This is a genomic window from Streptomyces sp. NRRL B-3229 (assembly GCF_000719505.1).
Taxonomy (GTDB): Bacteria; Actinomycetota; Actinomycetes; order Streptomycetales; family Streptomycetaceae; genus Streptomyces; species Streptomyces griseorubiginosus.
The window spans coordinates 1-57671 of record NZ_JOGP01000023.1; the positions used below are offsets into that span (position 1 = coordinate 1).

General features: G+C 71.9%; 44 protein-coding genes and 1 pseudogene (1 of these 45 running past the window's edge). 24 read left to right on the forward strand and 21 right to left on the reverse strand.

What is annotated here, in order from left to right; genetic code table 11:
• The 7 genes and pseudogenes from IF54_RS0130725 to IF54_RS0130760 form a co-directional block, all read right to left on the reverse strand.
• Positions 1-936: Gfo/Idh/MocA family protein (locus IF54_RS0130725; protein WP_030324686.1), on the reverse strand; the 936-nt coding region annotated here is incomplete at its 3' end.
• 139 nt (positions 937-1075) lie between these two features.
• Positions 1076-1905 (reverse strand): annotated as a pseudogene (locus IF54_RS39880) (substrate-binding domain-containing protein).
• 98 nt (positions 1906-2003) lie between these two features.
• A complete protein-coding gene (locus tag IF54_RS0130735) occupies positions 2004-3029 on the reverse strand; it encodes an ABC transporter permease (protein WP_030324687.1) in 1026 nt (341 codons plus the stop codon).
• Positions 3026-4549 (reverse strand): sugar ABC transporter ATP-binding protein, encoded by a 1524-nt coding sequence (locus IF54_RS0130740; protein ID WP_030324689.1) that lies wholly within the window; start codon positions 4547-4549, stop codon positions 3026-3028. The genes IF54_RS0130735 and IF54_RS0130740 overlap by 4 nt, the downstream gene beginning before the upstream one ends.
• Before the next feature lie 272 nt (positions 4550-4821).
• Entirely contained in the window at positions 4822-5643 is an 822-nt protein-coding gene (locus tag IF54_RS0130745; RefSeq protein WP_030324691.1) for an ROK family transcriptional regulator, read from the reverse strand.
• Positions 5644-5813: 170 nt separating this feature from the next.
• Positions 5814-6092: a dihydrofolate reductase family protein gene (locus tag IF54_RS0130755; protein WP_051735595.1), complete on the reverse strand. Its 279-nt coding sequence runs from the start codon at positions 6090-6092 to the stop codon at positions 5814-5816.
• Between the two features lie 88 nt (positions 6093-6180).
• Positions 6181-6444 (reverse strand): hypothetical protein, encoded by a 264-nt coding sequence (locus IF54_RS0130760; protein ID WP_030324695.1) that lies wholly within the window; start codon positions 6442-6444, stop codon positions 6181-6183.
• A 143-nt stretch (positions 6445-6587) separates the two neighbouring features.
• Here IF54_RS0130760 and IF54_RS0130765 point away from each other — a divergent pair, with 143 nt between their 5' ends.
• The 12 genes from IF54_RS0130765 to IF54_RS0130820 all read left to right on the forward strand — a co-directional run bounded on the left by IF54_RS0130765 (position 6588) and on the right by IF54_RS0130820 (position 22493).
• Positions 6588-7193, forward strand: coding sequence for a dihydrofolate reductase family protein (locus tag IF54_RS0130765; protein WP_030324697.1), 606 nt, complete (start codon positions 6588-6590; stop codon positions 7191-7193).
• Between the two features lie 691 nt (positions 7194-7884).
• Positions 7885-8121: a hypothetical protein gene (locus tag IF54_RS39885; RefSeq protein WP_037820823.1), complete on the forward strand. Its 237-nt coding sequence runs from the start codon at positions 7885-7887 to the stop codon at positions 8119-8121.
• The gene (locus IF54_RS0130775; RefSeq protein WP_030324699.1) at positions 8118-8900 is read left to right on the forward strand and encodes a vWA domain-containing protein; all 783 of its coding nucleotides are present in this window, start codon (positions 8118-8120) and stop codon (positions 8898-8900) included. The genes IF54_RS39885 and IF54_RS0130775 overlap by 4 nt, the downstream gene beginning before the upstream one ends.
• The gene (locus tag IF54_RS0130780; RefSeq protein WP_234439102.1) at positions 8900-9781 is read left to right on the forward strand and encodes a protein phosphatase 2C domain-containing protein; all 882 of its coding nucleotides are present in this window, start codon (positions 8900-8902) and stop codon (positions 9779-9781) included. Before IF54_RS0130775 ends, IF54_RS0130780 begins: the two co-directional genes overlap by 1 nt.
• A 6-nt stretch (positions 9782-9787) precedes the next feature.
• Positions 9788-10852, forward strand: coding sequence for a hypothetical protein (locus IF54_RS0130785; protein ID WP_030324703.1), 1065 nt, complete (start codon positions 9788-9790; stop codon positions 10850-10852).
• Positions 10849-11721, forward strand: a complete 873-nt coding sequence (locus IF54_RS0130790) for a 4Fe-4S single cluster domain-containing protein (protein WP_063754980.1) — start codon at positions 10849-10851, stop codon at positions 11719-11721. The genes IF54_RS0130785 and IF54_RS0130790 overlap by 4 nt, the downstream gene beginning before the upstream one ends.
• A complete protein-coding gene (locus IF54_RS0130795; RefSeq protein ID WP_030324706.1) occupies positions 11633-13024 on the forward strand; it encodes a hypothetical protein in 1392 nt (463 codons plus the stop codon). The genes IF54_RS0130790 and IF54_RS0130795 overlap by 89 nt, the downstream gene beginning before the upstream one ends.
• A complete protein-coding gene (locus IF54_RS0130800) occupies positions 13021-15138 on the forward strand; it encodes an AAA family ATPase (RefSeq protein ID WP_063754981.1) in 2118 nt (705 codons plus the stop codon). The genes IF54_RS0130795 and IF54_RS0130800 overlap by 4 nt, the downstream gene beginning before the upstream one ends.
• A gap of 18 nt (positions 15139-15156) precedes the next feature.
• Positions 15157-17247, forward strand: coding sequence for an Hsp70 family protein (locus IF54_RS0130805; protein ID WP_030324710.1), 2091 nt, complete (start codon positions 15157-15159; stop codon positions 17245-17247).
• On the forward strand, positions 17248-18429 hold the full coding sequence (locus tag IF54_RS0130810) for a TRAFAC clade GTPase domain-containing protein (protein WP_030324712.1): 1182 nt from the start codon (positions 17248-17250) through the stop codon (positions 18427-18429). It begins immediately after the preceding gene.
• 1 nt (position 18430) lies between these two features.
• Entirely contained in the window at positions 18431-20878 is a 2448-nt protein-coding gene (locus tag IF54_RS0130815) for a GTPase-associated protein 1-related protein (protein WP_051735597.1), read from the forward strand.
• A gap of 4 nt (positions 20879-20882) precedes the next feature.
• Positions 20883-22493, forward strand: coding sequence for a TRAFAC clade GTPase domain-containing protein (locus IF54_RS0130820; protein ID WP_063754983.1), 1611 nt, complete (start codon positions 20883-20885; stop codon positions 22491-22493).
• A gap of 21 nt (positions 22494-22514) precedes the next feature.
• Here the strand turns inward: IF54_RS0130820 and IF54_RS40595 are convergent, their stop codons facing one another.
• From IF54_RS40595 to IF54_RS0130855, 7 genes are all read right to left on the reverse strand, one after another.
• Positions 22515-25385: a CHAT domain-containing protein gene (locus IF54_RS40595; RefSeq protein ID WP_051735598.1), complete on the reverse strand. Its 2871-nt coding sequence runs from the start codon at positions 25383-25385 to the stop codon at positions 22515-22517.
• Between the two features lie 88 nt (positions 25386-25473).
• Positions 25474-26787, reverse strand: coding sequence for a hypothetical protein (locus IF54_RS40600; RefSeq protein ID WP_030324716.1), 1314 nt, complete (start codon positions 26785-26787; stop codon positions 25474-25476).
• Positions 26788-27358: 571 nt separating this feature from the next.
• Positions 27359-28090, reverse strand: coding sequence for a Crp/Fnr family transcriptional regulator (locus IF54_RS0130835; RefSeq protein ID WP_037820829.1), 732 nt, complete (start codon positions 28088-28090; stop codon positions 27359-27361).
• A 296-nt stretch (positions 28091-28386) separates the two neighbouring features.
• Positions 28387-30249 carry a caspase family protein gene (locus IF54_RS42390; protein ID WP_030324719.1) on the reverse strand — a complete coding sequence of 621 codons (1863 nt, stop codon included), beginning with the start codon at positions 30247-30249 and terminating at the stop codon, positions 28387-28389.
• Position 30250: 1 nt separating this feature from the next.
• Positions 30251-33964, reverse strand: coding sequence for a CHAT domain-containing protein (locus tag IF54_RS0130845; protein WP_159002238.1), 3714 nt, complete (start codon positions 33962-33964; stop codon positions 30251-30253).
• A 1197-nt stretch (positions 33965-35161) separates the two neighbouring features.
• The gene (locus tag IF54_RS0130850) at positions 35162-36430 is read right to left on the reverse strand and encodes an MFS transporter (RefSeq protein WP_030324723.1); all 1269 of its coding nucleotides are present in this window, start codon (positions 36428-36430) and stop codon (positions 35162-35164) included.
• A gap of 52 nt (positions 36431-36482) precedes the next feature.
• Entirely contained in the window at positions 36483-37607 is a 1125-nt protein-coding gene (locus tag IF54_RS0130855; protein ID WP_030324725.1) for an ArsR/SmtB family transcription factor, read from the reverse strand.
• Positions 37608-38148: 541 nt separating this feature from the next.
• Here IF54_RS0130855 and IF54_RS0130860 point away from each other — a divergent pair.
• Genes IF54_RS0130860 through IF54_RS0130870 form a run of 3 tightly spaced genes read left to right on the forward strand, consistent with a single transcriptional unit; the run spans position 38149 to position 41260 of the window.
• Entirely contained in the window at positions 38149-39729 is a 1581-nt protein-coding gene (locus tag IF54_RS0130860) for a PP2C family protein-serine/threonine phosphatase (protein WP_030324727.1), read from the forward strand.
• Positions 39726-40820: a cobalamin B12-binding domain-containing protein gene (locus tag IF54_RS0130865; protein WP_030324729.1), complete on the forward strand. Its 1095-nt coding sequence runs from the start codon at positions 39726-39728 to the stop codon at positions 40818-40820. Before IF54_RS0130860 ends, IF54_RS0130865 begins: the two co-directional genes overlap by 4 nt.
• On the forward strand, positions 40817-41260 hold the full coding sequence (locus tag IF54_RS0130870; protein WP_030324731.1) for an STAS domain-containing protein: 444 nt from the start codon (positions 40817-40819) through the stop codon (positions 41258-41260). Before IF54_RS0130865 ends, IF54_RS0130870 begins: the two co-directional genes overlap by 4 nt.
• Before the next feature lie 63 nt (positions 41261-41323).
• Here IF54_RS0130870 and IF54_RS0130875 read toward each other — a convergent pair whose 3' ends face one another.
• Entirely contained in the window at positions 41324-41812 is a 489-nt protein-coding gene (locus IF54_RS0130875) for a universal stress protein (protein WP_030324734.1), read from the reverse strand.
• Between the two features lie 152 nt (positions 41813-41964).
• Here IF54_RS0130875 and IF54_RS0130880 point away from each other — a divergent pair, with 152 nt between their 5' ends.
• A complete protein-coding gene (locus IF54_RS0130880) occupies positions 41965-42696 on the forward strand; it encodes a dienelactone hydrolase family protein (RefSeq protein WP_030324735.1) in 732 nt (243 codons plus the stop codon).
• 199 nt (positions 42697-42895) lie between these two features.
• On the opposite strand, the gene IF54_RS0130885 is transcribed toward IF54_RS0130880, so the two are convergent.
• Entirely contained in the window at positions 42896-44476 is a 1581-nt protein-coding gene (locus tag IF54_RS0130885) for an alpha/beta hydrolase (protein ID WP_030324737.1), read from the reverse strand.
• Positions 44473-45759, reverse strand: coding sequence for a serine hydrolase domain-containing protein (locus tag IF54_RS0130890; RefSeq protein WP_051735599.1), 1287 nt, complete (start codon positions 45757-45759; stop codon positions 44473-44475). The genes IF54_RS0130885 and IF54_RS0130890 overlap by 4 nt, the downstream gene beginning before the upstream one ends.
• Positions 45760-45960: 201 nt before the next feature.
• Between IF54_RS0130890 and IF54_RS0130895 the strand changes: the two genes are divergently transcribed.
• The 6 genes from IF54_RS0130895 to IF54_RS0130920 all read left to right on the forward strand — a co-directional run bounded on the left by IF54_RS0130895 (position 45961) and on the right by IF54_RS0130920 (position 52016).
• On the forward strand, positions 45961-46977 hold the full coding sequence (locus IF54_RS0130895) for a DUF4232 domain-containing protein (RefSeq protein ID WP_030324741.1): 1017 nt from the start codon (positions 45961-45963) through the stop codon (positions 46975-46977).
• A gap of 215 nt (positions 46978-47192) precedes the next feature.
• Positions 47193-48386 (forward strand): PP2C family protein-serine/threonine phosphatase, encoded by a 1194-nt coding sequence (locus IF54_RS0130900; protein WP_030324743.1) that lies wholly within the window; start codon positions 47193-47195, stop codon positions 48384-48386.
• Between the two features lie 208 nt (positions 48387-48594).
• Positions 48595-48900 (forward strand): hypothetical protein, encoded by a 306-nt coding sequence (locus IF54_RS43110; protein ID WP_030324744.1) that lies wholly within the window; start codon positions 48595-48597, stop codon positions 48898-48900.
• Between the two features lie 444 nt (positions 48901-49344).
• The gene (locus IF54_RS0130910; RefSeq protein WP_030324745.1) at positions 49345-49788 is read left to right on the forward strand and encodes a DUF485 domain-containing protein; all 444 of its coding nucleotides are present in this window, start codon (positions 49345-49347) and stop codon (positions 49786-49788) included.
• On the forward strand, positions 49785-51416 hold the full coding sequence (locus IF54_RS0130915) for a cation acetate symporter (RefSeq protein WP_030324746.1): 1632 nt from the start codon (positions 49785-49787) through the stop codon (positions 51414-51416). Before IF54_RS0130910 ends, IF54_RS0130915 begins: the two co-directional genes overlap by 4 nt.
• Positions 51417-51515: 99 nt before the next feature.
• Entirely contained in the window at positions 51516-52016 is a 501-nt protein-coding gene (locus tag IF54_RS0130920; RefSeq protein WP_030324748.1) for a pyridoxamine 5'-phosphate oxidase family protein, read from the forward strand.
• A gap of 78 nt (positions 52017-52094) precedes the next feature.
• Here IF54_RS0130920 and IF54_RS0130925 read toward each other — a convergent pair whose 3' ends face one another.
• The gene (locus IF54_RS0130925) at positions 52095-52952 is read right to left on the reverse strand and encodes a helix-turn-helix domain-containing protein (protein ID WP_030324750.1); all 858 of its coding nucleotides are present in this window, start codon (positions 52950-52952) and stop codon (positions 52095-52097) included.
• The gene (locus tag IF54_RS0130930) at positions 52949-53731 is read right to left on the reverse strand and encodes a peptidoglycan-binding protein (RefSeq protein WP_030324752.1); all 783 of its coding nucleotides are present in this window, start codon (positions 53729-53731) and stop codon (positions 52949-52951) included. Before IF54_RS0130930 ends, IF54_RS0130925 begins: the two co-directional genes overlap by 4 nt.
• A gap of 265 nt (positions 53732-53996) precedes the next feature.
• Here IF54_RS0130930 and IF54_RS0130935 point away from each other — a divergent pair, with 265 nt between their 5' ends.
• Positions 53997-55640: a peptidoglycan-binding protein gene (locus IF54_RS0130935; RefSeq protein WP_030324753.1), complete on the forward strand. Its 1644-nt coding sequence runs from the start codon at positions 53997-53999 to the stop codon at positions 55638-55640.
• Here the strand turns inward: IF54_RS0130935 and IF54_RS44235 are convergent.
• Both IF54_RS44235 and IF54_RS0130945 read right to left on the reverse strand, forming a co-directional pair.
• Positions 55610-56308: a DUF1775 domain-containing protein gene (locus IF54_RS44235; protein ID WP_063754985.1), complete on the reverse strand. Its 699-nt coding sequence runs from the start codon at positions 56306-56308 to the stop codon at positions 55610-55612. The two genes, IF54_RS0130935 and IF54_RS44235, sit on opposite strands and share 31 nt — an antisense overlap.
• Positions 56309-56347: 39 nt before the next feature.
• The gene (locus IF54_RS0130945) at positions 56348-56986 is read right to left on the reverse strand and encodes a hypothetical protein (protein ID WP_030324757.1); all 639 of its coding nucleotides are present in this window, start codon (positions 56984-56986) and stop codon (positions 56348-56350) included.
• A gap of 246 nt (positions 56987-57232) precedes the next feature.
• Between IF54_RS0130945 and IF54_RS0130950 the strand changes: the two genes are divergently transcribed.
• Positions 57233-57671: the 5' portion of a PadR family transcriptional regulator gene (locus IF54_RS0130950; RefSeq protein WP_030324759.1), read on the forward strand. The gene runs 143 nt beyond the window's last position; only the first 439 of its 582 coding nucleotides appear in the window; the start codon lies at positions 57233-57235; its stop codon lies off the right edge, out of view.

The following is a 57671-nucleotide window of genomic DNA, read 5'->3' on the forward strand; positions in this document are numbered from 1 at the left end:
GGTGCCGTCGTGGAAGGAGAGCTCGTTGAGCCGCTCCAGATCGAAGGCCAACGAGCCGCGCTCGCCGTTGAGTTCGATGCGCAGGGAGTTCTTGCGCCCGGTCGCCATCCGGGTGGCCTCGAAAGAGGCGAGGGCTCCCGAGGCGAGGCGGCCCGTGAAGACGGCCGCGTCGTCGACGGTCACCGGCCCGCGCGCGGCGCCACCGGACGCCGTAAGGCCGGAGGAGGCGCCTTCGAGGCGGGGGCGTTCCTTGACGAAGGTCTCCATCTGGGCGGAGACGCCGACCAGGACCTCACCTGCCAGGAACTGGGCGAGGTCGACGATGTGTGCGCCGAGGTCGCCGAGTGCCCCTGATCCCGCGTGCTCCCGCTGGAGCCGCCACGTGAGGGGGAAGTCGGGGTCGACGAGCCAGTCCTGGAGGTAGCTCACCCGTACGTGGCGCAGTGCGCCGAGTCTGCCCTCAGCGATGAGGCGGCGGGCGAAGGTCAGGGCGGGCACACGACGGTAGTTGAAGCCCACCATCGCCAACTGACCGCGCTCCTGGGCCGCTTCGGCCGCCCGAGTCATGGCCTGCGCCTCTTCTACGCTGTTGGCCAGCGGCTTCTCGCACAGCACGTGCTTGCCCGCCTCCAGCGCCGCGATCGCGATCTCCGCGTGGCTGTCACCCGGGGTGCAGATGTCGACGAGTTGCACGTCGTCGCGGGTGATGAGGGCGCGCCAGTCGGTCTCCGTCGCGGCCCAGCCATGTTTGTCGGCTGCCGCCCGCACTCGTTGTGCGTCCCGGCCGGCGATCGCCGCCAGGACGGGCCGCAGGGGCAGGTCGAACACGCGTCCCACGGTGCGCCAGCCCTGTGAGTGCGCGGCGCCCATGAACGCGTAGCCGACCATGCCGACGCCGAGCGTCGGCGGTGCGGTCCGACTGTCCCTCTGTTCCATACGGATTCCTCCTGGTCGGAGTGTGAGTGAGTCGTGGTGCGGTGCGCGGGGGCGGCGGCCGGGTCCGGGCCGACCGGGACCTGCCCGGGCTGGTCGGGTCCGGACCGGTCGACGTCCGCCTCCGTCCCGTCCGGGCCGGTCAGATGAAGCCGGTCGGCAGGTACTGGTCGACGTTGTCCTTGGTGACGACGGCCGAGTAGAGGGTGAGGGAGGACGGGATCTCGAACTCGGCGAGGCCGCCGATGCCCTTGCCCTGCCCGAGCGCCCGGGCGAGGTCGATCGCGGAGGCGGCCATGGTCGGCGGGTACAGGACGGTCGCCTTCAGCACGCTGTTGCCGCTCTTGATGGCGTCCATGGCGGACTTGGCGCCCGCGCCGCCGACCATGAGGAAGTCGTCGCGCCCGGCCTGGTCGATGGCGCGCAGCGCACCCACGCCTTGGTCGTCGTCGTGGTTCCACAGCGCGTCGAAGGACGGCCCATGCCGTAGTTGTCGCCGCCGATCCAACACCGGTACGCCTGGGGAGTGTTGAAGATGCGGTCCAGGTTGACCACCGGTATCCCGGCGCGCATGGCCTTGAGGCCGACCTGGGTGAGGGCCTTGCCGTCGGCGGGCAGGATCACCAGGACGTCGACCTTCTTGTTGATGAGAGTCTCGATCTGGCCGATCTGCTGGGCGGTGTCGTTGGAACCCTCGGTGATCTCCAGGGTGACGTCCGAGTACTTCTTCGCCCGCGACTTGGCGTTGGAGTTGATGGCGTTGAGCCAGCCGTGGTCGGCCTGCGGCCCGGCGAAGCCGATGGTGACCTTCTTGCCGGGCTTGTCGTCCGCGACCGGGGCGGCGTTGTCCGCGGCCTGCGCCTGCTCCTTGGGCTCGTTGCTGGTGCAGGCCGTGAGCAGTGCGCCGGCGGAGACGGCGGCGGTGCCGAACAGCAGTGCTCTGCGGCTGGTGGAGGCGGGGGTTTCGGGCATGGCGGATCGACCCTTCGATTGGGCGGTGTGCGGCTGGTGGAGTCCGAGGGCGCCGGACGGCGGGTCAGGGGCCGCCGTCCGGCACGTACCGCACGGCGTCAGGTGTCGCCGTGCGGCGAGCGGCGCTGGACCAGCACGGCGGCAACGATGATGGCGCCCTTCGCGATCTGCTGGACAGCGGTCTCGAGGTTGTTCAGGGCGAAGATGTTGGTGATCGTGGTGAAGACCAGGACGCCCAGGACGGAGCCGACGATGGTGCCGCGGCCGCCGCTGAGCAGGGTTCCGCCGATGATCGCGGCGGCGATGGCGTCCAGCTCGTAGAGGTTGCCGTTGGTGTTCTGGCCCGACCCGGCGAGGACGATCAACATGAACGCGGCGATCCCGCAGCACAGTCCGGACAGCAGGTAGAGGTAGAGGCGCTGGCGGCGGACGTCGATGCCGGCGAGGCGGGCCGCCTCGGCGTTGCCGCCGACCGCGACCGTGCGGCGGCCGAAGGTGGTGCGGTTGAGCACCAGCCAGCCGAAGAGGGTGACGGCGGCGAAGATCAGGACCAGGGGCGGGATGCCGAGGATGTAGGAGTCCCTGGCCCCCAGGTCGAGCACCGACTCGACGCTCACGATCTGAGTGCTGCCGTCCGTGATCTGGAGTGCCAGGCCTCGGGCGGAGGCGAGCATGGCCAGCGTCGCGATGAACGGCACCATCCTGCCGTAGGCGATCAGCAGTCCGTTCACGAGACCGCAGCCGACACCGACGATCAGCGCGGTGAACAGGATGCCCGCGAAGCCGAACTCCTGGGTGGCCAAGGTCGTCGCCCACACCGAGGCGAGCGCCACGATCGCGCCGACCGACAGGTCGATGCCGCCGCTGGTGATCACGAACGTCATGCCGACGGTGACGACACCGATCACGGACGCCTGGGTGAGGACGAGTTGGAGGTTGCTCGTGGCGAGGAACTCGTCCGGCGCGGTGATGCCACCGACCGCGACGAGGACGGCGAGGACGCCGAGCAGGGACAGGGTGCGTACGTCCCATCCCCACCGCGGGCCCGAACCCTGCTTCTCCCCCGCGGACTTGGCGGCGGACGTCGGCGCGTCCTTCTGCGTCACGGTGGTCGGCTGCGTCATGACGTCGGGCTCCCTTCCATCACAAGATCGAGTACACGGTGCTCGTCGAGCTCCCGGGCATCCGCCGTGTGTACGACACTGCCTTCGCGGAGCACGAGCACCCGGTCGGCGAGTCCCAGGACCTCGGGGACCTCGCTGGACACGAGAAGCACGGCCAGGCCTTCGTCGGCCAGCCGGCGGATCACTGCGTAGAGTTCCGCGCGGGCGCCGATGTCGACACCCCTGGTCGGCTCGTCCAGCAGCAGCACCTTGCAGCCGCGCAGCAGCCAGCGGGCGAGGACGGCCTTCTGCTGGTTGCCGCCCGACAGAGTCCTGATCGCCGCGTCCGGGTTGTCCGGTCGCAAGGACAGCTCCCGCACCGCTTCGTGCGTCGCGGCCCGCTCGGTACGGCGGTCCAGCCAGCCCGCGCGGGCGAACCGGGACAGCGTGGAGATCGAGACATTGCTGCTGACGGACTCCAGCATCAGCAGTCCCTGCGCCTTGCGTTCCTCGGGCGCGAGACCGATGCCGGCACTGACCGCGGCGCGGACGCTTCCGGGGCGCAGAGGCGTACCGTCGACGAGGACCCGGCCCTGGTCGGGCTTGCGGGCGCCGTAGATCGTCTCCAGGATCTCGCTGCGCCCGGACCCGACGAGTCCGGCCAGGCCGACGATCTCGCCGGGCCGCAGCTCCAGATCGACCGGCGCGAACTCCCCTCGTCTGCTGAGCCCTTCGACTTTCAACACGGGCTCCCGCTCCGCGGCGAACCCGGCCTGGGGCCGCTCGGGGAAGACGTACTCCACGTGCCGGCCGGTCATCAGGGCGACGACCTCATGGGTCGGTGTGGACTCGGCGGGCAGGCCGCCCGCGACCGACCGGCCCTCCTTGAGGACCGTGACCCGGTCGCCGATGCGGCGTATCTCCTCCAGGCGGTGGGATATGTAGACGACGGCGACACCGTCGGACGTCAGGTCGCCCACGATCCTGAAGAGGTTGTCGACCTCTTCGGGGTCGAGCGCCGCCGACGGCTCGTCCATGACGATCAGCCGCACCTCGTGGGAGAGCGCGCGGGCCATCGAGACGATCTGCTGCTGGGCGGCGGACAGTTCACCGACGAGGCGCGTCGGATCGATCTCCGCGTGCCCGAGACGTCTCAGCAGCTCGGCGGTGGCCGTCCCGGCGGCGGAGCCACGCACCACGAACCCGGCCGCGGTGGGTTCGTGTCCGAGAAAGACGTTCTCCGCGACGGACAGCCCCTCGATCAGGTCGAGTTCCTGGTAGATGGTGGCGATGCCGAGCCGCATGGCGGCGACCGGCGATCCCAGGGTGACGGGCGCACCGCGCCAGGTGATCTCACCGCTGTCGGGCTGGTGGGCCCCGGCAAGCACTTTGATCAGAGTGGACTTGCCGGCCCCGTTCTGGCCGAGCAGGCAGTGCACCTCACCGGCCTGGACCTCGAGATCCACGCCGTCCAGGGCGCGAACACCGGGGAAGGACTTGGTGATAGCGGACATGGTGAGCAGGGGTGGTTGTGGTGCCATGAGGAATCCCCTCGGCGGATGCGGGCCGTGAGTGGGCAGGGCGGGGCTGAGCGGTTACGGCGGTGATGTGGCCGTTGCTGTGACGCTGCTGGTGAGTTGGGGGCTGCGCTGAGGGCGCCGGGGCGTCACGGAGTCGCCGCGGTGCACCGGGGTGCGGGAATCGTTCAGGAGGGCTGGAGTGCCCGGGAGTGCGGGATCAGGAGTGCGGGATCGCCCGGAGGTGCGGGATCGCCCAGGAGTGACCTGTCGCGGACGGACTGGGGGGGGGCGGATCAGGCCGGCGAGAAGACGTGGTCGCTGATGAGCCGAGCCGCGCCGATGGCTCCGGCGGCGGGCCCCAACTCCCCCAGCACGATGGGCAAATTGCCGGTCGCCAGCGGCAGCGACTGACGGTAGACCTGGGTCCGGACGCTGGCCAGCAAGGTGTGGCCGAGTCCGGTCACACCACCGCCGATCACCACCAGTCCCGGGTTGAAGAAACTGACGAGCCCCGCGATGACCTGCCCCAGGCGCATCCCGCCCTCGCGGATCAGCTCCAGGGCGACCGGGTCCCCGGCCGCCGCGGCAGCGGACACGTCCTCGGCCGTCAGCCGTCCGGCTGTCTCCAGCCGCGCGGCGAGCTGCGCCGAGCGGCCCTCACACGCCGCCTGCTCCGCATCGCCGGCCAGTGCGGCCCCGCTGAAGTGGGCTTCCAGGCAGCCCCGGTTGCCGCACACGCATGCACGGCCGTCCGGTTCGACCTGGATGTGGCCGATGTCGCCCGCGCTGCCCGTCACCCCGCGGTGGACCGCACCGCCGGCGACGATGCCGCAGCCGATACCGGTACCGATCTTGACGCACGTGGCACCGATGTCGACGCCGAGGAAACGCAGCGTCGGCGTGAGCCGGATGTTGTGCGAGCGGCGGCCACCGCGGGAGGGGGCCAGCCCGTCCGCGACGACCAGGCCCGTCTCCAGCAGCCGGTCGACCTCGACCGCGAGCTTCGAACGGGACAGGTCGACCAGATCACCCAGCTGGGCACGAGAGTTGGAGCCGTTGTCACGCAACAGACGCAGGAGCCGCCCCTGATGGGTGTTCTCAGGTCGAGCGGTCATCCGTCTCACGATCCCCTCCCCTCACACACGACCGGGTCCCGGACGCCGCCGGTCTCCGCCGACTGCGTCGTCAGGCTTGCGAGGAGGAACGTAACAACGATTTTCCAGACTGGGAAGTACTTGTGCAGCACCCAGACGTTCTTTTCCCACACTCAGGACAAAGTCGAGTCTCAGCGACGTACGCGGTACCAAAGGTGTGTCGCGCCCTTGCACTGAAGGACGGTCGGGTCGTCGAAGCGGTGCGGTGCGTTGGTCAGGTCGGCGAAGCAGGGGACCCCGTTGCCGAGCAGCACCGGCACGACACTGATGCAGACCTCGTCCACCAGTCCCAGATCAAGTGCCTGCCGGCGGCCCCAGACGAGGGCACCGGTGCCCACGAGTACCTCGCGCAGCATCTCCGCACTGGTCAGGTCGACCTGGAAGGACCAGCGATCGTCGGCACTCGGCACGGTGACATCGCCGGCACCGTACCAACCGAACAGCTCATCGGTTCCGTCACCCAGGAAGGACCTGGATTGTCACCTGGGCCGGCGTTGGTCATGAGCGCTTCCGGATCGCGTCGCTCGCGGCGTGGGCGAAGCGCAGGGGCTGGTGGACCCGGCGGCGCCGTAGTGCGTCTCCCGTGCGTCGCACGCGTCCAGCCGCAGCTTGGCGCGGCCGGTCGCACTGTGCTCGACGGCCCGCCCAGGACGCCGCCCACGAGTCCCACTCGCTCGGGTCGGCGGCCGTGAAGGCCACCGTGCCCCCGCCCGACTGGGTGCCCTTGACGCCGTAGAGGCCTTTGATCAGAAGCATGGGCATGGCGACTGGCGGAAGTACCTCCTTGCAAGGGCAACGGACCGCCCCTGTCCCGTCAGTTGAGCGAGCGGCAATCAGCCGGCCGCACCGCCGATGAGTTTCCGGTGGCTGCGCGGTCTGTAGTGCATCGACGAAAGGAGCGCACCATGCGCAAGATCATCGTTTGCACGTTCCTCAGCCTGGACGGCGTCATGCAGGCACCCGGTGGCCCCGACGAGGACACCCAGAGCGGCTTCGAGCACGGCGGCTGGCAGAAGCCGGTGACCGACGACGAGGTCGGCGCGGCGATCGCGGGCTGGTACGAGCCCGCCGACGCGATGCTGCTGGGCCGCAAGACGTACGACATCTTCGCGTCGTACTGGCCGACCGCCGATCCCGGCAACCCGTTCAAGGAGCGGATGAACAGCATGCACAAGTACGTCGCGTCCCGAACCCTGACGTCCGTCGAGTGGCAGAACTCCACGCTGCTGGAGGGCGAAGTCGCCGACGCCGTACGCGCGTTGAAGGCGACCGACGGAGGCGACATCAACGTCGTCGGCAGCGGCGACCTCGCCCAGACCCTCATGCGGCACGATCTCGTCGACGAGTACCGGCTGACCATCCACCCGGTGATCATCGGAACCGGCAAGCGGCTGTTCGCCGACGGTGCGATCCCGACCGCGCTGGAGCCGGTCAGTGTCTCGACGACGAAGAGCGGCACCATCGTCGGCGTCTACCGACCGAACGGCAGGCCCGGATACGACAGCTACTAGGCTCCGTCTTCGAACAGATCTCACCCAGAGCAGGCACGACGCTCGGCTGACCGCCGCCTCGTAGAAAGTGGCGGTCTTGTCGTACCTGGTGGCGACGCCTCGGGTGGCTGGCCGCCCTGGCGGCCGCCGTCGTGTCGGTATTGCTGTTGATCGGCCTTGTCGGGTCTGGTGTGGCCGATCCCGCGTTTGCACGGGCAGGCGCGGGACACGGATGCGTTTCAGCAGCGGCTGCGCAGAGATGCCGTCTTCGCGTTGACCGGGCGTCACCAGGAGGCCAGGGATCTGCCTCGACCGCCGCAAGCGAGTGGATCTTTTCGTCAAACCCCCGCCTGATCAGCCGAGGGGCTGATCGTCCGGTTCGTCGGGCCGACACGCCCCCCTTTTTCGTCCGGAGCCCGGGCGCTCAGCGTCGCGGCGAGGGCGTGGAGCGCCGCCTTGGGGATCCGCACCTCCGCCGACTCCCGCTCCGTCCTCGTCACCCGGCCTTGCGGGTTCACCCCACCGAGGGCCCCCTGTCCGGACCCAAAGCCGCAACTCGGCGTGGTCTCCGAGGCTGCTCAAGTCGTCGTCTCCCGAGTGGGACGCTGCGTCGAAGTGCTCGGTCCTGCCTGGGGAATCCTGCGACAATCTGCTTTCGTCCAACTACACTCGGTGGCCACCGGATCGGTCTGTGCCGAGGAAGGGTGAGCACGTGACGGAGTTATGGTCGGGCGCCCACGACTCGTTGGCGCGCGTGGTCACATGGCCCGCACCCGACGCATACGTTCTGGTGGACGGCCTCCTGCTGCGGGCCCTCCCGACGGGTGTGGACGCGATACCCGGCCGGTGGGTGCGGCTCGCCTTCGACCCCGAGCAGCGGCGGCTGCTCATGACGGAGGCCGAGCCCGACGACGCTCCCCCGAACGCCGGGAAGCAGGGTGCCGCATGACCACGGACTACGACATCGGGTTCGCGTCGGGGCTGGACGAACGGCAGCCTGTCGTCATCCTTCTCGACGCCTCGGGCTCCATGGCCCGCCCTGTGTCCAGCCCCCGCATCGCCGAAGTCGACTCGGCCCTCCGGACCCTGTTCGAGAGTGTCCGATCGCAGGCCCGGTTGCGGGCGCGGGTGGAGATCTGCCTGATCACCTTCGGCTCACGGGTCCGGGTCTACGACGCGGACGCCTCCGCCCTCGTCACCGGGGAACAGGCGGACCCCGACCGTGTCTTCGTACCGGTGGAGAAGCTCTCCCCTCCCCCGCTCACCGCGGAGGGCTACACCTGCCTCGAACCCGCGCTGGACATCGCTCTGCGCATCGCCGCGCAACGCCTCCGGGCGCTGGAGGAGCGGCGGCTGTCCGTGCTCCGGCCGCTGATCTGGATGGTGACCGACGGCGCGCCGAGCGATGAGCGGGGCCGCGCACTGGACGCGACGGAACTGGCCCCACTCGCCGACCGGTTGCGCACGGCGGAGGCGGCACGGCCCCCCGACGGATGTGTCTTCCTCACGATCGGGGTCCAGGGCGCCGACCGCCGACTCCTCGAAGTACTCGCACCGGACGCCACGTTCATGCTGGAAGGCCTCGACTTCACCCAGATCCTGAAGTTCCTGCTCCGCAGTTCCGACCGAGTCAGTTCGATCGGCACAGCGGGGGAGGTCCACCGCGAGGTTGCCCGGCAGGCCGCGTTGCAGAAGGCCATGAACGAACTCTCCGAGAAGCACCTCTAGTGGACGACCACCGGGGGCTGTTCGTGTCGGGGGCCGTGGTGCAGGGCACCGACCATCTCTCCTCGGGTGTCGGCTGCCAGGACGCCCTGAAGTCCGCCCGGTGCGAGGGCGGCGAAGGTGTCGTACTGGCCGTCGCCGACGGTGCCGGCAGCCGGGACCGCAGTGCCCTGGGAGCACATCTGGCGGTCGACATCGCCTGCCGGGTGCTGGCCCGGGGCCTCCCGGACCACTCCGAGACGGACGGTGCCACGGACCCCGCCGTGTGGATCGACTGGATCGGCACCCGGTCCAAGGAGGTCGTGGACACCTGGCTGCGTGCCACCCGAGCCCTGCCCACGGCGGCGGAGTACACCGAAGGGGACGACGACACCCACAACCCGCGCACCGCCGATCCCGGTGAGTTCGCCGCGACCCTCGCCTCAGTGGTCGTACGGCCGCCGTGGGCCGCGTTCCTCTGCGTCGGCAACTGTTTCGGCACCGTGCTGACCATGGACGCCGGCAGTACCCGGGAGCGCTGCCATCTGGTGCTTCCGCCACCCGACGAACGGCACTCCGCCGTCTTCCTCTCCTCGCCGGGGGCCCGTGCGCGCGTGCGGTCGTTCGCACTGTGGGATCCGTACCTGACCGGTGTCATGGTGGCCACCGACGGCTGCGTACCGCTGACGCTGGACCACCCCGACGTGCACGGACTGCCGCCCGAGGCCGGGCCGTTGCCCTCGAACCGGTTCTTCGTCGGACTGGCGAGGGCCCTGCGGGACAACGGCGGAGACGCGGAACCGCTGCGCGCCCTGCTGTCCAGCCCCGAGGCCGGGCGCAGCGGCGACGACCTGACGATGCTGTGCGCGCTCACGGGCCGCGGCCCCCGCACCGGGCGGCGGTGAGACGCCATGATCCGCACCTGGTCCCCCTCAGGTCGTGAGTGGGTGCTCGACGAGGTCGTGGGCAGCGGCTCGGAAGGCGTGGTGTACACCGTGGAGCACCGGCCCGGCCTGGTCGCGAAGCTCGCACCCTTGGTGGCCGAGCCCGAGGTCCACCGGCTGCGCCTGGACAGCCTGGTCCGGCAGGGGCGGGAGCCACGGACCGTGAAGCTGCTGAGCGGGACACCCAGCCGGCTGGCCTGGCCGCTGGAGACCCTGGTGACGTCCACAGGTGTCGTCGGGTATCTGATGCGGGACATGCGACGGGCGTTCCTGCCCTTCGAACGGCAGCTGCTGCCGACGGCACGCCGTGAGTCCCTGCCGGAGATGACCTGGGGCACCGCCCTGCGGACGGCCGCCTCGCTGGCGGAGCTGCTCGCGGATCTGCACGCCGAGGGATACGTCGTCGGGGACCTCAAGCCGGACAACCTCTGGGCCGACGCCGAGGGCCGGACCGGTCTGGCGGACATCGACTCGGTGCAGTTCACCGATGGCCGGCTCGCCTTTCCCTGTCGGATGCGCTCGCCCGGCTACACCGCCCCCGAGGGGATCGACTCCGACGTCCTGCCCGACCGCTCCTCCGACGACTTCGTCCTCGCCGTCCTCGTCCACCAGTTGCTGATGGGTGGACTCCACCCCTTCCACGGCCTCCCGGCCGACGGCACCCCCTACTTCTCGCTGGACGACAACGTGCGCAACGGCCGGTGCCGGTTCACGGACCCCGCCTCGGTGCTCCTGCCGAGGACCGCTCCCGCCGCGGACCTGCTTCCCCGGAGACTCCGCAGCCTCTTCACCGAGGTGTTCGGCCGCTCCGGGCTCACCGACCCGGACTCCCGGCCGGACGCCGCCACCTGGGCCCGGGCGCTGCGGGCCGAGACACGACCCGGCCGGCTGACGGCCTGTGACCGCGACGACCTGCACGTGCACACGGTGGAACGGCCCTGGTGCCCCTGGTGCGACCAGCAGGAGCACGGCGCCGTCACCTGGGGAGCGCCCCGTACCCGCTCCGGACCCAGCGAGGTGAGCCGACCATGACCCACTCCGGCCCGGGCCCCGCCCCCGGCTCCGACCCCCGGCACCGGCCGACGACGCGCGGCCCACGTGACGAGGAACATGCGGGACACGCGCGCGGCCCGGCCGACGTCTCCCGCCCGGGGGAACTGGTCGTCAACCGTGTCCTGGACCGCTGCGGAACGCTGGGCCCCGGTCTGCGCGCGGTGATCTGGGTGCAGGGCTGCCCCCTGCGCTGCCCAGGCTGTGTCGCACCGGAGACACTCCCGTTCGCCGGCGGAGAGGTGCGTGCCGTCACCGAGGTGGCCGGCCGGCTCGCGCGCCTGACCGACGTGGAGGGTGTCACCCTGTCCGGGGGCGAACCCTTCAGCCAGGCACAGTCGCTCGCGGACCTGCTGGACGCGGTCCGCGCACTGCGGCCCGACTTCTCGGCGATGGCGTACTCGGGGTTCCGCCACGAGGCACTGCTTCGCGGTACGCCGGGGGCGCGCGCCCTGCTGGACCGGCTTGACCTCCTCGTCGACGGCCCCTATGTGGCCGCCAGACATGGGGACCTGCTGTGGCGCGGTTCGTCCAATCAGCGTGTTGTCGCACTCACGGAGCGCTACCATCATGTGAGGTCACTCACAGACGCGGGGGCGGGCATCGAGGTGTCGGTGGGGCATGACGGCCAGTTCTCCTGGGCCGGAGTCCCGGCTGTTCCCGGCTTCCGCACCTTCGTCGAGGAGCGGTTGGCACAAGCGGGGTACGTGGTCGGCGCCGGGGAGACGGCAGCCGCCGCGCAGGGGGAAATCCGGGGGACGGATGAGCGGATCGCCGAAGTACAGCACGGTCGCGGTCAGTGCGGCCCGCCTACAGGAGGAAGCGCAGCGCCGGGCCCGGCAACAGGCTGAACGCCGGCGCCGGGAGGCGGAACGGGCGGCGGAACGGCAGCGCCTCGCGGCCGCGCGGGCCGATGCCCGCAGACGCCGGATGGCCGAACTGGTGGAGGCGCGCCAGGCCGCGGACGACAAGCGGATGACCGGCGTACGGATGGAACACGCCCGGGCCACCGAACGGAAGCTGACCCAGCTCGACGAACTGATCAACGCCCTGGAGTCGGCCGGGGGGCCGGCGGACGCCGCGGAGCGGCTCCGGGAGGAGACGGACCTCCTGCGCAAACGGCTGCGCCACGGCACCGAGGGGTCCTTGGACGAGGAGATCGAGCGGCTGCGCGGCCGTGCGGTGCGGCTTCGGCCCTCCGCGCGGGATCACGGCAGCGGTGGCGATCGCGGGGAGGCCGTGGCTGCGCTCGCGCTCCGGCTGGCGGACCTGGGCCCGCAGGCGGCCGTGGACGATCCCGAGGGACACCGCGAGTGCACAGGCCTCCTGGTGCAGCTGCGTGCGGCACGGGAAGAAGGGCGCACCGCCAGGTTCGAGGCCCTGCGGGGCACCATCGAGCACCGGCTCACCCGGCACGCCGCCGCCGTCGAGGCGGCGGCCGCCCATCGCCGCACCGAAGCGGTCCGGGAGTCGGAGCGGGTGGCCCGGCAGCAGGAGGCCGACCGGCTCGCGGCCGAGGAGGAACAGCGCCGCCGCGAAGCCGTAGCGGAGGCGACGGACCGGCTCGGCACCATCGCGGACGCCGTGCGCGACGCGATCAGGGACGCGGAGGACTTCACGGAGATCACCCTCGCGCACGAGCTGCGGTCCGCGCTGTCGGCGGTGACGGAGGCCCTGGACGCGGGGCGCCCGGACGACGCGCTCGCCGCGGTCGCCCGGCTGGAGGAGGGCCTGCCCCGAGCCGAGGCCATGCTGGACGAACTGCTGCTCGCCTACGAACGGCGCGCGGAGCTCGCCCGGGCGCTACAGCACGCCATGGCCGGCGCGGGCTTCAGCTTCACCGGCGGTGCCGACGAGGGCCAGGGCCTGCTCCTGCACTTCGCGCGGACCAACGGCGCCCTCTACTCGACCACCGTCGCCAGCACTCCGGACGGGGCCCCCGTGCTGGCGTACCGCGTCGAGGGCGAGGCCGACATGTCCGCCGTGCCCGACGGTGCCGAGGTCGCCTGTGACCGTACGGAGGATCTGCTCGACCAGGTACACGACGCCATGGCCGACGACGGATTCGTCCCGGGCGAGCTGCTGTGGGAGGGCAAGCCGCCCGGTGGCCGAGGCCGGGGTCTGCCCGGTGCGCGGACGGAGCGGCGGCGGTGACGGGCTCTGCCTCAGGCGAGGACGGCGCCGCCCCGCAGGGCCCGGCTCCGGCCCACGCGCTGATGCCGTTGTGGGCCGTGTCGCTGGGCTGGGAGATGGAACGCGGGCGCCAGGTCGTCGTCAGCGGCCAGATCCGCGACCGCTGGTGGTTCGACGGCAGACCGGCCCCGTTTCGCGAGCTCATGGTCAACGTGCTCGTGGGACGCGGCGCGGAGGTGGTGGGCTGGTGGGACCCGGTGGACGGGCTCACCTTCCCGGTGCCCGGACATCGCGAGCGGTTCGACACGCTCTCCGCCGCCCTGCCCGCCGACGCAGAGGCGCCCGGGGACGCGCCGGCCCCGTCCGGAGACTGGTCGGCCTCGGCGACCGCGGCCTCCGGCGGTTCGTCGGTGTCCGCGAACGTGAACCGCACCGGTGCGGCGGCGGACCCCGGGGACGACGGCCCGTCGCAGGACGGCACGCGCCGGGCCACCGCCCGCCGGACCGCGGCGGCGGGACTCTTGCAGCCGCGCCCGCCCCGCCGGCTGGTCTCACTGGAGGACGCGACCGCACAGGCACGACGGCTGGCCGCCCAGTCCTCGGCCGCCACCGCCTTCGTCTTCGAGGACGTCGACCACGCCCTGCCCGTGGCCGATCCGGCATCGGCCCAGGGGTACCTGCGGCTGCGGGCGGCGATGGCCGACGCCATACCCCCCACGACCGCCGCCTCCGGGAGCCGGGCCAGGAACGCGATGCTGGTCGCGGTGGGCGATCTGTCCCGGCTGCCCGGCTGGTTCTGGCAGGAGGACCCGCGGATCGCCAGTCTCCCCATCGGCCCCCCGGACCAGGCCGAGCGCCGGTTGTGGCTGTCGCTGCTGCGGCAGGACTTCCGCGGCCACGAGTCGGCCACCCGGCACGACGTGGAGGCCCTCATCGGGGCGACGGACGGAATGGCCGGCTGGGAACTGGACGCGCTCGCACGGACCTCGCACTTGCGCCGTGTGGAGATGGGCCGTCCGGACCGGCTGATGCAGGCGCACCGGCTCAACGTCAGCGTCGATCCCTGGTCCCAGCTGGACCGGACGGTGATGGGACAGGCCGCCCAGACCCTGAAATCGTCGGTGATCGGTCAACAGGTGGCGGTCGACGCGGTGGCCGCCGCCCTGCAAGCCGCTTTCGTCGGGCTCGACTTCGGGGAGTCGGGGGCGGCGCGGCCGCGCGGATCGTTCTTCTTCGTCGGGCCGACGGGTGTGGGCAAGACGGAGCTGGCGAAGGCCGTGGCGAAGCTGATCTTCGGTGACCCGACGGCCTACGCCCGCTTCGACATGAGTGAGTACCAGCAGGAGCACGCCGCGGAGCGACTGGCGGGCGCACCGCCGGGATTCGTGGGGTACGACCAGGGCGGCGAGCTGACCAGACGCGTCCAGGAACGGCCGTTCAGCGTGCTGCTGTTCGACGAGATCGAGAAGGCGCACCCGGCGGTGCTCGACAAGTTCCTGCAAGTCCTGGAGGACGGGCGGCTGACCGACGGGCGGGGACAGACCGCCTACTTCTCGCAGTCGCTGATCATCTTCACCTCCAACACCGGCACAGAAGCGCTGAGCGGGCTCCTCGCCGCCGAGCAGGGCGACGGCCCGTCGTACGACGCGCTGCGGCAGCACTTCTCCCGGGCCGTGGAGGAGAAGTTCCGTGCCATCGGCCGCCCGGAGATCTTCGGGCGGCTGAAGCCGGGCGTGGTCGTGTTCGACATGCTGCGCGCACAGCACGTCGCCGGTATCACCGACCGGCTGCTCGACCAGCTCGCGGCCTCGGCCCACGAACGCAACCAGGTCGAGGTGGTCTTCGACCGGGCCGGTGTCCACGCGTGGATCACGGCCCGTATGGCCCTGCCCGAGCAACGGGCGTACGGGGGCCGCCAGATCCGTAACGAACTCGAACTGCTGCGGTCCGCGCTAGTGGCCCACCTGCTGTCCCACTCGCCGCCCCCCGGCTCCCGCGTCGAGGTCGGCCTCGACCTCACCGGGCAGGTGCGGGTGTCGCCCGCCGGTGACCGTGGCCCGGGTGGCGCCGGGGCCCTCGGCGGCCGTGCCTCGCCCCCCGCCGTACGAGTGCCACCGACGTCGGACAGCGTCTAGGAAAGGGACACCCTGAGCGTGTACGGGATCGACCTGGGCGCCAGTTGTGCGCGCATCGCCTGGCTGGACGAGCGGCGGCAGCCCGTGACGGCGGACGGAGCGGTCCCGGCCGTGGCCGTGGCCGGGCAGACCGCGGCGGGTGACGAGGACGGCGACGTCGTCTCCGTGCGGTCGAGGCTGTTCGCCGCCGAGTCGGCGGTGACGGCCGTACCGTCGTCCGACGCGGTCCGCACGTCTCCCTCCGCACTGGTGGGAGGGGTGTTCACCGAGTTGCTGGAGCGGGCCGGGCGGGCCGGGGCGGAACAGGAACGCCGGGTGGTCCTGAACCTGCCGCCCGGCGGGTCCGACCCCCACGAGATGGCGCTGCGGCGCGCCGCCGAGGCCATCGGACTGCGGGTCGACAAGGTGGTCCCCGATCCGGTGGCCGTCGCCCTGCACTACGGCGCGCTGCGGGACGGCACCGACAGCACCGTTCTGGTCTGGGACCAGGGCGGCAGCGGGCTGCGTCTGACCGTGCTGGCCGTCAGCAGCGACCGCAGGGTGCGGCTGGTGGAGACCGCGGAGCACCCGCTGGGCGGCTCCGCGCGGGACGAGGCGGTGGCCCGGGAGCTGCTGCGGCAGGTGCCGTACGGCCGTGTGGCCCCGCCCCTCTTGAGGGGCGCCGAGCGGCTCCGATTACGGCTCGCGCAGGCCGCGGAGGCGACCGAGACGGTCCGGCTGGACGGAACGGATCACACGGTGGCGTTCGACCGGGAGCGCCTCGACGCCGTACTGGCCCCCGAACGGGCGCGTGCCCGGGACGCCTTGGTGCAGGTTCTTGAAGCGGCACAGGAGCGCACCGGCCAGTGGCCGTCGGGGCTGCTGCTGGCCGGCGGGGTGGCGGCGACCCCGGGGACGGCCGAGGCCCTGGCGGACGACCTCGGCCTCCCGGTGCGCTCGGCCACTCCCGAGCTGGCGGTCGTCCGCGGCCTCGCCATGATCCAGGACTTCGGCTTGCTGCGCATCGAGTCGGGGCGGTCACCGCGACCGTCGTCCGGCGCCGGCCCGGGAGTCCGGGAGCGCGGCCGGCCCGCCGAGCCGATGGCGCGCCCCGCCCCCCGTCCCGGACCCGTACCGGCCGACGACCCGGAGCCCGTACCAGCCGACGACCCGGAGCCCGTACCGGCCGACGACCCGGAGCCCGTACCGGCCGACGACCCCGAACCCCGCGGCAGTCAACCGCCCCCCGCCACCGCCCGGTTCCCTGACGCACTCGAGCCCGGCACACCCACGCGGGACGGCCCCGCCCACCACACGACACGACCCGCCGCCGGGCCGGCGTCCGGACCGTCCGCCGACCCGCACTCGGATCCGCGCGAGGGCCCGGCCGGCCCGTCCTCGCCTGCGGCGGACGTCTGGGCGTCCTCGCCGCCCGGGCCCGGTCCGCACGCCGGCGCGAGGGAAGAGCGGCGCACCCCGTCCCCGGGCGGCGACCTCGTGGGAGTGCCGGTGTCCGGACTCCAAGCGGTCCGGCGCGACGACCACCTGCTCCTGCTCTGGGAGTGGCCGCCGGACAGCCTCACGGCCCGGGTGCGCTGGCGGCTGGAGGATCCCGACACGGCCGGCGGCCGGGTCAGGGAGGGCGACGTCCGGTGTTCCCGGCGGGTCTACGAGCACGACGGCGGCCTCGACCTGGTGGTGGGCCGGGGCGGGGTGACCCTCACGGTGGAGGCGATGGTCCCGGGCGAGGCGGACGCCTGGGAGCCCCCGTCGTCCCTCACGGTGTCCTCCGGGCTCCCGGTGGTCCGGTACGAACCCGTGGTACGACGGCGCCTGCACCGCAAGGTCGCCAGGGTGTCGTTCACCAGTGAGACCTCCTGCCTGCTGCCCGCCCTCCATGTGGTGCTGGGCCGGGGCCGCTACCGGCCCGCACACCCGGCCGACGGGACGGTGGTGCACGAGATTCCGCCCCAGCGCGTGGAGGCGCACACCCCTCTCGTCATCGAGTTCCCGTATCCCTCCAGCCGGTCGGACCGCGGTGACGCGTGGCTGGTCTGCTTCCCTGCGGAACCCGCCCACGAGGACATCGACCTGCGCCCGGCGGCGCTGCACCGACTGAAGGTGACGTGAATGGCAAGGATGTTCGCCTGCCCCTACTGCTACGAGACCTTCGCCGCACGGGACATCCGGTTCCGCTGCAACACCCGGCTCAGCCGCAGCGGCCTGCGCTGCAAGGCGGAGCGCGACCAGGTGCGGGTCGACCGGCTCGGCGACCGCGGGGAGAGCGGTCCCGTGTTCACCGCCGACGGCCGCAAACCGGTCGCCGACTGCCCGCAGTGCGGCGGAGAGACGACCTACCGCGTCTGCCCCGTGTGCCACAGCCTGCTCCCGGTGCAGTTCGGCATGGTGGACAACCGCCTCATAGCCATGGTCGGCGCCCGCAACTCCGGCAAGACGGTCCTGATGACGGTGCTGCTCCACGAGCTGATGAACCGCGTCGGCGAGAACTTCCGGGTCTCGTTGATGGGTTCGGACGAGTCGACGATGACCCGCTTCGGCAGCGACTACGAGGACAAGCTCTACGAACGCCGGCAGATGGTTCTCGGCACCCAGTCCGCCGCCGCCAAGGACAACCGGGTGGATCCGTTGGTCTTCCGGTTCGGACGGATCCAGGACGGACTGCTCGGCAGCCGTGCCCAGACCACCGTGCTGTCCTTCTTCGACACGGCGGGCGAGGACTTCAACTCGCGCGAGAGCGTGGAGCTCAACACCCGCTACCTGTCCAACGCGGACGGGATCATCGTCGTCCTCGACCCCTTGCAGATGCGGGGCGCAAAGGAGCTGGCGCAACCGGACACCGTGATGCCGGAGGCGGACAGCAACACCCCCCAGCAGGTGCTGAGCCGGATCACGAGCATGCTGCTGGCCCGGTCCTCGGGCCGCCGCGCCGCCAGGGTCAGGACCCCGATCGCAGTGGTGTTCTCCAAGATGGACGCCCTCTGGCACCGGCTGCCCGAGGGGAGCCCGCTGCGGATCCAGCCGCCGCAGCACGGCAGGTTCGACGTGGCGGACAGCCTCAGCGCCCACGAGGAGGTCCGTGACCTGCTCAAACAGTGGGACGGCGTGTCACTGGACCAGACGCTGGAGACCAACTACGCGCGCTACCGCTACTTCGGTGTCTCCGCACTCGGCCGCACCCCCACCCGGGACCTCAAGGTGGCCGCGACCGGCATCCAGCCGTACCGGGTCACCGACCCCCTGCTGTGGCTGCTGAGCGAGTTCGGTTCCGTCCCGAAGCAGGGCAGGGGGTGAGATGGGCCTCCAGCAGATGTACTACACGTCGTGCGAGCGGGGCCTGACCGGCTACGCGGGCTACCAGTTCAACGCGGTGAGCGACGGGGTGTCCGCGGAGACGCTGCGCGAGGTGGAGGCACTGGTCGCGTACGAGCCGCCGCAGTCCCTCGTCTACTCGGACGACCCCGCCGATCTGGAACGCTGCCCGGTGAACCTGTGCTTCGTGCCGGGCCGCCCGGGCGAGAGCGCCGTGACCGCCTGCGTCCGGTACGTCGGCCGGGACCCCTCACAGCGTTTCGGCAACTACTTCGCCCATGCCCTGGGCCACCCCGACGTCACCGGGGAAGCGGACGCGCTCCTGCCCATCGAGCTGTGGGACTCCCCCGAGTGGGCGAGCCGCCCGGTGGCGGACATCCGGCTCCCGGAGCTGCCGGCACCGCCGCGGCCCGGGCCGCTGTCCCCGGCGGGCGTGGACCGCTTCCTGCGCGGACATCCGTACGCGGACCGGCTGCCGCGGCTGGTGTCGGCCGTCCTCTCGGCGCTCACCGAGGACCGCACCGTCCTGGTGATCGACTCGTCCTCCGAGGCGGTGGCCCACTGGTTCGCCGCCGTCTGCTACCTGCTGCCGCCGCCACTCGCGCGGACCCTGTCCTTCGCCACGTACCTGAGCCGTCCCGAACGCAGCAGGCTGCGGCTGGTGGGTACGGTGCCCGAGATCCGCGTGGGACTCGGCCCGGACACCCAGGACGCCTTCCACGTCTTCGACCTCGTCTCCGGCCGGACGCCCGACATACCGGAACACCCTCTGGCCGGACTGCTCGCCCGGGTCGGCGTACCGACCGCCCAGACCTTCTGGTCATGGACGAACGACTACGTGAGCGGCCGGGAACACGATCCGCAGGACTGGTACGCCCCGGCGGTGGCGGCTGCGGTGTCCGGCGGGACCGCCCTCGACGACGCGGAGGTGGCCTCGCTGGTCGGCTGGCTCGACACTTGCGACCACCTGCCGCCCGACGTCCTCGCCGCCGTCGTCCGGGACCTCTACCGACAACGCAAGCTCTCCGCCGACCAGTTGACGGCGCTCAGCCGGATCGCCCGCGCCACACACGACACGGAACTCGTCGAGCAGATCCAGGGCGAACAGCTGGAGACCGAGATGCGGCGGCACCTGGCGGACGATCCCACGGCCGCGGAGCCGGTTCCCATCCGGGACCCGGTGCTGCGCAGGCAGGCGACCGCACGTTTCGTGGACCTGCTGCGCGACTGCGACGACCGGCAGGGCGTACGTCTGCTGCTGTGGGCGTCCGCGGCCCGGCTGGAGCCGGAGCACGACACCCTGGTCCACAAGAGCGCCGAGATCACCCGGGCTCTGCTGGACCGAACCGTGACCGCGCGCGTGGACGAGCGCTTCCGCGCCGGGTTGACCCAGGTGGCCGCGCGTTGGCCCGGGTTCCGGGAGGGCATGGTGCTGGCCCTGAGCGATCAACTGGCCGAGCAGCCGCACCATTTCCCCGAGCTGTTGCGGGGGCTGCCCGGTGAGCTGCTCCGCGAGGGCGACCTGGCAGACCATCCCGCCCTGCGGGAACACCACCTGATCGCCCGCGCCGGACTCGAACCGGAACGGACGGCACACAGCTTGGTGCGCGTCCTGATGCTGCGTGAACCTCCTTTGCTGGACAGCGAGTTGCTGCGGAAGCTGTGGCCGTCGGGACGCTGGACGCACGAGGAGGCACTCGAGGTCGTTTCGATGCTTCCCTCATCCGTCCAGGTGGACGAGAGTGCGGCCAAATGGCTGGAGACGGTGTTCGCACGGGACATCCACGACCACGACGAGCTGGTGCTCTGCCTTGAGCTGTGCACCCTCATGACCTCGCCCGATCGCCTCTCGTGGCTGCCCCGGGAGACTCGCGAGTGCGTCAGGAGCGCCGTGCGGGTGGCCGAGCTGCTCGCGCGCCCCCGTGCCTCCGGGCTGTTGCACGTCGCCCAGAGCCAGTGGCCGCCGCTGTGGCAGCCGGTGATCGCCCTGCGCCGCACGCGGCTCCCGCGGGCCCTCCTGGAGTGTCCGGGAACACCTCGGGAGATCTCCCTCGTCCTGCTCGAGATGGGGGACAGGACCACTTCCGACTATCTGCACCTGGTGTGCCGGGCGGCTGCGGCCCCGACCCCCGTGTCACGGCGGAACATCCTGGCGGCGGTGGCGGCCCAGCGGTCGGTGAGCACCTCTCAGAAGGAGCTTGTGGAGCAGGCGCTGGAGATCGTCGAACGCGAGTGGAAGCCCGCCGACCTGGATCTCCTGGCCAACGAGGTCAGGCCGCTCGACAGAAGCCTCGCCGAGCGTTTGGCCCGGCGGGCCGAGCAGAAACGCGCCCGCTGGTACAAACCGAAGCGCGCGCGCAAGCGGGAACCCGGGGCCGGTACGCCGGACGCCGACAAGCCCGAGAGCCCGCCCCCCGGCGTCGGGGGGTGAAGCGATGGCCGAACTCATCATGTACACGCTGCTGGGCATCCTGTATGCGGCCGCGCTCGTCCTCTACCTGGCAGTGGTCCCTCTCATCGCGGTCGGCCGCGCTCTCGGGCTGACAGGGCAACTGCTGTGGCACCACGTCCGCATCCTGGTGGGAGTGGTACACCGGCGCACACCCGAGTACCAGGTCCGGAGCCTGCCGCCGTACCGCCCGGAGGAAGAACCGGAACCCGCCCACCGGCAGTACTTCCACGGCCCCGCAACCCGTGATCTGCGCACCGCGTGCCTGCTGACTCTGGGCCGCTTCCGCTGGACCGTCTCGCAGGCCTTCAGCAGGACGACCGTGCAGTACTTCACCCAGCCCCGCACCCACCGGATGGCCGCCGTGCCCTTCGGACTGACCCTGTACCTCGGCCTGGTGCTCGGCGCCGGGACGTCCGCGCTGCTCCTCGCCCTCCTGGTGCTTCTGCACACGTTCCTGGTGTATCTGGCGCAGGGCGTGGTCCGGATGACGGCCGACACGCTGCGCGCCGTGGACCGTGCGGTGCTGCGGGCCAAGGGACTGCACCACGGCATGGTCTGCCCGCAGTGCTACGAGTTGGTGGAGTACCCGCAATACGAGTGCCCGGGCGACGGATGCCGGCGCCGGCACCAGGACATCCGGCCCGGCCGCTACGGCGTCCTCAGACGCCGCTGTGCCTGCGGCCGCAAGCTGCCGACGCTGATCATGACCGGCAGTCACCGACTACAGGGCATCTGCCCGTACTGTGAGGGCCTGCTGAGCGACAGCACCGGTCTGGTCGCGGAGACCGTGCTGCCGATCGTGGGCGGAACCGCCGCCGGCAAGACGCAGTTGATGGCCGCGATGCTGATGACTCTGTTCGACGCGGCCGCCCGCGGTGGTCCCCCGGCCGGGTTCGCCGACCGGAACACCGCGGACAACTACGAGGTGCTGCGGGAGGTGTTGAGCATCCGGGGCAACACGCTCGGAACCCAGCGGGCCCTGCCACGCGCGCACTCGCTGCTGCTGGGCAGACGGCGGGCCCGCCGGCTCGTGCACATCTTCGACACCGCCGGAGAGCGCTACACCAAGGTGGAGGACACGGACGCCCTGCGGTACGCGCGGACCGCGCGCACCTTCGTCTTCGTCCTCGATCCGCTGTCGGTGACCGCCTTCTGGCAGGGCCTGTCCAGCGGCCGACAGGCCCTCGTGGACCGCGCCCTCGCCTCCCCGGTCGATCCCCAGCTCGTCTTCAACCAGAGCACGCAGACGACCAAGCGGATGAACGGCGCCCTCTCCCGGTCCCGGCTCGCGGTGGCCGTCAGCAAGTACGACGTGCTGCGACGGCACTCGCTGCTGGGCGACCACCAGGCCGAGGACAGTGCGTCCGTCCGCGCCTGGCTCGTCGACGTGCTGGGCCTGGGCAATCTGGTCCGCGCCATGGAGATGGAGTACCGCGAGGTGCGCTTCTTCTTCACGGCGGCGGTCATCGCCGAGGACGAGCGGGTGGACGCCGGCATCGCCTCGCTGGTCGACTGGTGTCTCGGTGCCGACCGCTACGGCTCCTCGGCGTCCCCGGCCGCGTTTCCACGCGGTGAAGCGGCCGGGGCCCGGTGACGGGGCCGGGGGCGGCGGTGTTCACCGTCCGGTGTGTACGAAGGCCGCCCAGGACACGACGTCCGACTGTTCGTGGCCGCGCAGTTGGGCGCGCAGGCGTTTCGGCATGGCCTCCGGGGGCTTGTGGTGGCCGACCATGCACAGCTGTGCCGTGCGCAGGGCGTCGGCGGGTGCCAGGCCCTCCTCCCTGAGGAAGTGGTGGAACATGAACATGAGCACGGAGGTCGCCTCGTCCGGCACGCTCCATGTGGCGCTGACCACCGAGCGGACCCGGCCGGCCAGCAGGGTGGTGCTCAGGCTGAACGCCTCGTCGTAGCCGCGTCCGGACCGGCCGGTGCTGCACGCGGCCAGGACCGCGAGCGCGATGCCGCGGTCGGGGCCGGTGCCCAGGGTCCGCACCAGCCGTTCGGCCGCGAGGTGTTCCCCGCCGTGGAGCAGCAGATAGGAGCTGTCCCCCGCCGCACGGGTCTGCTCGACGATGCCGTGGCAGGCCAGGTGCATCACGGTGCCGCCGTCGGGGTCGGCGAGCCAGCGCAGCACCTCGTCGCGGGTGCCCGCTCCTTCCTGGCTCAGCTCTCCGTCGGGCAGCCTGCCGACGTATCGCGCGTCCGGATAGAAGCAGTCCTTGATCGCCAGCGCTTCCAGGCGCGCGGCGGGCAGATCCCGCGCCTGTCCGGCGGTGTCGGGATCGCCGACCACCAGCCCCCTGGTGGTGAGGGATACCGGGTCGTGCCAGGCCGACTCGCACAGCAGGCGGGCGGACGGCGCGTAGGAGAAGACGACGCGCTCCATGGCGTAGCGCCACGTCCCGTCCCCCGACCTGGTGCGGGCCGCGTGCCACGGCACGCGGGCCAGTTCCCGTACGGGCACCAGCGCCAGTCGCGCGGGGCGGTCCGCGGGCAGGTCGAGGTGGCGCTCGACGAGCGGTCCGATCGCCGCCTCCCACGCCCACTCGCAGATCTCGTCGAGCACTTGCGGTGCCCTGTCCCGCGCGCCGAGCAGGGCACTGTCGCGGGTGCGGGCGTCCGCGCCCTCCATGCCCTGCGCCGCGTCGAAGAGGAACGACTCGAACGCCGCGATGCCGGTGTCGTTCAGCTTCGGCAACAGGCACCAGCTCGGGGGCGCGTCGGCCGGGATGACCACGGCGGCCCCGTTGAGCTCGTCGCCCGGTACCAGGTAGACCAGCGCGTCCATGCCGAGCGCGCGCAGGGCCGCCCTCGTCTCGTGGGTCTGCGGCGGGTCGAGCAGCCGGGTCGTGCCCTGGCCCGGACTGGCGGCCGGGGAACCGTCGGCCGCCAGCTCGACACCCGCCAGCGCGCCGATGACCCGGCGCCGCAGCTCGCCCGGCACGTCGTCCGGCAGGTGGCTCCGCTGTGCCTGGGCCCACTCCCGGGCCAGGTCCGCGTCGCCCCCGGCGGTGAGCCGTGCCTCCAGGTCCCGGGTCTCGGTCGTGGCGTAGAGGATCAGACCGCGGCCCGCGTCCAGAGCGGCGGCAGCGCCTTCCGGATCGTGGTCCATCAGGCACAGCCGCGCCGTGTCCAGGGCGTCGCCGGCCGCGTCACGGGCGGTGGCCTGCATCTCGTCGGGCGTCGACTGAAGCAGCACGCTCCAGGCGTGCCCGCGCAGTCCGCTCAGCGCGGTCGAGCGGCCCAGATCATTGCGGCCGGCGAGGCGGTAGGCGTGGGCCAGCGGCATCGCGGTCGTGGTCCACAGCGCATGAGTGCTGGACCCGGCCTGCCGCCAGGCCTGTTCCAGCAGTTCCGTGGCGGCCCTGAGGTGGTTCCGGTCACCGGTCATCTCGACCTTGCGCAGGTGCGCGACCCCGGCGAACATCAAGTAGTACGTGCGTCGCGGGTCGTGTTCGGAGGCGACCGACAGGGTGTCGGTGAGGTGGCGCACCGCGCTGTCCACCGACTGCGGGGTGTCCGTGGCCAGTTCGGCGAGGGCGAGCTGAGACAGCCTGAGGGCGCGTTCGTTGTCCGGGATTCCGGCCTGGTCGGCCATCTGGCGGAAGACGCGCAACTGGTCCTCGCCGGCCGGGTTCACGAACTGCCCACGGTGTGCGGGCCCGCCCCTCATGCCGTCGGGCTGGAGCATCCGCAGGAACGGGGCGATCTGGTTCCACGCCTCGTCCACCGCCATCCGCAGCGGATCGCCGACGGGCAGCCGGAGCGAGTCCGCGCGCACTTCCTCCAGCCTCTCCATGGCTCCCGCGTGGTCCCCGCGCATGGCCCTGGCGCTCGCCTCCTGGAGCAGTGCCATCATCGCCCCGCGGTCGAACATCGGGGACCGCGGGTCCAGGCCGTCCGCGAACGCGCGGGCATCCTCGGCCAGTTGCCGGGCCGCCGACGGGTCCATGTCGTCCTGGACGACCAGATGCTGGAGACCCCGCCGTGCCGCGTCGACCATGGTGGCCTGGGGCTGGGTGTCGCCGACGATCCGCGTGTACCGCTCCAGTTCCCGCAGCGCGGCACGCGGACTGAATCCGGGCCGGTTCTGCTGCCAGGCCAGGAGCAGGTCCATGGCCCGCAGCGCGGCGGACGTGGCGGGCCAGTCCGCGAGGGGGGACGGGTCCGTGTCGGCGATGTCCACGAGCCCCATCGCGCGGGGCATGCGCGCGGATCCCACGAGCTCACCCGACCTGACGAGGGCGGTCGCCAGCACCGCGGCCAGTTTGGCCCGGCCGGGCAGGTCCGCCGGCAGGTCGTCGATGTCGTCGAGGGCCGCGTCGATGTCCACGGGGTTCTTGGTGATCGTCTCGTAGCGGGTGGCCCGCATCCAGCAGCGCGCGAAGACCCAGGACACGCTGTCGTGCGGGCCTGCCATCTCGATGGCCTGCGTAGTGCGTGCGATGACCATGGCCAGCGCGTCCGCCGACGTCGTGTCACTCATGTCGGCTCCTTTGCCGATTGGGCCGATGGGACAGGTGGGGCGGATGGGGCCGGTACTGCCGACGGGGACGAGAACACACTTGGACGCATCACCCTTCGGCCGCGGAGCGCATCGCGCGCACCCACGCGACGCCGCTGAAGTTCTTGGCCGCGATCTCGATCTCCACCCTCTCGAAACCGGCGGCCGACAGCCCCTGGTAGCCGGTGCCGACGAGATCCTGGTAGAGCGGGTCCGAGAAGGCGGCCACGAGGTCGGCGTCGGGGGACGCGGCCAGAACGCGGCGTACGGGTGGGGAGTCGAGTACGCGGAAGAGGGCGACCACGGCGGAGCCCGCGTATCCGCTGTCCGCCTCGTGCACGATGCCCTGGTGCAGGCTGGCCCGCATCCGGACGCCGGCCTGGCCGCCCTCCGAGCCCGTCCCGGCCGCAGCCCGGCCGGCCGCGGGCGCCCGTTCGTTGGCCGCCGCCAGGCCTGCCGTCAGCCCTGCCAGGAGCGCGGGTACGACCCTGGTCTCGTCGATGTCCGGTTCCAGGACCAGAAGATAGCCGTCGCCCTGGGCCTGCCGCCCGCAGCGCTCCCAGACGGCGCCGGCCCGCTCGCAGGCCGTGCGCAGGGTGCGCAGCAGCACGCGCTGCAACCGGACCATGTCGGCGTTGTCGCGGGCGCTGTACTTCTCGATGTCGACGGCCAGGCACAGTCGGCGCAACCCCGGCGGAAGCCGCTCCTCGTCCGTCTCCCCGGCACCGGCGCCCGGCGTCTCGTCCTCGTACGCGGCCAGCGCCCAGGCCCCGGGGGCCGCCTGCTGGTGCGTGAGCGAGGTGAGTGCCGTCCATGTGTCCACCGCCCGGATGCGGAACGGAGTGTCGTACGGCGTCTCCGCGGTCCTGCGGCGCAGCGTGCCGCCCAGTACGGGCTGCACGGTCGTCGTGCTCAGGCTGACCCGGCCGGACAGGTCCGCCGAGGACGCGGGCAAGCGCACCAGCGCCTGGACCCACCGCCCGTCGGGGCGGAGCGCGCCGCCGCGGCCGCGGGCCCGGAAGGTCCAGCGGAGCCGTGGTCTGCCGAGCCCGAACACGGAGATCTCCGTTCCGTCGGCGGTGACGGTGCCCGGGGCGGGGTCGAGCCTCAGCGCGTGCGTGTCGTCGGCCAGGTCGACGGTGAGGGTGACTTGTTCGTAGCGGCGTCCGTCGGGCAACTCCTCCAGGTCGAAGGGGAAGCAGACCAGGAGTTCGCGGTGCGCGTCCGCTCTCGCTCCCGGGCGGGCGGGGTCCGGCAGGGCGTAGGCGAGCGGTCGCCCGAGAAAGACACCGCCCACGCGGTCGCGGACGGGCTCCCCTCCTCCCTTGGGGACCACCGCGTCAACGGCGAGCAGATCGGACGCGGCGAGGATGTCGTCCTGCACGGGGTCGACGCGGCGCCGACCCGTTCCACCGTCGCCGCGCCCACCGTCCGCACCCGGAGATGCCGTCCCGCTGTCCCACATCCGCCCGCTCCCCCTCATGCCCACGTCCCCCATCCACCAGCCCCCCGATCTCACGCCTCACGTCCACCGAACCCGCGGGCCCCTACGGCACGCACCGACCCGGCGCCCACACCGCACGTCCGTCTGACCTCTGGATCACATCCACTGGCCCGCGCCGCCGGCCCCCCTCACCCCACCCGGCACACAGCACATCCGCCCGCCCCCCCCGGTGCCCCACAACACACGCGCCCCCACGCCTCACATCCACAGGCCCGCACACCCCGCACCTCTCCCTCGCCTCCGCCCGCGCAGGCGGCAGCAGTTGTCGGACGATAAGGAGAGGAGCGGAGGCTGGCCCCGGACCCACCCCCGTCGAGCCCGGTGCATTCGCCCCACGCACGTCCAGATCCCTCGCCCCTCGTTCCGCCCCCGCCCCGGCGACCACCCCCTCCGCCCCACGCCCGAACTGCACATCCCCCGACACCCAAGCACCCCCCTTCCCCTCGCCCCCTCAGTCGCCGTCGGGCACCGTCAGCAGCGCGGCCCGGCGCAGGCCCGGGAGAGACAGGACGGTGGTCCGGCCGTAGCCGACCCGTATGACTCCCTGGCCGGCCAGTTCGCCGAGCGCGTGGTGCACCCGGCGCTCTCTCGCGCCGACGAGCCCGGCGAGCTCCGCCTGGGTCAGCCGCGGCCCTATCAGCACGCCCCCCTGCTGCGGTTCGCCGTAGTCCTCCACCAGGTCGAGCAGGACGCGGGCGACCCGGGTCGCCACCGGACAGCCCCCGAAGTCGCCCCGGCGCCGCACCGACCACCTGTTCTTGCGCACCAGCATGCGGCTGACGGCCAGCGCCGCGGCCGGGCAGCCGTCCAGGCACTCCAGGAAGTCACGCTGTCCGATGCGCCGGGCGGTCACGGCCCCGGCGGCGGTGACACTGGCCGACCTGGGCCGGTTGTCGAAGGCGGCGAACTCCCCGACCAGATCCCCGCCGAGCCGGATGGCCAGCAGCGCGGTGTTCCCATTCTCCGCGGTCGCGGTGACCTTGGTGACCCCGTCGAGGAGCAGCAGCACGAAGGTCTCCCGCATGCCCTCGATCAGGAGGTGTTCGCCCGCGTCGTACGAGCGCGGTGTCCCCAGCGAGAGCAGGGCCTTGACGACCTCCGGGCAGTGCGCCAGCTCGGCCAGGAACGTGCCGTGCGACCACCGGTCGACAGCTCCGGGGCTCTCCGTCCGCCTCTGCGACATCGCGGCACCTCTCCAGAAAACCCGGCTTTCTCCGGCATTGGCGACGTACCGCATCGTATCCGCCGGACAGCGAACAGCCCCTCCTTTCCACCAGGTTGGGGCGGACAGGAGACAATCCCGCGCGCCGAGGGCCGAGTTGTGGGATTCTCCGACCGCATTCCGCAGTACTGCGGGGAGACGGCCGCCGCATGTGCCGCACTCTGGCATCTCGGGGGACGACGCGGGGGCCCGGACCGTCACTGACGGCCGGGTCCCCGCAGCCGCCGTCCCCGGCGCGCCTAGGCGGGCCGAGGGGGTCACGCGCCGCCCCCGCGGGGGCGGGGCAGCGCGTCGGCGTACACGGTCCACACCCGGTAGTGGAACTCCTCGTCCCCGTCCAGCCGTTGGTCCCGCACGGCGTCCCAGACCTCCTGGAGCAGTGCGCCCAGGGCGGGTGCGGCCGTGGACGCGGACCGGTCGCGGGCCTCGCGCGAGGCGAGCGCGCCGAGGTCCATCCGGCGGTCGCCCGCGATCAGGTGGATCGTCTCCGGGCGGGGACCCGTCTCCGGTACGTCGGCGGGCCAGTACACCCGCACGGGGGCGGTCGCGCGGTGGCTGCCGGGCTCCACCCGGTAGCCGCTGGGCTGGTCGTTCGTCACCAGGGAGGTGCGGCCGCTCAGTCCGACCCCCAGCACCCAGAAGTACAGGGGCGTCCAGGAGCGGTTGTGCACCGTGACGCGGTAGAGGTCGCCGTCGTGCAGGCGCTCGCCCATGGGCCCGAGCGTCCGCCAGCCGCCGTCCCCCGTGGTCCGCCGGGCCTCGAACAGGACGTCCGCCGCGGCGTCGAGGCGGCTCGCGTCCTGCGGGTCGCGCAGCCACCGCACCCGCTCGCCCCTGGCCAGTTCGTCCACGAGCGCCAGCAGCCGGGAGGGGTCGCCGTACGCCGGGTCGGTCGGCCTGCGCACGGGCAGGCCCGCGCGGTCCAGCACCTCGGGTCGGCCGTCGCGGACGCGTACGACGGCGAAGGCCGTGTGCGCCTCGCGGGTCTCCGCGAGCCGTGGAGAGTGGGTGAGTTCCTCGCGCACGGCGTCGGCGAAGGGCCCGACGGCGTCGATCAGGACCTGCCGGCGGTCGTGCACCCGCACGGCCAGCGCGTACGAGCCCGGCGGCACCAGTGCGCCGGACAGCTCGTCCGCCTGCGGAGACGGCGCCGGCTTCGCCCGCAGCACCGCGTCGCCCCCGCGCATCTCCTCCACGGTCGCCGGCACCGACGTCCCGCCGTCCTCGCGAGGCGCGGTGTCGTCGGGGAACACCAGGCTGAGCTCGTCCTCGGGGCCGAGCCCGAACAGGGCACCGCCGGGCACCCGGAACCGGCCCTCCCGCCGTTCCAGGGGAAGCCGCTCCGGCTCGGAGGGTTCCTCCAGCGAGAACGGCAGCCGCCCCGAGGGCCCGCCCGCGTCGGGCCACTGGAGCACCTGCTGCTGCTTGATCCGGTCACGGGCCCGGGCCACCACCCCGGCCCAGGGAATCGGACGGTCCGCTGTGGCGTCGAGCAGGTCGGCGAGCGCCGCGGTGAACACTCCCTGCCGACCGGCTCCGTACCGCAGTTCGGCCTCGTACGCCGAACCGTGCTGCTCGCAGGCCGTCAGCCGTACGACGTCCGGCACCAGCGGGTCGTCCGGGCCGGCCAGAAGCGCCGCGCGGGCGAGTGCCGCGTCCGGGGGGACGCGCGGCAGCTGTACGGACTTCAGCGCCCACCGGCCGGAGTCGTACGCGGCCTCCCGTACCGCGCCTCCCGAGTGACAGCAGTCGAGGACACAGGTGACGTTGCGCGTGACCGCCGTAAGGGCGCGTACGGCGGCGGTGAGTTCCTCCGCCAGGTAGCCGCGGAAGTCGGTGGAGGTGCTCTCGCCCATGTCGACGGGCACCAGGTATTGCAGTCCGTCCGTCAGTCCGCCGTGCCCCGAGTAGTAGACGACGACCCCGTCGTCCGGCCGGACGACGCGGCGCAGCCGGGCCATGCCCTCGGTGATGCCCGCGTACCGGGCCTTGTCCCCGGTACGGACGTCCAGGTCGGTGAACCCGCGGTCCACGAGGACCCGGTGCATCAGTTCGACGTCGGCGTGCACGCCGGTCAGACCGTAGGTCTGGGCGCCGATCAGCAGGGCTCTCAAGGTCATCTCACACCCCCACATGGATGAAGGGCGCCCAGTGGTACGGGTGCCGTTCGGTCGCGGCAGGGCGCCGCACCGGTTCGCTGTCCCGCGACGGTCCGGGCGGCTCGCCGCGGGACCAGGAGCGGGACCAGGAGCGAGCCCGGGCCCGTGGTCCCGGATCGACCCCGGCCCGGCTCGCGAGGAGGCGGAACTCCTCGCCCCGTTCCGCAGCGGACAGGGCGCGCACCTCGCGTTGGGCCAGGGCCAGCGCGTGGCCCACGTGCGCGGCCGGGTGCACGAGCAGGTGCCGGTACATCCTGGTGATCACCAGGCAGCCGACGCTGTCGTGCACCGGCCAGAGCGAGACCACCGTGTGCCGGGCACCGATGACCTGGGCAGCTCGGGTCAGCCCCAGGACGTCACCGCCCGCCGTGGCCCTGCCCCGCCCGGTGTCGCAGGCGGACAGCACGAGCAGCTGCGGGTCCCGCGCCATGGACAGGAGGTCGGCGAGGCCGAGGGAGTCGTCGCCGGCCAGCGGCAACCGGCTGCGGTTCGGGGCGAGTTCGTCGATCAGGCCGTGGGTGGCGAGGTGCAGCACGTCATGGGCGGGCGCCGCCTCCACCACTGCGGCGCGGGTCGCCCGGGCGCCCGTCAACAACCGGCTGCCGGGCAGCAGCCGGGCGATCTCGGCGGTCTCGACGGCGGTGCCGGGGAGTTCCGGCAGTCCGTGGCGGGGGTCGCTCGCGGGGGCACCGACGAGGAGGGCCCCGAGTCGGCTCCACGGCCGGTCCGGTCGCTGGGCGCGGCGCCGCGTGAGCTGGGCCGCGGCGGGCAGGTACGACACCTCGTGGGTGGCCCCGAGGACGTCTCCGCTCCAGGGCAGCGCGTGGAACGGCAGCAGGGCGAGCGCCGGGGGCGGCACCACGATCACCCGCCGGCACTGCCGCAGGAGGGGCGCGAAGGGCCGCAGCAGCCAGTCGGCGAGTCGGCGTCCGTCGGCTCCCGCGGGTGCGCCGTCCCCGGTGGCGGCGCACCAGTCGCGGTACCGGCGGGCCGTCGCCACGACGTGGTGGGCGAGCCGGTACCGGCCGGGAGGGGCCGTCTCCCGCTCGACCAGCAGCCTGTCGCGGGTCATGGCCCAGCCGACCAGCACGTCGTCGAAGAGGTGCTGGGCGAGCAGCACGGTGTCCGGGGGCAGTGCCTCGGCCACGGCCGCCGCGTCGGGCACCACGTCGTCGCCGACGGGGGTGAGCGCGGCCGGGACCCGTATCCGTACGGCCGTCTCGGCGGCGGCCAGCGCCTGGTCGACCGCCGCGATGCGTGCCCGCCGCTCGGCCGCCCGCGGCAACGCACCCCCGGACAGCCGCTCGCCCGCCCCCTCCGGCCGGCCGCCGGGCGCACCGGAGGCCGCCGTGCGGCGGACGGCACCCAGGTGATCCTCGTATTCCGCGGCCCAGCGGGCCTCGGCCGCGAGCCAGTTGCTGACTGCCGCGCGGTCCTCCCGGTCCGTGCCCGCGGCGTCGAGGGCGCGGACAGCGCCGAGGAACCCCGCGCGGACGCGTTCGGCCCGGGTGAAGGCGGCGGCCGCCGCATCCCGCCCACCGGGCAGCAGCAGGGAGAGGACGGCCGCATGGTGGAGCCCGGCCGGCACCGGGTCGTCGGCGAAGGATGCGCGCAGGGTGTCCCTGGCCAGCCTGCCCCGTTGTTCCTCGTACCCCGCGAGCCCGCGCAGCGCCTGGTCGGCGGCGTCCGCGTGGGCGCCCTCAGCCAGGGCCAGGTCGGCGTGCAGGGCGGCGCGTTCCCAGGGGTGCTCCTGGTCGGGACCTGCGTCGCCGATGAGCGGAAGGTGCCTGCGTGCCCGTTCGGGACGGCCCAGCCGGACCCACAGGGTGGCCGCCTGGAGGGCGGTGAGCCGGGGCTCGAGCGCGGCGGCCTCGGAGCGGGCCGTCTCCCAGCGGCCGAGATCGGCGAGAGCGGCGCACCGGACGAGACCGCGCAGGGGCTCCTGCGGGATCTGCCCGGCCTGCGCCAACGCTTCGCCGGCGAGCCGGTCCGCCTCCTCCTCAAGTCCCGCCGCACGCGACCGCCGGGACCGGAACAGGGCCTCCTGGGCCGGGCAGGCCGCCAGATCGGAGCGGAGGGAGGCGAAGACGTCGGCCAACGGCCCGTCGGCGAGGGTGCCGAGGCCCGCCACCCGCAGTTCGCCGAGGCCGAGGGCATGTGCGATGCGTGTGCGCGCGGCGGCCATCACGTCGGGGTCCCGCAGGGCCGAGGCCTGGTGGTGGAATACCTGGGCCTCGCGGATGACACCGAGGCAGTGCGCGAGGTCGGGCGGCTCGCCCCGACCGGTGCGGTGCCTGATGTGGTCGAGATGCTCCTGCTGCTCCAGGTCGCAGGTGACGAGCGCGGCCAGCCGGTGCCGTGCCGCGGCGTAGGTGGCCGTCGGCAGCGGGGCGTCGGAGTGCCCGGTGCCCGAGTGCGCGGTCCCGGAGTGCGCGGTGACGGAGTTCGCGGTGCCGGCGTCCCGGTCCGGGGTCAGCAGTCGGGCCAGGGTCGTGGCACGGCCGCCGCGTACGACGTACCCCTGCGCGTTCCAGGATTCCGCACGGGCCTGGACGAGCTGGGACAGTCCTCGCGCCCACGACGTGCTGCCAACCGTGGTGGACCATGCCGCCACGGCCCTGGCGACCTCGGCCTCCCGCGGGGACCTGGAGTCGGTGGCGATCAGGTCGAGCAGCTGATGGACCCGCAGCAGGGCCGCGCAGGCTTCGTCGCCGGCCTCGACCGCGGCGGTGAGCGACGCGGCCACGGTCGCGCGGCACGCCGTGGTCTCGCCGCGCAGCCGGTGGACGTGCGCGAGACGCAGCAGCGCCGCGGCCTGTCCGCGCAGTGACTTCGCCTCGCGGTAGGCGGCTTCCGCGCTCGTGTAGCGCTTGGCGGCCACGGCGAGCCCCGACGGGGTGGGTTTGTCTGGTGGGACGACGCACTGTTCCGCGGTGCCCGGAGGGCCCAACTCCCAGTCGCCTTGCAGCAGTTCGGCCAGACCGGCCAGGGCGGGATGCCGGTCGGCGGGCCGCAGTCCGGCGTTCAGCAGCGGGGTGGCGGCCTGCCGGGCGCCCGCCCTGACGCGCAGATCCGCCGCGAGCAGGAGATGGCAGGCCGCGCTCTCCTCGTGAGCGGCCTCGGCGATAGGTTCGTACAGGCCGTCGAACCACCTCAGCGGTTCTTCGACGCCCTCCGAGAAGTCCCACTCGGCGCCCTCGGGCCGCTCTCCGTACCGGGCCGCCTCTTCGAGTGCGGCCTCGCCCGTCGTCGCCTGCCCGAGTGTCGTCCGCGCGGCGAACAGGACGGGTAGGCACTGTCCGGCCAGGTGCGCGCACAGCCGCAGCCGCTCGTCGGCGACTGGCCCGGCCACCGTGGTCGTGGCCTCGGTCCGCAGCTGACCGAGGCATCCGCCGGGCCGCCAGTTCGTGTCCATGGCGTGCGCGGCGGCTCGCAGCGCGCGGGTGAGGGCGTGCGGTGCGGGCGACGGCCCCTCCATGACGGCCAGGGCCCGCTTCGGCTCCCCGGCGGTCAGTGCTGCTGCCGCCGCGAGCCAGGTGTCGAGGCGGCCCCGCTCCTCACCGCCGGACGGATCCGGCCCGGCCCACGCCGCGGCGGGATCGACACCCCGCTCTTCGGTGAGCAGCAGCGAGACCAACCGGTCGACACGTGATCCGTCCCCCATGAGCTCGGCCATGTCCGACCCCGCCCCCATCCCCCGTTCCCGCCTCCCCGTCCACCGACGGTAACGGCGGACAACGGGAATGCACCATGCCCTTTTCCTCCCCGACCGGAAACCGGGAATTAACGGCCCGCGATCCGGTCGATTACGAAACCGTACGGAAAAAACACCGTTCCGATTCCGCACCATGACCGTTTCCCCCTGAGAAGACGACCTGGGCGGGGAAGGCGGCCGAATGTCCCACGCCACGGGCGGTGCCGCGAGGGTGCGGTGCGGGGCCCGCCAGGACCCCACCACGAGTGCGAGTTGCTACGGCGGGTCGCGGAATGCGTCCACCCCGGGTCGCCCGACGACGGCATGCTACGACGCGCACGCGGTATTTACGGCCGCGGCGGCTCTGGAGTCCTGTCGCCAGCCCGGTTCGACCCGCGCGTGCGAAAACGAATTCGGTCAGAGCAAGGAAGAGCAGCTTGGCTGTCTGGCTGACCGGCGGGGTCCCGGAGGGCGTCCAGGCCCAGTTCGGGGTCGGCTGACTGCCGGGCGGCGGCCACGGCACGGATGGCTTCGGCGAGCTTCGCCGGTCCGACGACCCCGCCGAGCCGTCTCGGCAGGGTCGGTACGCGGAGGAGCAAGGAGCTGGCACCGCACATAAGCGAGCAAGGCGTACGCAATTACCAAGGACGGCATGGCCGAGCCGGATCCGATCATCTGGTTGCAACGGGAAAGAGGGGCGCGTGGACCGGCGCCCACGTACAGCCGTGAGCGCATCGCCGAGGAACTGGGCGCCGGCGCGATGACCCTCTACCGGTGTCTGCCGACCAAGGAGGACCTGAACGCCGTCGACCGCGAGACAGACCCTCGACGCAACACCGTGGAGCGGTGTTTCACCAGCCTGAAGCACTTCCAAGGCATCGCCACCAGGTACGACAACCGCCACTTCCTACGAGGCGGCGATCGGCCCAGCGTCGTGCCTGCTCTGGGTGAGATCTGTTCGAAGACGGGACCCAGGACGAGCTGCGCGGCCCGGGCCCTCGTCTCGCTCGCCGTCTCCGCCTGGCGGCCGAGGAGGCTTTACGGCCGCTCGTCCCGATGTTCTGGCAAGTGGTCCCCCCTTCGGCGCGGCAAGCGGCGGGGCGGGTCAGTCCGCCCGCCCGCCCCCGTAGTGATGCGCGCACGATGGTGGAGTCACCGCGTCTCGCACCACACGCGGACTCATTCCGATGTGCCCGTGGTAACCGCTGTCCCTTTCGGCGCCGAAACGCTTGCCCCGCCCTCGGCCGTGACGACGGGCTCCTGACCGCGCTGCCGTGCGCCGACGTATGCGAGGGCCAGCGTGGCGGTCACGGTCAGGAGGAGCACGGCGGCACCCGAGAGCAGGAAGGCGTTCTCGACTCCGGCGAGGGTGATGGCGGTCGAGGCCACGAAGGGGGAGATCGCCAGGGCTCCTGCCACCCCGGCCTCCCACAGGCCGAGCGTCTTCGCCAGATGACGGCTCGGTATGCGCTGCTGCACGAGCGCGATCAAGGGGATGTCCGTGAGGGCCGAGGCCAGCCCCGTGACGGTCAACAGGACCACTGTCAGGGCAGGGGAGGTGACCGTTCCCAGTGGAGCCCGGAACATCCCGAGCAGGGCCCACGCCAGCACCGCGGCCAGTGCGAGTCTCCGGATGCGCAGGCCGGTCAGGAGCAGGGCGCCCACCACTTCGGCGACCCCGGCGACGCCGAGGAACAGACCGTACTGGCCGCCCTGCCCCACGACCGCGACAAGGCCGACGGTCAGGAACCCGTTGGTCAGGGCGAGGGCGAGCACAAAGGTCACGATGACCACGAGTACGTCGGGAGCGGCCCGCACTGCCCTGAGCCCTGCGCCGAGATCGGACCACAGCCCCGTCCGGGCGCCGGTCGGGGTCGGGCGGGTCACGCGGATGGCGGCCACGGCGGCCGCCGAGCCCAGGAAGGTCAGTCCGTTGACCACCAGCACGGACTGGAGTGAGCCGAAGGCCAGCAGCGGCGCGAGCATCAGCGGGCCGACGAAGAAGGCGGCCCGGAAGGCGACTTGCAGCAGCCCGTTGGCCTGCTGGAGGCGGTCGTCCGGCACGATCTGCGTGACGATGGCGTTGCGGGCCGGGGCGAACGGGGCGCCGATCAGCGCCAGCAGCGCCGTGGTGGCCACGAGCACGGGCAGATTCAGCAGGTCGAGGGAGAGCAGGACCGAAGCCGCGGCCACCACGACGACCCGGGCCAGGTCGGTGGCGATCATCAGCTTCCTGCGGTCGCCGCGGTCGGCGTACGAGGCGACGACGAAGGTGGCCACGAAGGCGGGTGCGAACGCGGAGACGCTCACCACAGCGACGGCCGTGGGGTCCTTCGTCAGCGACCAGGCCAGCCAGGCCGTCGCGGCGGTGTACAGGCCGTCGCCGAAGCGGGAGATGCCCTGGCCTGCGAAGAGAAGCAGGAAGTTGCGGTCCTTCAGCAGTGACATGCGGCCACTGTCGGGCCCGGTCGCAGGTCTGATCCACTTATTAGGCACATGGCTAATCAGTCGCCTCGCCGTCGTCGCCGTCGCCGTGCAGGAAGCTTTCCAGGCTGGGAGTCAGGCCCGTCACCTGGCCGGGCGCGAGCCGGTACAGGACGTAGTAGCCCTCGCGGCGGCGCTCCAGCAGGCCCGCGTCCGCCAGCACGCGCAGGTGCTTGGACAGGGCCGCCTCGCTGACACCGACGAGCGGGGCCAACTCCTGGGTGCTGCGCGGGCGTTCGGCGATCAGCCGGAGGGCGCGCAGCCGGGTGTCGTCGGCGAGCGCCCGCAAGGTGCCGACGAGTTGGGTGGGGGGAATCCTCGGGCGGGCTTCCCGGGCGATGGAGGAGACCGGGAAGACGAGGCCGAGAGGCCAGGGACCGTCGCAGTTGACGCGTACGTGCGGCCACACATAGGCGCTGGGGGCCAGGACGAGGATGTCGTCCGGACCGATGGCGACCTCGTGGTCGTGCGGCCGCTCCAGCCAGAAGCGTTCGGCCTGCCGGTCGCTGCGCACCTCCGGCCACAGGCCACGGAGCATCCCGTAGAGGCCGCGTTCCTCGATCTGGTGTCCGGCCTCACTGACGCCGGCGGCGAGGCCGGGTTCGAGCCGTGCCCATTCCTCCTCGAACGCCTCCCGCCAGTAGCGCTCCAGCATGCTCAGGAACCGTTCGAGCAGCGCGCGGGGGTCGTCGAGGAGCATCGTGGCCATCGCTTCGTCGCTTTCCCGTGCGAGGCGATCCCGCAGCAGTCGGCGTACTTCGGGTTGATGCAGCACCTGCGGATCCCTGCCCGCGCCGCTGCCCGGCCAGGGCGTGAGCAGAGGGACGGCGAACTCCAGGCGGACCAGCTCCGGATCCGCCTGGCGCAGGCCGGCCAGTTCGCCCTCGAAGTCCGTCAGTCGGCCGGTCGGCTGCGGAAAGAGGAACTCGGGGAAGTACGAGCGCACCGCGAAGGCGAACGCCTCGATCTCCCGCTTCAGCGCCGGGGACAGCTTGCGCATCGCACGCACCCAGCCGTGCTGGACGGGGTGGTGCTTGGGCTCCACCAGCACATGGAGACTCAGTACGGCTTCCATCGTCGGCGAGTAGGCGAACGCCACCCGCTCGGCACCGCCGGCAGGGACCCGGAACACGATCGTCATGACCCGTCATCCTTGCCGCACGGCGTCCACGACGGGAGCCGCGCCGCGCCGCCAGGCGCCGTCCGGCACGCGGGCGCCGCTTGGGGGGAACGCATCGTGATCCGGAGGGCATCGACACAGGCACCTCTCGGGAACGCGGTCCTGGGGCGGAACTCGCCGCTCGATCCCCGACGCCGACTGGCCGTCGTCGGAGGCGGGATCAGCGTGAGCCAAGACACCCCAGTTCACGCTCACGGGTGAATTCCTGGGCCGCTGCGGCTGCGGCGCTCCGGCGGCAGGGCCCGTCCACCGGTCCGAAGCCCCTTGCAAGACGCCTCTGAGGTGATTTATGCACCCTGCACCTTCATGTGTGCGTAGATACGGAGAGCGACTTGCCAGACGGACATCCACGAGAGATGGTTGCCCGAAGACAATGATTTCTCTGGGGTGGGCGAGGTGAGGGATTCGCGCAGCGGGTCCTCGACATTTGGTTTCTACTCGGGCGCAGGCGGGCGTAGGCGCGGAGCCGGACTTCCCGTGGGGCAGGGCCCCCTACCCGGTACTGGTCGCTGACGCGGCCGGTGTCCTCACGCAGCGCAACGAAGCCGCTCAGGTCTTGCTGCCCGCAGCCTGCCCCGGAGCACAGCTTGCCGATGTCGTCCCGGACTGGCTCGCCTCGGCCCACCGGTCGATGTGCCCGGCCGGCCCGGAGGGCGGGCGGGAGCCCGGGGTGCCGCTGTCCGGCGTGATCGAAGGGCGTCGTTTCGAGGCGCACTTCAGCCTGCGGGGCGACGGCACGATGGCGTGGTGGCTGGTGGACGACACCGACCACCAGCTGGCCCGTGAAGCCCTGCGCATGGAGCGGGAGCAGACGGCGTTCCTCGCGGCGGCGTCCAGCACCCTGCTGTCCTCGCTCAACCTGGGGCGCTGCATGGACGTGACGGCGCAGATGGCCGCCGATCACCTCGCCGACGCGGTCCTGGCGATCGCTCCCGCCCGCGGGCGCCGGTTGCCCGTGGTGTCCTGCTCGCGTGGCGGCACCCCCACCACCTCCCAGGAAATGGTCGACCCTGACGAGGTCCCCGGTCTGGGTGAGGCCCTGCGCGGGTTCCCGCCGGTTCCCTCCCGGTGGATCGACGCTTCCGCTGCGCCACGCTGGATGATTCCCGAGGGCTTCGGTCCCATCGGGGCCATAGTGATCACTCCCTTGCCCGGGCACGGTGTCCCGGCCGGTGCGCTGGTCCTGCTGCGCAAGGAGGGCAGCGCCGCCTTCACCGAAGAGGAAGAGGTGTTCGCCCGCCTTTTCGCCGCACGTGCCGGAGCGGCGATGTCAGCCGCCCGCCTGTACGCGGAGCAGACGGCCATCACCGAGGTCCTGATGCGGGACCTGCTTCCCCCCGTGCTGCACCAGATCTCCGGTGTGGACTTCGCCGGCAGCTACCGCCCGTCGGCGGATCACGAGCGGATCGGCGGGGACTTCTACGACGTGCACCCCGGCGTCGCGGAGGGGGAGCCGTCGCTGGTGGCGCTGGGTGACGTGTGCGGCAAGGGTCTGGAGGCCGCCGTCCTGACGGGCAAGATCCGCAACACCCTGCACGCGCTGCTGCCCCTGGCCGACGATCACCAGCGGATGCTCACCCTGCTGAACACCGCACTGCTCAGCTCGCACCACACCCGGTTCGCGACACTGGTCCTGGCGTCCGCAGTCCGCAAGGGCAACGAGGTGCGTGTGCGGCTGACCAGTGCCGGTCACCCGCATCCCCTGATCATCCGCGCGAACGGAACGGTCGAGGAAGCCGACACCCGCGGCACCCTGGTCGGGGCCCTGCCGGACATCAGTGCCCGCACCACGACCGTCGCGCTCGCCCCCGGGGAGTCCTGCATCCTCTACACCGACGGAATCACCGATGCCAGGGGCGGCCCGCTGGGTGACGTCCTCTTCGGTGAGGAACGCCTCAAGCGTGCCCTGGCGGAGTGCGCCGGTATGCCGGCGGAGGGCATCGTGGAGCACGTCCAGATGCTCGCCTCCCAGTGGCTGGGCAACCGCGACCACGACGACATGGCCGTCGTCGCGATCTCCGCACCGCGCACTCACCATCTGAGCGCGGTGAACGGCCACACCCGGGGCAGGTACACCGCATGAGCACGAGCGCTTCGCCCCGCTTCTCCGCAGCCGTCCCCGTCCGCGAACTGGCCGACCGGCTGTGGAACGCCGTGGCGGCCGGAGACGAGCACACCGCCACCGACGTCGTCCTGCGAGCTCTGGACGAGGGCCTGGACCCCGAGTCCGTCCTCCTGGACGTGATCGCGACGGTCCAGGGCAGAGTCGGTGAGGAATGGGCCGCGAACCGCATCAGTGTCGCGCAGGAACACGCCGCGACGGCCATCAACGAACGCGCCGTGACCGCACTCGCCCTGCGCTCCGCCGGCGCCCGCAGGACACCCTGCCGAGGCCGGATCACGGTGGCGTGCGTGGACGGCGAATGGCACGCGCTGCCCGCCCGGCTGCTGGCCGAGGTGCTGAAGCTGCGCGGCTGGCAGGTCGACTACCTCGGAGCGCAGGTGCCCGCACCGCACCTCATCTCCCATCTGCACACCACGAAGGCCGACGCGGTGGCCCTGTCCAGTTCGATCGCCACCAGGCTTCCCACCGCTCATGCGGCCATCACCGCGTGTCAGGCCATCGGGGTCCCCGTCCTGGTCGGCGGCGCCGCGTTCGGATACGACGGCCGCTACGCCCGGTTGCTCGGCGCCCAGGCGTGGGCCCCGGACGCGCGTGCCGCCGCCGACCGGCTCGCCGAGGGGCCGCTGCCACGCCCGCGGACCGATCACCAGCAGTTGGAAGACCTGCCGCATCTGGTCGACCAGGAGTACACGTTGGTCGCCCGCAGCAGCGCCTCCCTGGTGCGGTCCGTCTTCCTCGCCCTCCAGGACGCGCTCCCGGCGATGCGGGCCTACGACGACATGCAGCGCGAGCGCACGGCCGAAGACCTCGCCCAGATCGTGGAGTTCCTCGCCGCCGCCCTCTACCTCGGCGACGACACCCTCTTCACCGGGTTCATCACCTGGACCGACCGGGTGCTCCGCGCGAGGAAAGTGCACGCGCAGTCGCTGCCTCCGGCCCTGGACCTCCTGGCCCGCGAGCTCAAGGACTTCCCCCGGGCCTCGCGCATACTCAAGCGCGGCATCGAAGCCCTCACCACCGACCGCCCCACAGCCGGGACACCCGCATGACCATCCTGCCTCCCGCACTCCACCTGACCACCGTCGAGACCAGGCATGCGGTCCGCATCGAGATCACCGGGGATCTCGACTACGACACCGCCGACCACCTGCTGGAGGAGGCGACCGCCCGGCTTTCGGCCCGACCGGGTCTCGAAGACCTGCACCTGCTCTGTGCGGGAATCGGCATGGTCGACTCCATGGGACTGTCGATTCTGTTGATGATCGGCCGCCGGGCCAACGCCGCACGGGTACGGCTGCACCTGGACGACCGGCCCGCGCAGCTCGACCAGCTGCTCAGCATCACCGGCACGCTCGAGTACCTCACGGCCCAGCCCGCCACGGGTGCCGCGACCACGCATCGGGAGACGGCAGAATCACAGACGACCGCGACGGCGACCGAGAGAAGAGCACGAGCGGCCGGCCCCACCGGACCGGACGCCACCACCTGAGCCCCACCTGGCCGGGTCTGCGAACTGACCGCCGGCGTCGACCGCGACCGGGCGGCCCAGTTGTCAGGGATGCGGTGGCGGGGGCGGCATCGTGCGGAGCCCGGGCGGTGACTCCGGCCAGACCAGGAGCACGGGGCAAGGAGCGTGGTCGACGACGAACCGGCTCGCCGGTCCCAGGCTGCGCGGACCGACACGGGAACGATCGCCGTCGCGGGCCAGAATCAACAGATCGGCGCCCTCGGCCGCGGCGACGACCTCCCGCTCCAGACGTCCGGTGCGTTCGACCCGCGTGCTGGGGCGCCCGAGCCGATCGGCAGCGGCCTGGAGGAGTTCCTGCGCGGAGACGGCGGCGAGTTCTTCCAGGCGCGTGCCGGGGTCCCGCTCGGGGTGGCCGCGACCGAGCAGCCCCGCGAAGGCGCCGTGCGCGACTCCCGGCACGTCCGCCGGGTTGACGTGCAGCAGCACGACGTCGGCGTCCGCCGGGGCCAGGACGCGGGCGGCGTCCACGCAGGCGGGCCAATTGCCCTCGACGATCCAGACGACCACTGCCATGAGGTCAGCCTCCTCAGATCACGGCCGGCGAGTCCCATAGTGACGGTACGGCGGCCGCCGGGCCCACCGGGAGGGACGATACGCCGCCTCAGCAGTGACCCGGGGGAAGGACAGGCGACAGGCCGACGGGCCGAGGTGAGACCCTCAGCGCTGTGCGAATCCACTCCAGAACGTCAACGGCCGACGTGGTCGAACAGCCCTTCACGCTCGGCGAGGTGCCCGGAGTGCTGTGGACGCCGGAGGGCGCCCACGGCACTCGCCCGCTGATCCTCATGGGACACGGCGGCGGGCAGCACAAGAAGACTCCCGGCATCCTGGCTCGCGCACGTCGCTTCGCCGCCGAGGGTGGGTTCGCGGTCGCCGCGATCGACGTGCCCAACCACGGCGAGCGGTCGACGGCTCCGGAGTTCGACCGGCTCGCGGCCGAATACCGGGCGCGCGTGACCGCGGGCGAGGACACGGCTTCGCTGGACACCGCCCTGTACAGACTGGTGGTGGGGCAGACCGTCGCGGACTGGCAGGCGGTCCTCACCGCCGTTCAGCACCTCGACCACGTCGGCGCTGGACCGGTCGGCTACTGGGGAATGTCGCTGGGCTGTGCGCTCGGCATGCCGTTCGTCGCCGCGGAGCCTCGAGTCCGCGCCGCGGTGCTGGGCCTGCAAGGGTCCCCCGTGCTGACGGAGGCCGCCGCGCAGATCCTCGCGCCGGTGCAGTTCCTGGTCCAGTGGGACGACGAGCTGATGCCCCGTGCACAGAGCCTGGCCTTGTACGACGCCATCGGCTCGACGGAGAAGACACTGCACGCCAACCCGGGCAAGCACGGAGATCTGCCACGGTTCGAGATGGACGACTCGCTGCGGTTCTTCGCCCGGCATCTGGGCTGACACACGCATGGCCACCAGCGCATGCACCCGTGGGACGAAAAGAAGCCGACTCAGGCGCATGATCTGTATGACGCCGGGCATGCGGGGCGTAGGGCCTTGCAACGCTGTTCCCCCGTGGCGTTGCAAGGCCCTTTCCCTGACCCGGTCGACCTGCCGGTTCCTCATCGACCATGCTGCTCCAGCAGTTGCGGCGGTGACCTTACGGGCGGGTGCCCGAGGGACGCGCGGCGCAGGTCAGGTCCTTGGCAGGGAGGCGCCCGGTGGCGAGGTAGGCGTTGACCGTGGTGTCGACGCAGGGTGAGCCGTAGACGCCGTACACCGCGTGCTGGTCGGCGCCGCGCAGGGTGACCAGGCGGGAGGAGGGCCACCTGCGGTGTACCGCGGTCGCTCCGTCGTACGTGGTGCGCGGGTCTCCCGTGGCGTTGACGAGCAGGGCGGGGAGGTCGTGCCGGATGGAGGTCGGGCGTTCGCGGGGCGGATCCCAGAAGGCGCACGGGTTGAGGTTGTTGGTGACGGGGCCGAGCAACGGATCACGCTCACGCGCCCGTTGGACGTCACGCCAGTAGACCTCCGGGTCCCTCGGGGCGGCTGCGTCACCGCACAGGATGGCGGTCTGGACGCTGCCGTAGGGGGAGTCGCTGCCGGTCAGCATGAACGTGAGGGCCTCGCCGAGCCAGGGCGACGGGGTGACCTGCCGACCCTGTGCCGCGCGCAGCAGGTCCTGGACTCCCTGCGCGAAGTCCCCGTAGGCGCTGTCGTTGTCCTGCGAGAGGCCGTTGAACACGACCAGGGGAACGACGTGTTCGTCCACCCGGTACTCCCCCAGCCGCAGGGGGGTCCGGGCGGCGGCGCCCTGGACGCGGTCCACGTTCGCCAGCACCGCCCCACGGGTGCTGCCCAAGCCATACGTCTCGTTGCGGGTGGCGGCCCATGAGGCCCAGTCGTTCAGGGCATGGCGGTTGGCCTTCTCAGTGCCTCGCAGCAGGCGCGGTCCGTAGCGGGCCGGGTCGATGACACCGTCCAGGACGACCCGCTCGATTCGGCGGGGAAACATCGTGGTGTACACCTCGCCGAGGTAACTGCCGTACGAATAGCCCAGGTACGAGATCCGTCGCTCACCGAGCGCGGCACGGATCACGTCGAGGTCGCGTGCCGTGTTGCGGGTGGTGGCGTACGGCAGGACGTCCGCCGCGTGGTGTCGGCAGCGCTCGGCGAGGTCCTTGGCGAAGGCCGTGTTCCGGTCGAAGCCGGCCCGGTCGACCCCCGCGCTCCGGAACGCGGAGCCGGTCGGCCAGTGGCAGTCCAGTGGGGTGCTCCGGCCGACGAAGCGGGGGTCAACACCGACCACGTCGTAGCGTGCGGCGACATCCTTCATCGCGGCGCGGACCCACGGCGGGTCGCCGAGCGTCTGCCCGCCGGGGCCACCGCCGTTGAGCAGGAGCGGACCGACGCGGTGGCGGGTGTCGGTGGCGCGGATCCGGGAGATCGCGACGGTGATCGTACGGCCGCCGGGGTCGCCGTAGTCCAACGGCACCCGCACGTCTGCGCATTGGGCACCTGCCTGCTCGAGCTCCTTGCCTGTCGCGTCGCCGGGGCCGCGCACGCAGCTCATCCAGTCGAGGCGCTGATGGTGAAAGCGGGCGAGGGGGTCGGAGGCCGCTCGGGCCGGAAGAGCCGTGGCAGGTAATGCGGTCAGGGCGAGGGTGAGGGTGGCCAGGCCCAGGGCGGCTTTCCTCACCGTTGCCGAAGTGCCGTGCGGCGAGGGGGTGGAGCGGATCACTGACGTTTCCCTTCGATCGTGGGTGTCGCCCGGGAGGGCGGGTCTTCGCAGAACGCGGTCTGTACGACGTCGAGGAAGTCCTGTTCGGCCTGGAGCGTGGCCGGTACCTCGTTGAGCGCGACGGCGACGGTCCGTCCGCCCGGCCCCACCGCGGTCAGTGCCCGGTGGCCTCCGGGAACGGTCCCGGCGTGTCCCCACCACCGGCCGCCGCAGCGCAGCGGGGAGGAGATCAGGCCGAGCCCGTACCGGGCGCCGGGCCAGAGGCGGTCGGGGTCGGCGGCCACCGTGCGCCGCATCTCGGCGAGTTGGGCCGCGGGCAGCAGCCGGCCGCCGAACAGCGCGCTGATGAACCGGCTCAGGTCGCCGGGCGAGGAGACGAGTGCGCCGCCGACGCCGCCGAAGGTCGTGTTCCAGGCGGTGCCGTCCGTGAGACGGCCGTCCTCCGCCGTGAAGTAACTGCGCGAGTGCGGTCCGCGGATGGGGATCTCGTCCCCGGGCCAGTACGTGTCGCGCAGTCCGAGGGGCCGGATGACGCGGCGGGTGATCTCTGCCTCCGGCGCGTGTCCGGTGACTTCACGGATGATCATTCCCGCGAGGAGGTAGTTGGTGGTGGCGTAGTGCCAGGCCCCGCTCGGGCGAGGCAGGTCGAGGGCGCGGGCGACGAGTTCGCGTGGCTCGAAGTGGCGGTACCGGAGGCGTTGGAAGTGCTCCCATTCCGGGGCGTCGAGGTAGTCGGGCAGCCCGCTGGTGTGCCGCAGCAGCTGCCGCACGGTGATGTGGCGGCCGTCGTATCCGTTGCGCCGGACAACTCCCGGCAGGTAGCGGTCGACGGGGGCGTCGAGCGCAAGCCGGTGTTCGGCGGCGAGTTGCAGGACGACCGTCGCGGTGAACGTCTTGGTGACACTGCCCGCCCGCAGTCGGTCGGTTGCGTTCATGGGGCGACCGGTACTCAGGTCCGCCGTACCGGCACTTTCGGACCAACTCCCGCAGGGCTTGCCCGCGTTGGTGTTCTTGACCAGAACGGCGGCACCGGCGATCCGGTCCCGGCCGGTCAGGGTGCGCAGCGCCTGACGCAGTTCGGCGTGAGGTGCGCAGACGGGGTGGGGCCGGGCGGCGGGCTGCGGTGGAGCGGGCTGGGGCGCGGCAGCGGGCAGTGGTGCGGCGGGCTGTGGTGCGGCGGCCGGTAACGCTGCGGCAGGAGTGGCGGGCATGACGAGAGCGGCCAGCAGGGCCGCCACGCCTGCGCGTCCGCGTGTCGTCGGGATGAGAGGGAAGAGCGCCATGCGCCACAACGCTAGGCAGGCGCCGCGCCGGGGTCACTCGGGCTGGCGGGCCCTTCGCGGGTGGGGGCAGCCGTAGGGAGAACCTCCGGCACACCCCAGCACCGGCCGGCAGGGGACGCTCGTGCGGTCTGTGACACCGCTGTGACCGGAGGTGTGGGTTCCGCCACAGCTCACCCGAGGAGCTGCTGGTGAGGTGGACGGATGCCGACCCTCTCCCGCACCTCAGCAGCTGTCCTCGCCGCGGCCCTGCTGCTCGCCGCCTGTGGCACCGAGGGTGCCCCGCCGGGCGGTGGCAACGGCGAAGCCCCCGTGCAGACCGAGGTGTTGTGCCCGACGGACGACTCGGCGTACGGCGACACCCATCCCTCCGAACCGTCTCCCCGCACCTCCGGCCGGCCGTCCGCGTTGCCCCTGCCCTCCGCCGGGGGTGCGACCGAGAACGGCGTCACAATCACCGCGTTGCACTCCTGGGGCCCGGAGAGCGGCTGCGCGGGGGTCGACTACAGCGCCGACTTCGAACTCACCAACCAGCTGACAGAAGCGGCCACTTACACCCTGACCTTCGGGTTCCTGTCGGCGAGCGGCGGTGCGGTCGACCAGGGTGAGCGGACCGTCGAGGCGGTCGGGCCGGGCCGGACGGTGAAGGGAACCGTCACCATGAACGAGACACCCGGCAACTCGCCCGCGGTGACGGGCGTGGAGGTGACCAAGGTACGCAGCGTCCCCGAAGCCGAGGCGTCCTCCGCCTCGGGAATGTGTCCGAAGTCGGGCGTGCACGTCTACGCCGACGAGGGGGACGCGGCCATGGGGCTGCGGGTCGTCGGCCTGCATCTGGTCAACTGCGGCACGCTTCCGTACCGGCTCGACGGCTATCCGAAGCTCGAACTCCAGGACGAGGACCACAAGACCGTGGACAGCGTACGGATCCTGGAGGGGACCGACCGGATCAGCACCGGACTCGGCGGGGACGGCAGCCCCGAGGACGTGGTGCTGGGACCAGGTGAGGCAGCGGTGGCGGACCTGGCCTGGCGCAACACCACCCAGGCCGGCGAAGCGGTGAACGCGCCGTACGTCCGGGTGTGGGCCGGGCCCGCTGACGCTCCGGTGACGGTCGTACCCGAGCTCGATCTCGGCACGACCGGCCGGCTCGGCGTCGGCCCGTGGCGCAAGGACGAGACGGACCGGGGTGCCGACGGTACGCCTGCCGCGCGTCCGTGACCGCGCTCCTGGGCGACGCGACGCGTCAATGGGGTCGCGGCCGTCCGCTCGCGCGCGCGTTCCGACCCAAAGCCCCAGGTCATCGTCGCCACTCCCCCGCCGGAACGACCACCGCGCACGTCCTCGGCGGCAGCTGTCCCGAGAGGTTTCCGTCACAGAAATGATGTGTGCGGCGCCTGACTGGGAAAACGACATCGTGACCCAGGGAGGATGGCATGGTGGGCGATCGGATCGGACTGGCTGAGGTGCTGGCGGCGGCTGAGGATGCCGCGCCGGTCAGCTCTCTCGATGTCGTGGCACGCAATCTGCGCGATCGGTTCGGTGCCCGGTACGCGTCCTTCCTGTTCGTCGACATGGTGGGCCAACGCCTGCTCCGGGTCAGCGAAGAGGCCGGCGCGCCGCAAGAGCGGCACGCCGAACAGGTCTCGCTCATCGGTGACGGTGCGTACGAGGAGGTCCTGCGCACCCAGAAGGTCGTGCGCGTTCCCAAGGCCGGGGAGGGTGTGAGCGTGCTCGCGCCCGTCTCGAACCGTGGCGACACCATCGGCATCCTGGAGCTCGTGCTCACCCACACCGACGAGGACGTCCTGGCGCAGGTGGAGGAGGCCGCGCACGCGCTGGCGTACATCATCGTCACCGACCGCCGTTTCACCGACCTCTACCACTGGGGCAACCGCACCACACCGGTCAGCCTCGCCGCCGAGATCCAACGCCAGCTCCTGCCGTCGGCCGCCTCCTGCGAGGCTCCCCAGTTCGCCCTGGCGGGCGCTCTCGTCCCGGCCGCGGACATCGCCGGTGACACCTACGACTACTCGCTCGACCGGGACACCCTGCACCTGTCCGTCACCGACGCCATGGGGCACGACGTCGACGCGGCCCTCATGGCCACCCTCCTGATCAACGCCTCCCGCAATGCACGGCGTGCCGGGGCGGACCTCGCCGAGCAGGCCCGCTCCACCCACCAGGCCCTCCTCGACCACGGAAGACGCACCTTCGCCACCGGCCAGCTGCTGCGCATCGCTCTGGACGACGGCACGGCCCAGCTCGTCAACGCCGGTCACCCCTGGCCGCTCCGGCTGCGCGGAGGCGAGGTCAGCGAGCTGTCCCTGGCCGTGAACCTGCCCTTCGGCGTCGTCGGACAGGGCGCGTACCGGGTGCAGGACATCGATCTGCGTCCCGGCGACCGCCTCATCCTCTACACCGACGGCATGGTGGAGCGGCAGGCGCAGAAGGTGGACCTGCCGGACCTCCTGCACGACACCGCGGCCGAGCATCCGCGGGAGGTGGTGCGCACTCTCGTCGACGCGGTCACCGACGCCTGCGACGGCCACGTACTCGACGACGCGACCGTCCTGTGCCTGGACTGGCACGGCCCCCGGACCGCCGACCCCGCAGCCGTCGGCGTCTGAGTCGGCGACGAGGCTCCCCGGCCACGGCAGGGCGACGGCCGCCGGGAGGCTCACGGCACTCCAATTCCCTTTCAGGGGGCGTGCGTTCAACCGAAGGGTTGAATCCCAGCACAGCCTATGGACGACGCGGAACGGCGCTGTCGGTCGGCACTCTGGTTCCGCGGCCGCACACCGAACGTGGCGGCGGTACCACGAGGAAGCCCCCACCATGCGCAGCAACTTCAGCAGGTGTCGGCTGCTCACGACCGGTGCCGGCGTCGCGCTCGGCGGTGTCGCCGCCGCAGCCACGCAGAGCACGGCGAGCGCCGCCCCGACCGGGGGCAGTTACCTCACCGGTGTCCGCGAGGAGACGCGCTCCCGGGTGGTCACCCGTCTCGCCGATCGGCGGGCGGACGACGATCCCCGCAAGAGCCTCGGCATCACCGCGGCCGACGTCGAACTCCTCATCTCCGGCTGGTCCGACGTGAAGGCCGTCGACCTCGACCGGCTGGCGTGCTTCGCCCTTCATCGATAGCCCTGGGGCAAGTGCGGCGCCCCGCTTCCCCGCAGGCGTGCACCGGGCACGCGCGGACAGCTCGATAGGCGGACGGCATATGCCAGCAGTACCACCCCCACATTGCACGGCACATCGCTGCCGCATCCGACGTACGGCCCCTCACCCCAACGCCCGGTCCGCTTCCCGCAGAGCAGTCATGACCACCGGGACTGGTGTACGACGTACGAACGACCGATCCCGGGTCAACGGCACCACAGGCAACCCTTGGTGCACTCGCGCCACACCCTCACCACGGGCACCGGAGACGGTCGGCTCCCCCGCCGGGCCGTCCTCGGAAAGTTCAACGGAACACCCATCCGGCCCCCGGCCACCCGCATAACGTGCGATGACCCGAACCGCTCCGCCTCCCCCCGCCTTCTTGGGGTCCGTGACTTCCGGGCCCACCGCGCTAGGAGTTTTGGGATGTCCTACGACCGCTCGGAATTAGCCCTGCCGCACCGGCACGACGGGCGGGTCCCCTCCCCCACCGCGCTCAGGCCACCGTCACCTCCGGCGGTCGCGGCGCGCCCGGGCAGCGGGGCCCGTCCGCGTTCGTGGTCCAGCTACCACCGCGCGCTGCGGGTCCTGCGCCGCGCCTGCCGCTGGCAGCGGCGCGTGGCGACCCTCGTCGCCCTCGGCTACTTCGCCGTCTTCCTCACGCTGACCGTCAAGGCCCCCGCCCTCATGTCCCGCCCCGCCCCCGGCGGACTGCCCACCGGCCTGCTGCTCGCCGTGGTGCAGATCCCCGTCACCTGGCTGGCCGTCCTGCTCTTCGAGTACTCGGCAAGGCGGTTCGTCGACCCCCTGGCCCGCAGGGTCAGCCGGTACGGCCGTCCGGCCGACGGGGACGGACGGCCCCGGACATGACCGACCTCGGCGGCTCCGCGCAGACGTTGTCCCTGGTCGCCTTCTGTAGCATCGTCACCCTCACCCTCCTGCTGTGCGTACTGACCGGCCCCGACCGCGACGACCTGGAGGAGTTCTACACCGGCTACAAGACGCTCTCCCCGCTGCGCAACGGCCTGGCGGTCGCCGGCGACTACATCTCGGCGGCGACCGTGCTCACCATCGGCGGGGTCATCGCCCTGTGCGGTTTCGACGGGGTGGTGCTGGCCCTGAGCACGCTGCTGTCCCTGCTCCTGCTGATGTTCCTGCTGGCCGAACCCCTGCACAACACCGGCCGGTTCACCATGGGGGACGCGCTCAGCCGCCGCGTCCCGGGGCGGGCCGCGCGCATCACCGCGTGCGTGGTGACCCTGCTGTCGCTGATCCCGATGATGATCGTGCAACTGGCGGGCGTGGGACAGCTGTTGGCATTCATCCTGGGCTTCTCCGACCGGGCCATGCAGACCGGCTGCATCGTCGGCGCGGGCATCCTGATGATCAGTTACGCAGCCCTGGGCGGGATGCGGGGGACCGCGCTGATCCAGATCATCAAGACGGTGATCCTCCTCGGCTCGGGCCTCGTGGTCGCCGTGCTCGTGCTCGCCACGTTCGGCTGGCACCCGGGCGCGATGGTCGACACCGCGGCGCAGCGCAGCGGCACCGGTCAGGCGTACCTCCAGTACGGCCTCCAGTTCTCGGACGGACCGCATCCCGGACTGGACATGATCAGCACTCAGGTCGCGATCGTGCTCGGCGGGGCCTGTCTGCCGCACGTCACCATGCGGATGTTCACCGCGGGCAACGCCCGTCAGGTGCGGCGCACGATGTCCTGGGCGGTGTCCTCGGTCGCCCTGTTCATGCTGATCATCACCGTCGTCGGGCTCGGCGCCACGGCACTGGTCGGTCGCGAGCGGATCACGGCCGCCGACCCGCACGGCAGCACCGCCTATCTGCTGGGCGCGCGCGCCGCGTTCGGGGCCGACGTGTCCCGCGTCGAGAGCCTGGTGTTCAGCACCGTGACCACGGCGATCTTCCTGACCCTGCTGGCGTCCGTCGCCGGGATGACGCTCGCCTGCGCCAACTCCCTGGCCCACGACGTCATCGCGTCCCGGAACAGGGGCATGTCTCCGCTGCGGGAGATGACCCTCGCGCGGGTCTGCGCGCTGATCGTCGGCGTACCCGTGCTGCTGCTGGCCACGCTCGCCCAGCACCGCAGCGTCCAGCCGCTGGCCACGCTCTCGTTCTGCATGGGTGCCTCCGCCATCGCCCCCGCGCTCGTCTACTCGCTGTTCTGGCGGCGCTTCAGCAAGGCCGGACTCCTCGGCACACTGATCGGCGGCTCGCTCGCCGTCCTGGTCCTGATGTCGGGAACCCGGCTCGTCTCCGGGACCCCCACGTCGGCCTTCCCGGAGGCCGACCTGAACTGGTTCCCCTTCACCACGACGGCCCTGGTCTCGGTGCCCGTGGGCTTCGCCTGCGGCTGGCTGTGCACGGTCCTGAGCGGCCGCCGCAGCGCCCGCCGCGCCCGCGAGCGCTACGCCGCCATCGAGCAGCTGATCCTCGCCGGTCCCCCGCGGCGCCGACCGAGCTGGAGCCCGGACGAACTGTGACATGTGCCGTCCCCGGGAAATCGTTGTCGTCCTGGTGTCGAGAACGTGGGTGCGGGTCCGTCCCCGGTACAGCAACGGCGACGAGCGAGAGGAACGACCATGGAAGCGAACGCGATCACCGAGGTCCTGAACCGGCTCATCAGCCAGGAGCTGCTGGCCCGCGACGTGACCCGCCTGGCCTACGTCGCCAAGGACGGCACGCCCCGCAACGTCCCGATCGCCTTCACCTGGAACGGCTCTGAGATCGTGATGTGCACCACGAAGAACGCCCCGAAGCTCGCGGCCCTGCGCGAGAACCCGGCGGTCGCCCTGACGATCGACACCGAGGTGCACCCGCCCAGGATCCTGCTCATCCGGGGCCGGGCCGAGCTGGACTTCGTGGACGGCATCCCGGACGAATACCTCCAGCCGACCAGCAGCTACGAGATGACCGCCGAGCAACGGGTCGAGTGGGAGGCGGAGGTACGTTCCCTCTACCACGACGGCATGGTCCGCATCGTCGTCACCCCGACCTGGGCAAAACTGATCGACTTCGAGACGACCCTGCCGAGCGCGGTGGAAGAACTGGTCCGCCGGCGAGAGGAACGACAGCGGGCCTGAACTTCTGCCGGCGGGGAGCCGGGCTGCCACTGTGAGTACCGACAGCGTCGACTGACGGGGCACTGACGGGGCTGCGGTCTAGTCCCCGTAGCGGGCCGTGACGCACTCCTTTCCGTTGTCCGCCGCCGGGCTGAAGCAGGCCCGCACGGTGGTTCCGGGGCTGATCGGGCTCATGAGGGTGTGGACGTACGTGTCCGCCTGTCTCGGGGTGGTGACCCGCGCGTTGTGGTGGGAGCCGTGGCTGCCACTCGTCGTGATCTCGACGCGGTCGCCCACGGCGGCGCCCCACATGCGGGCCCAACTCGTCCCGCACGGACGGCTGTAGCGGATCTGGATCCAGGCGCCCGTGGCGGTCTCGTGCTCGGCGAGGGTCAGCGGATCGGCGCCGCATCTCGACGTGAGCGGGTCCTTGTCCTGACAGGTCGAACGGCTGCAAAGCGCCCCGGTCGCCGTAGCGGGCGGCGAGGACGGCGGTGCCGCTCTGCGGTGCAGTGAAGGAAGGTTGATGAGTACGAGCGCGCCGATGACGACGGCGCAGGTGGAAGCGAGGGCGGTGACGACGTCCGCCCGGCGGAGCCTGCCGGCCATCCCGGTGCGAGCAGGCGTGCGCGTGGCCGAGACCGTGATCGGGGTCGTTGGCGCCAAAGCCTCGCCGGGTGACGTCCCCTCCGTCGGCGTGCTGCCGTCCGTCCGCTGCATACGGGCGATGTCCAGCAGCGCCAACGCGTGGTCCGCGGGCTCGTCGGCGAGATGGCACAGTTCCTTGACCGCGCTGCGCGGCGGCAGACTCTTGCCGTTGAGATAGCGCTCCCAGGACGACCTGCTGTAGGTCGTGGCGGCCGCGAGCTGGGTGAGGCTCAGCCCGGTGCGTTGCCGCAACTCCTGCATGACGGCGGCGAGTCGGGCGCCCGGCGGTGAGGGGGCGCTGGGTGTCATCCCCGCAGCGCCTTCCAGGAGTGCGGCCCCAGCATGCCGTCGACGGTCAGACCCTCACGCTGCTGGAACGTCTTGGCCGCCCGCAGGGTCAGCGGGCCGAACATGCCGTCGATCCCGCCGGGTGAGATGCCCGCCCGGCGCAGCAGACACTGCGCTTCTGCGACGTCGGCGCCGGAGTCGCCGTAGCCGATCTCCGTGTTGCGGCCCTTGTTGATGCCGGCCGACCAGCGTCCCTGAATCCGGGTGATGTGGCAGGTGTAGGAGGTCGGCGGGGAGGGCGCCGCGCTGCGGGGTGCGGCTGTGATGACGGCCGGGGTGGCGTCGTCGTCGAGGCGCAGCACGAGTAGCAGCGCCGAAAGGAGGGCTACGGCCAGAGCGGCGACGCCCGCCGTGAGGGCGAGGTGCGGGAAGCGCGCGGGTGCTCGCGGTTCCGGTGCGCTTCGCTCCTCCTGCGTCGGACCGGCTTGTTCGACCCCGACCTGTCCGCGCCGCACCCATGCCCGCGCCCGCCGGCTCCCCCACGTCCCGACGGCGATCTCGCGCAACGCGAGCAGGGGTACGGGATCCGTGGCCGTGATCCGGGCCAGCGCCTCCACCGCCGCCCGTGGCGGCAGCGACGTCCCACCAAGATATCGCTCCCACGACTTGGCGCTGTACCCCGTCTTGGTCGCGAGCTGCCGCATCGTCAGCTCACTGTGGTCCCTGAGCCGGCGCAGGTCGGTCACCAACTGCCGTGCGCTGGGATCGAGTTCCGCGGGCAGCGGCTTGGAGAGCGGCATGTTTCCCCCAAAGCGGTCGTCAGCGTGGTCAGACGCTCGAACAGCGGCCCCCACCGCTGCTGCGCATTCTGCATGAGCGCGTCACATCTGTCACAGGCGTCCCACATCATCGTCCCGCCGGACGGTGTCACCGCAGGTCAGCGGGGTGCCCGTCCCAGAAGTGCGTCATCTGCGACCTGACCGTGGCGGCCACCCCCGCTCCCCCTCCACCTTTGCACCACAGCGCTCTCCAGCCCTCCCCCAACCGAAGGAGAACCCAGCCACCATGGGAAGACTCGGCACCCTCGCTCGCGCAGAAGACGCGAACTCCTCGCACCGGGACCAGCTCCGCCCCGGCACACCCTGGCGGATCCGTATCGGGACCTTCGCCGCCACCGCGGCCATGGTCTCGGCCGGCATCGTGCTCGGGGCCGGTCCGGCGTCCGCGGCGCCGGCCCCGGTCAGGCTGACGTCCGCGTCCTGTCCCGCCGAGATCGTGCAGGGCCAGACGAGCGGCTGTGTCACGGAGTTGCAGAACCTGCTCAACACGCACGGCGCCGGTCTCCAGGTGGACGGACAGTTCGGATCCGCGACGCTCTACGCGGTCCGTGAGTACCAGGCCGCCACCGCGATCGCCGTGGACGGGCGGGTGGGCCCCGCGACCAAGAGCAAGCTGTACGCGACCGGCGGCTCGGCCCCCGCCCCCATCAACCTCAACTCCTCCTCCTGCCCCGCGAACCTCGTGCAGGGCGCCAAGAGCGGATGCGTCACCGAGCTCCAGCGGCTGCTCATCCACCACGGCTACTCGATCGACGTGGACGGGGACTTCGGCTCCGGCACCGCGAGTGCCGTGCGCAGCTTCCAGTCCGCCCACGGCCTCACGGTCGACGGCCAGGTCGGCACCAACACCAAGCGCGAGCTGTACGACACCGACGAGTCGCCGTCGACGGGCCTGGACCTGAGGTCGGCGTCCTGCCCGGCGAACATCGTGGAGGGGCAGAGCGGCGGTTGCGTCGCCACGTTGCAGTCCCTGCTGAACGGCAAGGGGCACAGCCTCGACGTCGACGGCAGCTTCGGCCCGCAGACCCTGGCGGCCGTCAAGGCGTTCCAGTCCGCGAGCGGTCTGTCCGCCGACGGTGAGGTCGGCCCGAACACCAAGGCCGCGCTGTACTCGAACATCGGCGGTGGCGGCGGCAGCGGGGCCCCCGCGCCGGTCAACCTGAACTCCTCCTCCTGCCCGAACGAGATCGTGCAGGGCCAACGCAGCGGTTGTGTCACGGAGTTGCAGAGCCTGCTCAACCACCACGGCGCCGATCTCGCCGTCGACGGCGACTTCGGTCCGCTCACGGGCAGCGCCGTGCGGGACTTCCAGTCCGAGAAGGGCCTGTCGGTCGACGGCAAGGTGGGGCCGAACACCAAGGCCGCCCTGTACGGCGCGGTCACCCCGCCGTCGTCGCCGGCGCCCGGCGGCGGCTACGCCAAGATGCTCGACGTGGCCGCGGCCGAGGTCGGCACCGCCGAGGGCAGCGCCCGCGCCAACAGCTACGGTTCGGCCGTGGGCCTTTCGCTGTCCACCAGCGGCTACGCCTGGTGCGCGACCTTCGTGAGCTGGGTGGCCAAGCAGACCGGAGCCACCTCGTACCGCAACACGTATGTATCGGGCTGGGTCAAGCAGGCGCGGGCCGGCAACTACCACCTCTCCGTGACCAGCAACCCGCAGCCGGGTGACATCGTGGCCTTCGACTGGAACGGCGGGAACGACTTCACCGGCGGCCACGAGCACATCGGTATCGTGCGATCCGTGTCCGGCTCGTCCTTCACCACCGTCGAGGGCAACACGAGCAACCCCAACGGCGGCGGCGACGGTGTCTACGTCAAGTCCCGCTCCACCAACAGCAGTTACGACGTCCTCTTCATCAGGGTCCGCTGAGCCCTGAGAACCCGGCCGGCCGTCAGACCTGAGTGTTCAGGCAACGGCCGGCTGTGTCGTGCGCGGCGACAGGGCCTGCTGGTAGCGACGCAGGAGGAGCAGGGCGGTGGCGGCGAGCCGGGTGATCCTGATGTCCGAGGCCGACGTCGTGGACTCAGGCCGACGACCCGATTGTTCACCTCGTCGTCCCACCCTGCGACAGCGCTTCGGGGGGGGTGCGATCCCGGCGACCGGCCGCGGAGGACCGCGAACACCGCCGCCGACAGCCCCAGCACGCCTACGACCAGTCCGGCGACGCCGATTCCCCGGGCCGTCGAGTCGCTGCTCGACGCGGACAGGGTCTCGCTCTCCGCACTCTTCGCGGTCACCGGGACGGAGTCGGCCGTGTCGGCGTCCTTGGCGGTGAGCTTGAGGACCGGCGCCGGGTTCTCCGGCTCGTCGTCGCCGGAGGCGGCCCGCTCGATCCAGCGCACGGTCTTGCCGTCGGAGTAGGTCTGCACGGTCTTGAAGACGAGTTGCCCGGTGTCGTCGGGCAACTGTCCGAACGCGACGTCGAAGTCCTCGACCGTGACGTGCCCGGAGGCGATGCCCGCGGCAGCCAGGACGCCGACGGCGGCCAAGGCGGTGGCAGCGCCCGTGCGGCGCAGGGTGGTGCGTGCGGTGGACATGGCTGAGTGAGCTCCGTACGTGCCGCATGGGATGTCGGGTCAGACGGCGTACGACATCCGCATCGGCGGCCCTCGCCTGTGCACGGCGTGACGCAGCCGCACGGGCCGCGGCGACCACGCCTCGCCGACCGCGGGGCGTATGGTCCCGGGCGCGGTCGGCCTGCCCCGCCCGCCCCTGACCAAGGACCACCAGGCGACGAGCCCGCACACGCAGGCGACCGCCCGCCGCAGCAGGGACCACACCGCGGCCTCACCGCGTCGGAGCGACCAGGCCAGTACGACGGCCGCGCACACGTGGGCGGCGGAGGCGTGCGGAGTGAGTGCGTGCCCTGTGAGTGTGTGCCCCGTCAGCGCGTGTTGCGGGGCCATCCGCATCCCGGCGTGCGCGGCTGTCGCGGCTGTCGCGGCATGCGGCCGAAGGGCGTCGAAGGCGAGATGCAACCCGCCCTGGGCCGCCACCGTGGCGCCGCCGATACCGAGGAACGACGGCGCCCGCCCACCCAGTGCGAAGCCCACGACGAAGACGGGAACGCTTCCGGCCATCTGGGTCCACACCGGCGGGGCCATCCCCGTGGCCAGGGCGTGCCCACCGGCCGCCAACCGCACGCAGAGCACCGCGAACACGGCCGCGCGCAGACTCCGCACGCCGGTGGACGCCACAGCGCGGCGGGGCGACATATCTCCCCGCTCACGCATGCGCATCACCACCTGCCCGCTCACGTATGCGCATCGCCACCTGCGGCCTTCCGTCTTCGACCCGGCCCCCTTCTGACGGGGCGGATGTGCGCATCGTTCAGATCCCGCCGTCCGACGCGGCCGCGCTTCGCCGTTGGTGTGGGGAAGCAGGCGTGGTTGGGGTGAGCCGTGTCGCATCGGCGTCGGTCGGACTTGCTATGCAACGAGTTGCATAGCACGATCGTCGGCATGGCGCTCGAACACGCGATCCTGGTGTCGCTCCTGGAGAAGCCCGGGTCCGGCTATGAGCTGGCCCGGCGTTTCGAGCGGTCCATCGGCTACTTCTGGACCGCGACCCACCAGCAGATCTACCGCGTGCTCAAGCGCATGGAGAACGACGGCTGGGTCGCCGCCCGTGACGTCCCGCAGCACGGAAGGCCGGACAAGAAGGAGTACTCCGTCGCCGACCTCGGCCGGGCCGCGCTGTCCTCGTGGCTGCACGATCCGATCGAGCCCGACAGCGTTCGCCACGACCTGGCGGTCAAGATCCGCGGTGCCGCCTTCGACGACCCCACCGCCCTGATCCAGGAGGTGGAGCGGCACCGACAGGCCCACCGGGACCGGCTTGCGCACTACCTGGCCGGTGAACAGCGCGACTTCACCGCGCCCGAGACGGGACCCGCACCGC

Bases quoted from the DNA above. Each gene is read 5' to 3' on its own strand.
- IF54_RS0130735 (WP_030324687.1), bottom strand. From the start codon at position 3,029: ATGACGCAGCCGACCACCGTGACGCAGAAGGACGCGCCGACGTCCGCC.
- IF54_RS0130915 (WP_030324746.1), top strand. From the start codon at position 49,785: ATGACCGACCTCGGCGGCTCCGCGCAGACGTTGTCCCTGGTCGCCTTC.
- IF54_RS0130815 (WP_051735597.1), top strand. From the start codon at position 18,431: ATGGGCCTCCAGCAGATGTACTACACGTCGTGCGAGCGGGGCCTGACC.
- IF54_RS0130925 (WP_030324750.1), bottom strand. From the start codon at position 52,952: ATGACACCCAGCGCCCCCTCACCGCCGGGCGCCCGACTCGCCGCCGTC.
- IF54_RS0130765 (WP_030324697.1), top strand. From the start codon at position 6,588: ATGCGCAAGATCATCGTTTGCACGTTCCTCAGCCTGGACGGCGTCATG.
- IF54_RS0130865 (WP_030324729.1), top strand. From the start codon at position 39,726: ATGAGCACGAGCGCTTCGCCCCGCTTCTCCGCAGCCGTCCCCGTCCGC.
- IF54_RS0130835 (WP_037820829.1), bottom strand. From the start codon at position 28,090: ATGTCGCAGAGGCGGACGGAGAGCCCCGGAGCTGTCGACCGGTGGTCG.
- IF54_RS0130785 (WP_030324703.1), top strand. From the start codon at position 9,788: ATGATCCGCACCTGGTCCCCCTCAGGTCGTGAGTGGGTGCTCGACGAG.
- IF54_RS0130900 (WP_030324743.1), top strand. From the start codon at position 47,193: ATGGTGGGCGATCGGATCGGACTGGCTGAGGTGCTGGCGGCGGCTGAG.
- IF54_RS0130760 (WP_030324695.1), bottom strand. From the start codon at position 6,444: ATGCCCATGCTTCTGATCAAAGGCCTCTACGGCGTCAAGGGCACCCAG.
- IF54_RS0130810 (WP_030324712.1), top strand. From the start codon at position 17,248: ATGGCAAGGATGTTCGCCTGCCCCTACTGCTACGAGACCTTCGCCGCA.
- IF54_RS0130745 (WP_030324691.1), bottom strand. From the start codon at position 5,643: ATGACCGCTCGACCTGAGAACACCCATCAGGGGCGGCTCCTGCGTCTG.
- IF54_RS0130775 (WP_030324699.1), top strand. From the start codon at position 8,118: ATGACCACGGACTACGACATCGGGTTCGCGTCGGGGCTGGACGAACGG.
- IF54_RS0130820 (WP_063754983.1), top strand. From the start codon at position 20,883: ATGGCCGAACTCATCATGTACACGCTGCTGGGCATCCTGTATGCGGCC.
- IF54_RS0130795 (WP_030324706.1), top strand. From the start codon at position 11,633: ATGAGCGGATCGCCGAAGTACAGCACGGTCGCGGTCAGTGCGGCCCGC.
- IF54_RS0130790 (WP_063754980.1), top strand. From the start codon at position 10,849: ATGACCCACTCCGGCCCGGGCCCCGCCCCCGGCTCCGACCCCCGGCAC.
- IF54_RS0130890 (WP_051735599.1), bottom strand. From the start codon at position 45,759: ATGGCGCTCTTCCCTCTCATCCCGACGACACGCGGACGCGCAGGCGTG.
- IF54_RS0130895 (WP_030324741.1), top strand. From the start codon at position 45,961: ATGCCGACCCTCTCCCGCACCTCAGCAGCTGTCCTCGCCGCGGCCCTG.
- IF54_RS40595 (WP_051735598.1), bottom strand. From the start codon at position 25,385: ATGAGTGACACGACGTCGGCGGACGCGCTGGCCATGGTCATCGCACGC.
- IF54_RS0130870 (WP_030324731.1), top strand. From the start codon at position 40,817: ATGACCATCCTGCCTCCCGCACTCCACCTGACCACCGTCGAGACCAGG.
- IF54_RS0130875 (WP_030324734.1), bottom strand. From the start codon at position 41,812: ATGGCAGTGGTCGTCTGGATCGTCGAGGGCAATTGGCCCGCCTGCGTG.
- IF54_RS0130855 (WP_030324725.1), bottom strand. From the start codon at position 37,607: ATGACGATCGTGTTCCGGGTCCCTGCCGGCGGTGCCGAGCGGGTGGCG.
- IF54_RS0130910 (WP_030324745.1), top strand. From the start codon at position 49,345: ATGTCCTACGACCGCTCGGAATTAGCCCTGCCGCACCGGCACGACGGG.
- IF54_RS0130920 (WP_030324748.1), top strand. From the start codon at position 51,516: ATGGAAGCGAACGCGATCACCGAGGTCCTGAACCGGCTCATCAGCCAG.
- IF54_RS0130845 (WP_159002238.1), bottom strand. From the start codon at position 33,964: ATGGCCGAGCTCATGGGGGACGGATCACGTGTCGACCGGTTGGTCTCG.
- IF54_RS0130945 (WP_030324757.1), bottom strand. From the start codon at position 56,986: ATGTCGCCCCGCCGCGCTGTGGCGTCCACCGGCGTGCGGAGTCTGCGC.
- IF54_RS0130935 (WP_030324753.1), top strand. From the start codon at position 53,997: ATGGGAAGACTCGGCACCCTCGCTCGCGCAGAAGACGCGAACTCCTCG.
- IF54_RS0130850 (WP_030324723.1), bottom strand. From the start codon at position 36,430: ATGTCACTGCTGAAGGACCGCAACTTCCTGCTTCTCTTCGCAGGCCAG.
- IF54_RS0130740 (WP_030324689.1), bottom strand. From the start codon at position 4,549: ATGGCACCACAACCACCCCTGCTCACCATGTCCGCTATCACCAAGTCC.
- IF54_RS42390 (WP_030324719.1), bottom strand. From the start codon at position 30,249: ATGACCTTGAGAGCCCTGCTGATCGGCGCCCAGACCTACGGTCTGACC.
- IF54_RS0130930 (WP_030324752.1), bottom strand. From the start codon at position 53,731: ATGCCGCTCTCCAAGCCGCTGCCCGCGGAACTCGATCCCAGCGCACGG.
- IF54_RS43110 (WP_030324744.1), top strand. From the start codon at position 48,595: ATGCGCAGCAACTTCAGCAGGTGTCGGCTGCTCACGACCGGTGCCGGC.
- IF54_RS44235 (WP_063754985.1), bottom strand. From the start codon at position 56,308: ATGTCCACCGCACGCACCACCCTGCGCCGCACGGGCGCTGCCACCGCC.